General features: G+C 67.7%; 52 protein-coding genes, 1 tRNA gene and 1 pseudogene. 12 read left to right on the top strand and 42 right to left on the bottom strand.

Annotated elements, in window-relative coordinates:
* The 6 genes from KQ310_RS01525 to KQ310_RS01500 form a co-directional block, all read right to left on the bottom strand.
* A partial coding sequence (locus KQ310_RS01525; RefSeq protein WP_399237371.1) for a hypothetical protein occupies positions 1-213 on the bottom strand: 213 nt, incomplete at its 3' end.
* A gap of 105 nt (positions 214-318) precedes the next feature.
* Entirely contained in the window at positions 319-690 is a 372-nt protein-coding gene (locus KQ310_RS01520) for a hypothetical protein (RefSeq protein ID WP_259720034.1), read from the bottom strand.
* Complete coding sequence (locus KQ310_RS01515) at positions 687-1,358, bottom strand: hypothetical protein (RefSeq protein WP_259720033.1); 672 nt, start codon at positions 1,356-1,358, stop codon at positions 687-689. The genes KQ310_RS01520 and KQ310_RS01515 overlap by 4 nt, the downstream gene beginning before the upstream one ends.
* Before the next feature lie 221 nt (positions 1,359-1,579).
* Positions 1,580-1,879 (bottom strand): hypothetical protein, encoded by a 300-nt coding sequence (locus KQ310_RS01510; protein WP_259720032.1) that lies wholly within the window; start codon positions 1,877-1,879, stop codon positions 1,580-1,582.
* 436 nt (positions 1,880-2,315) lie between these two features.
* Positions 2,316-2,540: a hypothetical protein gene (locus KQ310_RS01505; RefSeq protein WP_259720031.1), complete on the bottom strand. Its 225-nt coding sequence runs from the start codon at positions 2,538-2,540 to the stop codon at positions 2,316-2,318.
* A gap of 72 nt (positions 2,541-2,612) precedes the next feature.
* The gene (locus tag KQ310_RS01500; RefSeq protein WP_259720030.1) at positions 2,613-3,161 is read right to left on the bottom strand and encodes a L,D-transpeptidase; all 549 of its coding nucleotides are present in this window, start codon (positions 3,159-3,161) and stop codon (positions 2,613-2,615) included.
* A 152-nt stretch (positions 3,162-3,313) separates the two neighbouring features.
* Between KQ310_RS01500 and KQ310_RS01495 the strand changes: the two genes are divergently transcribed.
* Positions 3,314-3,739 (top strand): YccF domain-containing protein, encoded by a 426-nt coding sequence (locus KQ310_RS01495; protein ID WP_259720029.1) that lies wholly within the window; start codon positions 3,314-3,316, stop codon positions 3,737-3,739.
* On the opposite strand, the gene KQ310_RS01490 is transcribed toward KQ310_RS01495, so the two are convergent.
* The 5 genes from KQ310_RS01490 to ftsH form a co-directional block, all read right to left on the bottom strand.
* The gene (locus tag KQ310_RS01490; RefSeq protein WP_259720028.1) at positions 3,705-6,962 is read right to left on the bottom strand and encodes a tetratricopeptide repeat protein; all 3,258 of its coding nucleotides are present in this window, start codon (positions 6,960-6,962) and stop codon (positions 3,705-3,707) included. The genes KQ310_RS01495 and KQ310_RS01490 overlap by 35 nt on opposite strands.
* Before the next feature lie 173 nt (positions 6,963-7,135).
* Positions 7,136-7,208, bottom strand: a tRNA-Ala gene (locus tag KQ310_RS01485).
* 126 nt (positions 7,209-7,334) lie between these two features.
* On the bottom strand, positions 7,335-7,970 hold the full coding sequence (gene lexA, locus KQ310_RS01480; protein ID WP_259720027.1) for a transcriptional repressor LexA: 636 nt from the start codon (positions 7,968-7,970) through the stop codon (positions 7,335-7,337).
* A gap of 86 nt (positions 7,971-8,056) precedes the next feature.
* A complete protein-coding gene (gene argF, locus KQ310_RS01475; protein WP_259720026.1) occupies positions 8,057-9,013 on the bottom strand; it encodes an ornithine carbamoyltransferase in 957 nt (318 codons plus the stop codon).
* A gap of 98 nt (positions 9,014-9,111) precedes the next feature.
* Positions 9,112-11,022, bottom strand: coding sequence for an ATP-dependent zinc metalloprotease FtsH (gene ftsH / locus KQ310_RS01470; protein ID WP_259720025.1), 1,911 nt, complete (start codon positions 11,020-11,022; stop codon positions 9,112-9,114).
* 113 nt (positions 11,023-11,135) lie between these two features.
* On the opposite strand from ftsH, the gene KQ310_RS01465 reads away from it, so the two are divergent.
* A complete protein-coding gene (locus KQ310_RS01465) occupies positions 11,136-11,918 on the top strand; it encodes a potassium channel family protein (protein ID WP_259720024.1) in 783 nt (260 codons plus the stop codon).
* A gap of 50 nt (positions 11,919-11,968) precedes the next feature.
* The gene (locus KQ310_RS01460; RefSeq protein WP_259720023.1) at positions 11,969-12,214 is read left to right on the top strand and encodes a Nif11-like leader peptide family RiPP precursor; all 246 of its coding nucleotides are present in this window, start codon (positions 11,969-11,971) and stop codon (positions 12,212-12,214) included.
* Between the two features lie 40 nt (positions 12,215-12,254).
* On the opposite strand, the gene KQ310_RS01455 is transcribed toward KQ310_RS01460, so the two are convergent.
* The 7 genes and pseudogenes from KQ310_RS01455 to KQ310_RS01425 form a co-directional block, all read right to left on the bottom strand.
* Positions 12,255-13,307: a mechanosensitive ion channel family protein gene (locus tag KQ310_RS01455; protein ID WP_259720022.1), complete on the bottom strand. Its 1,053-nt coding sequence runs from the start codon at positions 13,305-13,307 to the stop codon at positions 12,255-12,257.
* Positions 13,304-14,368, bottom strand: a complete 1,065-nt coding sequence (ribD, locus tag KQ310_RS01450) for a bifunctional diaminohydroxyphosphoribosylaminopyrimidine deaminase/5-amino-6-(5-phosphoribosylamino)uracil reductase RibD (protein WP_259720038.1) — start codon at positions 14,366-14,368, stop codon at positions 13,304-13,306. The genes KQ310_RS01455 and ribD overlap by 4 nt, the downstream gene beginning before the upstream one ends.
* Before the next feature lie 77 nt (positions 14,369-14,445).
* The gene (locus KQ310_RS01445; protein ID WP_399237365.1) at positions 14,446-14,871 is read right to left on the bottom strand and encodes a DUF3122 domain-containing protein; all 426 of its coding nucleotides are present in this window, start codon (positions 14,869-14,871) and stop codon (positions 14,446-14,448) included.
* A 146-nt stretch (positions 14,872-15,017) separates the two neighbouring features.
* Complete coding sequence (locus KQ310_RS01440; RefSeq protein WP_259720021.1) at positions 15,018-17,603, bottom strand: GH116 family glycosyl hydrolase; 2,586 nt, start codon at positions 17,601-17,603, stop codon at positions 15,018-15,020.
* Between the two features lie 51 nt (positions 17,604-17,654).
* Positions 17,655-17,906: a hypothetical protein gene (locus tag KQ310_RS01435; protein ID WP_259720020.1), complete on the bottom strand. Its 252-nt coding sequence runs from the start codon at positions 17,904-17,906 to the stop codon at positions 17,655-17,657.
* A gap of 142 nt (positions 17,907-18,048) precedes the next feature.
* A pseudogene (locus KQ310_RS01430) lies at positions 18,049-18,288 on the bottom strand (transposase); the annotation flags it as partial.
* 57 nt (positions 18,289-18,345) lie between these two features.
* On the bottom strand, positions 18,346-21,159 hold the full coding sequence (locus tag KQ310_RS01425) for a PAS domain S-box protein (RefSeq protein WP_259720019.1): 2,814 nt from the start codon (positions 21,157-21,159) through the stop codon (positions 18,346-18,348).
* Between the two features lie 274 nt (positions 21,160-21,433).
* On the opposite strand from KQ310_RS01425, the gene cbiE reads away from it, so the two are divergent.
* Positions 21,434-22,732 (top strand): precorrin-6y C5,15-methyltransferase (decarboxylating) subunit CbiE, encoded by a 1,299-nt coding sequence (cbiE, locus tag KQ310_RS01420; protein WP_259720036.1) that lies wholly within the window; start codon positions 21,434-21,436, stop codon positions 22,730-22,732.
* Here cbiE and KQ310_RS01415 read toward each other — a convergent pair.
* The 11 genes from KQ310_RS01415 to pheS all read right to left on the bottom strand — a co-directional run bounded on the left by KQ310_RS01415 (position 22,714) and on the right by pheS (position 30,318).
* Positions 22,714-23,373, bottom strand: coding sequence for a Na(+)/H(+) antiporter subunit B (locus KQ310_RS01415; RefSeq protein WP_259720018.1), 660 nt, complete (start codon positions 23,371-23,373; stop codon positions 22,714-22,716). The two genes, cbiE and KQ310_RS01415, sit on opposite strands and share 19 nt — an antisense overlap.
* The gene (locus KQ310_RS01410; RefSeq protein WP_259720017.1) at positions 23,370-23,894 is read right to left on the bottom strand and encodes a hydrogenase subunit MbhD domain-containing protein; all 525 of its coding nucleotides are present in this window, start codon (positions 23,892-23,894) and stop codon (positions 23,370-23,372) included. Before KQ310_RS01410 ends, KQ310_RS01415 begins: the two co-directional genes overlap by 4 nt.
* Positions 23,891-24,217, bottom strand: a complete 327-nt coding sequence (locus KQ310_RS01405; RefSeq protein WP_259720016.1) for a monovalent cation/H(+) antiporter subunit G — start codon at positions 24,215-24,217, stop codon at positions 23,891-23,893. Before KQ310_RS01405 ends, KQ310_RS01410 begins: the two co-directional genes overlap by 4 nt.
* Positions 24,217-24,462: a hypothetical protein gene (locus KQ310_RS01400; protein WP_259720015.1), complete on the bottom strand. Its 246-nt coding sequence runs from the start codon at positions 24,460-24,462 to the stop codon at positions 24,217-24,219. The genes KQ310_RS01405 and KQ310_RS01400 overlap by 1 nt, the downstream gene beginning before the upstream one ends.
* A complete protein-coding gene (locus KQ310_RS01395; RefSeq protein ID WP_259720014.1) occupies positions 24,459-24,890 on the bottom strand; it encodes a Na+/H+ antiporter subunit E in 432 nt (143 codons plus the stop codon). The genes KQ310_RS01400 and KQ310_RS01395 overlap by 4 nt, the downstream gene beginning before the upstream one ends.
* Complete coding sequence (locus tag KQ310_RS01390) at positions 24,887-26,443, bottom strand: proton-conducting transporter membrane subunit (RefSeq protein ID WP_259720013.1); 1,557 nt, start codon at positions 26,441-26,443, stop codon at positions 24,887-24,889. Before KQ310_RS01390 ends, KQ310_RS01395 begins: the two co-directional genes overlap by 4 nt.
* On the bottom strand, positions 26,440-26,814 hold the full coding sequence (locus tag KQ310_RS01385; protein ID WP_259720012.1) for a cation:proton antiporter subunit C: 375 nt from the start codon (positions 26,812-26,814) through the stop codon (positions 26,440-26,442). The genes KQ310_RS01390 and KQ310_RS01385 overlap by 4 nt, the downstream gene beginning before the upstream one ends.
* A 110-nt stretch (positions 26,815-26,924) precedes the next feature.
* Positions 26,925-27,482 carry a DUF192 domain-containing protein gene (locus KQ310_RS01380; RefSeq protein ID WP_311134681.1) on the bottom strand — a complete coding sequence of 186 codons (558 nt, stop codon included), beginning with the start codon at positions 27,480-27,482 and terminating at the stop codon, positions 26,925-26,927.
* A gap of 95 nt (positions 27,483-27,577) precedes the next feature.
* A complete protein-coding gene (locus KQ310_RS01375) occupies positions 27,578-28,237 on the bottom strand; it encodes a response regulator transcription factor (protein WP_259720011.1) in 660 nt (219 codons plus the stop codon).
* Positions 28,234-29,157 carry an NAD(+) kinase gene (locus KQ310_RS01370; protein ID WP_259720010.1) on the bottom strand — a complete coding sequence of 308 codons (924 nt, stop codon included), beginning with the start codon at positions 29,155-29,157 and terminating at the stop codon, positions 28,234-28,236. The genes KQ310_RS01375 and KQ310_RS01370 overlap by 4 nt, the downstream gene beginning before the upstream one ends.
* A 153-nt stretch (positions 29,158-29,310) precedes the next feature.
* Positions 29,311-30,318 carry a phenylalanine--tRNA ligase subunit alpha gene (pheS, locus tag KQ310_RS01365; RefSeq protein ID WP_259720009.1) on the bottom strand — a complete coding sequence of 336 codons (1,008 nt, stop codon included), beginning with the start codon at positions 30,316-30,318 and terminating at the stop codon, positions 29,311-29,313.
* An 89-nt stretch (positions 30,319-30,407) separates the two neighbouring features.
* On the opposite strand from pheS, the gene surE reads away from it, so the two are divergent.
* Positions 30,408-31,223 carry a 5'/3'-nucleotidase SurE gene (gene surE, locus KQ310_RS01360; RefSeq protein ID WP_259720008.1) on the top strand — a complete coding sequence of 272 codons (816 nt, stop codon included), beginning with the start codon at positions 30,408-30,410 and terminating at the stop codon, positions 31,221-31,223.
* A 41-nt stretch (positions 31,224-31,264) separates the two neighbouring features.
* Here surE and KQ310_RS01355 read toward each other — a convergent pair whose 3' ends face one another.
* The gene (locus KQ310_RS01355) at positions 31,265-31,837 is read right to left on the bottom strand and encodes a DUF3611 family protein (RefSeq protein ID WP_259720007.1); all 573 of its coding nucleotides are present in this window, start codon (positions 31,835-31,837) and stop codon (positions 31,265-31,267) included.
* A 100-nt stretch (positions 31,838-31,937) separates the two neighbouring features.
* Here KQ310_RS01355 and KQ310_RS01350 point away from each other — a divergent pair, with 100 nt between their 5' ends.
* The 4 genes from KQ310_RS01350 to KQ310_RS01335 all read left to right on the top strand — a co-directional run bounded on the left by KQ310_RS01350 (position 31,938) and on the right by KQ310_RS01335 (position 35,468).
* Positions 31,938-32,900: a bifunctional riboflavin kinase/FAD synthetase gene (locus KQ310_RS01350; RefSeq protein ID WP_259720006.1), complete on the top strand. Its 963-nt coding sequence runs from the start codon at positions 31,938-31,940 to the stop codon at positions 32,898-32,900.
* Between the two features lie 167 nt (positions 32,901-33,067).
* Entirely contained in the window at positions 33,068-34,231 is a 1,164-nt protein-coding gene (locus tag KQ310_RS01345; protein ID WP_259720005.1) for a thiamine phosphate synthase, read from the top strand.
* Positions 34,228-34,461: a sulfur carrier protein ThiS gene (thiS, locus tag KQ310_RS01340; RefSeq protein WP_259720004.1), complete on the top strand. Its 234-nt coding sequence runs from the start codon at positions 34,228-34,230 to the stop codon at positions 34,459-34,461. The genes KQ310_RS01345 and thiS overlap by 4 nt, the downstream gene beginning before the upstream one ends.
* 137 nt (positions 34,462-34,598) lie before the next feature.
* The gene (locus KQ310_RS01335) at positions 34,599-35,468 is read left to right on the top strand and encodes a DUF1517 domain-containing protein (RefSeq protein WP_311134682.1); all 870 of its coding nucleotides are present in this window, start codon (positions 34,599-34,601) and stop codon (positions 35,466-35,468) included.
* Here the strand turns inward: KQ310_RS01335 and larB are convergent.
* From larB to era, 5 genes are all read right to left on the bottom strand, one after another.
* Entirely contained in the window at positions 35,437-36,087 is a 651-nt protein-coding gene (gene larB, locus KQ310_RS01330) for a nickel pincer cofactor biosynthesis protein LarB (RefSeq protein WP_399237375.1), read from the bottom strand. The genes KQ310_RS01335 and larB overlap by 32 nt on opposite strands.
* A 101-nt stretch (positions 36,088-36,188) precedes the next feature.
* Positions 36,189-36,578, bottom strand: a complete 390-nt coding sequence (locus KQ310_RS01325; RefSeq protein WP_259720001.1) for a TIGR03792 family protein — start codon at positions 36,576-36,578, stop codon at positions 36,189-36,191.
* 62 nt (positions 36,579-36,640) lie between these two features.
* Complete coding sequence (gene trmD, locus KQ310_RS01320) at positions 36,641-37,861, bottom strand: tRNA (guanosine(37)-N1)-methyltransferase TrmD (protein ID WP_399237373.1); 1,221 nt, start codon at positions 37,859-37,861, stop codon at positions 36,641-36,643.
* 11 nt (positions 37,862-37,872) lie between these two features.
* Entirely contained in the window at positions 37,873-38,442 is a 570-nt protein-coding gene (locus KQ310_RS01315) for a phycobiliprotein lyase (RefSeq protein ID WP_259719999.1), read from the bottom strand.
* A 60-nt stretch (positions 38,443-38,502) separates the two neighbouring features.
* Complete coding sequence (gene era, locus KQ310_RS01310) at positions 38,503-39,603, bottom strand: GTPase Era (RefSeq protein ID WP_259719998.1); 1,101 nt, start codon at positions 39,601-39,603, stop codon at positions 38,503-38,505.
* A 65-nt stretch (positions 39,604-39,668) separates the two neighbouring features.
* Here era and KQ310_RS01305 point away from each other — a divergent pair, with 65 nt between their 5' ends.
* A complete protein-coding gene (locus KQ310_RS01305) occupies positions 39,669-40,190 on the top strand; it encodes a hypothetical protein (RefSeq protein ID WP_259719997.1) in 522 nt (173 codons plus the stop codon).
* A 170-nt stretch (positions 40,191-40,360) separates the two neighbouring features.
* Complete coding sequence (locus KQ310_RS01300; RefSeq protein ID WP_259719996.1) at positions 40,361-40,810, top strand: hypothetical protein; 450 nt, start codon at positions 40,361-40,363, stop codon at positions 40,808-40,810.
* A gap of 141 nt (positions 40,811-40,951) precedes the next feature.
* Here the strand turns inward: KQ310_RS01300 and KQ310_RS01295 are convergent, their stop codons facing one another.
* From KQ310_RS01295 to KQ310_RS01275, 5 genes are all read right to left on the bottom strand, one after another.
* Positions 40,952-41,683: a Bax inhibitor-1 family protein gene (locus KQ310_RS01295; RefSeq protein ID WP_259719995.1), complete on the bottom strand. Its 732-nt coding sequence runs from the start codon at positions 41,681-41,683 to the stop codon at positions 40,952-40,954.
* Positions 41,684-41,760: 77 nt separating this feature from the next.
* Positions 41,761-42,756 (bottom strand): PhoH family protein, encoded by a 996-nt coding sequence (locus KQ310_RS01290; RefSeq protein ID WP_259719994.1) that lies wholly within the window; start codon positions 42,754-42,756, stop codon positions 41,761-41,763.
* Between the two features lie 11 nt (positions 42,757-42,767).
* On the bottom strand, positions 42,768-43,154 hold the full coding sequence (rpsP, locus tag KQ310_RS01285) for a 30S ribosomal protein S16 (protein WP_259719993.1): 387 nt from the start codon (positions 43,152-43,154) through the stop codon (positions 42,768-42,770).
* Between the two features lie 69 nt (positions 43,155-43,223).
* Positions 43,224-44,720: a signal recognition particle protein gene (ffh, locus tag KQ310_RS01280; RefSeq protein WP_259719992.1), complete on the bottom strand. Its 1,497-nt coding sequence runs from the start codon at positions 44,718-44,720 to the stop codon at positions 43,224-43,226.
* A gap of 155 nt (positions 44,721-44,875) precedes the next feature.
* Positions 44,876-47,107, bottom strand: coding sequence for an IMS domain-containing protein (locus KQ310_RS01275; RefSeq protein WP_259719991.1), 2,232 nt, complete (start codon positions 47,105-47,107; stop codon positions 44,876-44,878).
* 109 nt (positions 47,108-47,216) lie between these two features.
* Between KQ310_RS01275 and pdhA the strand changes: the two genes are divergently transcribed.
* Entirely contained in the window at positions 47,217-48,311 is a 1,095-nt protein-coding gene (gene pdhA / locus KQ310_RS01270; protein WP_259719990.1) for a pyruvate dehydrogenase (acetyl-transferring) E1 component subunit alpha, read from the top strand.
* Between the two features lie 37 nt (positions 48,312-48,348).
* Here pdhA and KQ310_RS01265 read toward each other — a convergent pair whose 3' ends face one another.
* Both KQ310_RS01265 and KQ310_RS01260 read right to left on the bottom strand, forming a co-directional pair.
* Positions 48,349-49,296 carry an RNA polymerase sigma factor, RpoD/SigA family gene (locus KQ310_RS01265; protein ID WP_259719989.1) on the bottom strand — a complete coding sequence of 316 codons (948 nt, stop codon included), beginning with the start codon at positions 49,294-49,296 and terminating at the stop codon, positions 48,349-48,351.
* 157 nt (positions 49,297-49,453) lie between these two features.
* A partial coding sequence (locus KQ310_RS01260; protein WP_311134680.1) for an NAD(P)H-hydrate dehydratase occupies positions 49,454-49,814 on the bottom strand: 361 nt, incomplete at its 5' end.

The following is a 49,814-nucleotide window of genomic DNA, read 5'->3' as shown; positions in this document are numbered from 1 at the left end:
GCTCAGCCAGCGCTGAGCGCGCCGCTGCCAGCTGGCGGCCAGGCAATGACCGAGGGGCAGCACGGTGTTCCAGCGGTCGAAACAGACGGTCTGACTCAGCAACAACCCGGCGACCATCCAGCCCAGCAGCACCAGGTGGCGCTGGTCGGCGAACCGGATGTGTTGACGCAGGAAGGAGATCAGCTCACGATGCAGCCGGGTCTGGGGATCCACGGGGGATTGGATTGGTGTCGCAGCCCCACGCTCCCATGGCTCCCCGCCCACCCAATGAGCTGAGACCCATGCTGTTGCAAGGGCTCTCAGAGATGTGTCGGTCAGTCAGGCACCGGCCTGGTGCTGCTGCAACCGTGCTGTTGAGAAATCAGCACGGTTGGCATAGCGGTGCTCGATACGCCAACTTTGGAAGGGATTTGTCGCCGGCAGGGCAAAGGTTGCCGGTTGCCCTTGGCGATAGGTCTCGTATCGATCCCAAATGCCATTGGCATGCTTCTGGTCGGCTCGGTCTGTCGGCTTATCGTTCAGAAAAGGCATGCCCCACTTCAGCATCAAAGCCTTGAGTCCGCACTCGGCGACTAGGCCATAGAGCTGATCAGCATTGGCCAGACATGCCTTTGCATTCAGTAGCTCGGCATCCAGCCAGTGGCGCTCCATGGCGTCAAGGAAATCAGTTTGGAAGCTGGGACTGCTCATGAGCTGGTTCCCCCCTGCCGAGCCCTGGCTTCTTCCTTGGCCCTGCGGCTGTAGTGGAGGTCGTTCCAGCGGTTGCCGTCGAAGTCTGCCGAAGCAGGCGCGGAGCCAGGCAAGCCAGAACCAAAATCGACGGCTTTTGCTGGGTTGTTCTCTTCCCATCCACTAACCCAAGGAAATTGATCAATGGGGCGTGAGGGTTCCTTGCCTCGGTCCTTCGCCCATTTGATCGTAGATGGCTTCCAGCGCAGGATGCCGGCGCCGGTCCGACCGCCCCTGCGCAAAGAAGCATTCATGAAGGGGCGAATGTTCAGGCGAACGCCGTCGTTGATGTCGGGGTCCCAGCCGATCGACTGATGCTTAAAAGGCTTCCAGCGCACGAAGATGTCGTAAGGAGGTTCACCCTCGAGAATCTTGTCGAGTTGCGTTTGCAAATCCTGGGCTGCGGCCAGTCGGTCATCAGCACCAGCTACGCCGTTCGATTGGCCTTCCTTTTGGAGATCCATCCAGTTTCCCAGATAGGTATAGGTAACAGCTTCAAGCGTTCGGCGACCTTCTCCATGCGGTGCTGCCATCTTGTGATAGTTCACCAGTGCACTGAATCCCTTAGGATGGCCATCCCAGATCTGCCAGATGAAGGGGCGGCTGTGGAAGAGCTTGCAGTGCTCCATGAAAAAACAATCCCGCAGCCAGGTGTCAAGATCTGGGGCGGCGGCCTTTGCCTTGTTATCCAGCCCCTCCTTAGACCTGCAGCTCACTCATCGGTACTTTGATCATCCCATCAACATGTCGTTGGTTGGAGCTTGAATTTCTGCTGGTAGATTTCACTCCTATGATTTCACCTCGTTGATTTCGATCAGCTTCCTTCAGGCTGTCGTGTCAACGGCTCAACTCAGGACTGACGCACCAGAAGATGACGGCGGAAGCCATCGAGCATCCGTAGCCGTGCTGGAGAGGACGTGCAGCGGCGTGAGGTGAGCAGATCCGTTGTGGTGGCAGCGATCTCGGCCACGGGCATGCAGCGCGACAGCTCCCGTTCGAGACGCTCGAACACCACGCTGGTCTCCACCTCATGGCACTGGCCTGCCTCCTGGGAGGTGGACCCGTGGGCGGGTGTGGCGGCGTTGCTGGCCATCAGCCCGTCCAGGGTGGATAGCAGGACAGTCCGCCGCCAGGTGAGGTAAGACGTCATCGGCTCCGCATCGATTCAGCGCAACACCAGTGTGATCACCTCGGCGGAGGCAACGCCAATCTGACGTGATCTTTCTTGATGCCGTGTGCTGATCACGATGCCATCTTGATCAGGTTTTCAACACGTCAAACCGGCGCCAACATGCCCTCTCTTGTGTGTCTTCAAGCACATCTCTGTCGGTTGATGGCCAATCCGCTGGTTCGCTCATTTGCCCCGTGGGGTTGCTGCCATGGGCTTGGCCGCTTCACCTGGTTCTGTAGAGCGCGGTTGGACGGCTGCCTGGCGATGCGTCTTTGGTGATCCAGTCGGGTTCGACGGGATCGTGGCCCGATGCCGTTAGTCAGCGGACACCCATCCCATGCCGAGCTGGCTGATCAGCGAACCCGCACCGACCGAACGTCACTCAGGCAGCGATCAAGCCTCTGCCAGCGATCGCTCAATCCGACGACGAGGGCTTTGCGGTGAGGCGGTCGTAGAGCCACCAGCCCATTCCTCCCCACACCACTGTCCAGCCCGCGAAGGTGGCGAGGGTGCCCAGTTGACCGGTCTCGAGCGAGTAGGCACCGACGTGGAGCAGTGCGGCGTCGATCAGGGAGCCGCCGATGCCCCAGCCCAGCACCCAGGTGAACAGAAAGCCGATGGCGGCGAGGTTGCCGGTCATGCTGTGCGCAGGTCCAGGGTTGGGATCAGAGCAATCTGCCGTGACCTGGGCAGCGCAGCCGACCGGCGCGACTCAGGGCAGGACTTCCAGTTCACTCACCCCGTGCTGCTGCAGCAACGCCGTCAGCGTCAGCAGATCCTCGGCCTCAATCATGCCGATGCAGCCATCGGTGCCGCTCTCGCTGCCGTGCCCCGCGCTCGGATCGAGATGGATGCCCAGGGCGCGGCGTTCGGTGGGGAACTGCGGCTCGAGGCCGATCCAGCTGATGCGGCCCAGCTCAACCGGCAGATTCTCGGACCCTGCCAGGGAGACGATCTCGGAGACGCGGTAGTGCCCGGGGGGCAGGGGTGAGCGGCTGCCGAGGCGATGGCGATCCGCCTGCTGCCGATCCGCCCGTCCCGAGAGCGCCGCGTAGGACCGCAGGGGTTCTCCCGGCAGCTCCAGCTGCAGTGCCCAGACGGGATCGCCACTGCCCGGCAGGACGCGATCGGTGCGGCGCAACCGCATCAGGCCGGCCGCCTCCGCCGCTGGGGCCAGGGCTGCCAGGCCCAGGCAGGCCAGCCCAAGGGCCACCCGAACCGCAGGGATGCCAGGAAGGAGCGGGCGCGTCGTCGACACCATGACGGCCAGGGCAGGGGAGCCGGTCGTAGCGCCGCCCTCACGGCCCCACCAGGGGGGGCGGGGTCAGCACTGGAAGTGCCCGCGCGCTGGTCATCGCCCTGGATGGAGGCCATCGTGTTGCTACCGATCAGCGGCAACTTGCCTGTCCCACCGTGAGCCTCCTTCTCAACATCCTCTGGTTTGTGCTCGGCGGCTTTGTGATGGGGGTGGGCTGGTGGCTGGCGGGCCTCGTCGCCGCTCTCACGATCGTGGGGATCCCCTGGGCACGCGCCTGCTTCGTGATCGGCAACTTCGCGTTCTGGCCGTTCGGCTATGAGGCCGTCAGTCGTCGGGAGCTCACCGGCCAGGGCGATTTCGGAACGGGGCCGCTGGGGTTGGTGGGGAATCTGATCTGGTTCCTGCTGGCCGGCTGGTGGCTGGCGATCGGCCACCTCACCTCCGCCCTGGCCTGCTTTGTGACCATCGTGGGAATTCCCTTCGGCATCCAGCACATCAAGCTTGCTTTGATCGCCCTGGCACCGATCGGCATGAAGGTGGTGCCGGTCACAACCCCAGCAGGGGCTGGTCGTTACCCGTGAGTTGCCAGGCCGCCCAGGCGCTGGGATCGCTCCAGTCTCTGAACTTGGGGCTGGTGCGAAATTCGTTCTGCACCTCCACCAGGGCGTCCATCGGGGCCAGGCCAGCCTTGAGGCGTTCGTAGTAGCGCTGCATGAAGTGCGCGGTGGCGGCATCCTCCACCTTCCAGAGCGACAGCAGCGTCGAGCGGGCGCCAGCCACGGTGAGGGCGCGCTGGAGTCCGTAGACGCCCTCGCCGCTCTGCACGCTGCCGCTGCCGCTGTCGCAGGCGGACAACACGACGAGCTGGGTGCCATCCAGGCGAAGCTGGGCGGCCTCCTTGGCGGTGAGATAGCCGTCGACGCGGTCGCTCTGGCGCGTGTTGGCACCGGCCAGGACGAGGCCGCTGTCGAGCAGGGGATCGCCGCCCGCTGACGGCCTGCGAAAAAAACCGTGGCTGGCGATGTGCAGAATCCTTGGCCCGTTGGCCTCCTGAAGAGCGGTGGTGGAGGCCGCCTTTCCGAGCAGCAGCTGGGCGCCGATCTGGTCGGCGATCCGCCGGCCTTCGATCAGGGTGCCGGGCAGGGAAGACCAGGGCTGGCTGCCGCCGAAATCGGGGTTGGCAAGCACCAGCGACCGTGCCGGTGCGACCGGTGGCAATCCTGCTGGCGATCCCGCTGGGGATAACCGAGTGGCAGGCAGCAGGTCGCGGCCGCTGGTGAGCAACCGCAAGCTGATCGCCTGGGCCAGGCGTTGCTGGGGCCGGCCTGGAGCGGGCAGAGCCGCGAAGGGCACGCGGTTGAGTTCGGCGTCGAGCGACAGAAACCAGCGCCGCCGGCCCATCAACTGGGGCTGGAGGGGGGTGATCAGGGTGTCGAGCAACTGTTGCCAGAGGGGCTCCACTGGCTCGACGCCGCGCTCGCTCACCACGAGAGCCCGCTGGATCAGCTGCTCGATCGGTGCCGCGGGGCCGAGGTCGACGCTGGATCTGGCCCCCGTGGGCTGGAGCACCAGGGCGAGGTAGCGCGGCTCACCCCAGCGGTGCTCAGGCTGCTGACGTCCGTCATAGGGGCGGTAGCGCTGAAACTCGATCAGAACGCCATCGCCTGGCAGGGCCTGCGCCACCTCGGCCGCCTCGACCAACTGCGGCGAGAGGGCGGGCAACTGGCGGTAGAGCTGCTGCTCGAGCTGCAGCCGTTGCGTCTGCAGGGCTTCCCGCCGGGGCGGCGGCAGGGTGAGGGTCGACAGCCTGGTGGTGAGGGCGGCGATCCGCCGGGTGAGGGCGCGCTGAGGGCCGGGGGCCCGGCTGAGCAGGGCCTGGCGGCGTTCGATGTCCTGGAGGAGCCCGTGGCGGTTGAGGCGGGTGAACAGGGCAAGGTCCGTGCCGCTGCTGGAGCGACCGGCCTGGGAGTAGGCGGCCTCCCAGGCATTGCCGAGGGTGCGGATCTGGGCCTGGCGCTGGGCCTCGGGCAGGAGAGGAAGTTCGCGCTGGAGGAAGAGGGTCTGGCCGCTGATGCCACGCCGCAGCAGGGCGACGGCCTGCGCTTGTCCCCCCTGGTTGCCCCGCAGCACGGCCAGGCTGATCAGGGCGCTGGCCGTGTTGGGGTGATCCGGCCCGAGAAGCCGCTCCTGGACCCGCAAGGCCTGCTCCAGCAGTGGGATCGCCTCGGCGGTGGCGCCCCGTGCCGCCAGCTGCAGGGCCAGGTTGTTGCGGGAGTTGGCGGTATCGGGATGATCCGGCCCCAGGGCTGTTTCCCTGATGGCCAGGGCGCGCCGATGCAGCGACTCCGCCTGCACTCCATCTCCGAGACGATCGAGCAACACGGCCAGGTTGTTCAGCGCCAGGGCGGTGAGCGGGTGATCCGGCCCCAGGACCTTGTCCCGAATGGCGAGGGCGCGGCGGGCCAAGGGTTCGGCTTCGTCGTTCCGGCCCTGTTCGCTCAGCAGTTCGGCCAGGTTGGCGACGGAGGCGGCGGTGTCTGGGTGATCAGGACCAAGGCTGCGCTCGCGGATCGCCAGGGCCCGTCGATAGCCCGTTTCCGCTTCCGCGAAGCCACCGCGGCTGCGGGCGAGGGCGGCCAGGTTGTTGAGGGCATTGGCGGTATCGGGGTGGTCGGGACCGAGGCTCTGTTCCCGGATCGCCAGCGCCCGCTCGTACAGGGGTTGGGCCTGAACGAACAGCCCCTGGGTGTCGAACAGCAGGGCCAGGTTGTTGAGGGCGGTGGCCGTGCTGGGGTGCGCTGGCCCCAGGGCTGTTTCGTTGATGGTCAGCGCCCGTTCGTAGAGCGCCTGAGCCGTGGCGTAGGCGCCGCGCTCCATCTGCAGCAGAGCCAGATTGCCGAGGCTGATGGCTGTCTGGGGGTGCATGGGGCCCAGCACCGCGTCCCGGATCTCCAGGGCCCGGCTGGCGAGGCGTTCAGCCTCTTGAGTGCTGCCCCGGTTGGCCAGCATCAGGGCCAGGTTGCTGAGCGTGCTGGCGGTGAGGGGATGGCGGTGGCCCACGCTCTGCTCCTGGATCGCCAGGGCGCGGCGGTAGAGCGGTTCGGCCTGGGCATAGAGCCCCTGGCTGTCGAACAGGGCTGCGAGGTTGTTGAGGGAGGTGGCGGTGGAAGGGTGCTCAGGTCCGAGGGTCTGCTCGCGGATGGCCAGGGCGCGCCGGTAGAGGCGTTCGGCCTGGGGGAAGCGTCCCTGGCCGTCGTAGACGGCGGCCAGGTTGTTGAGGGCTGCGGCGGTGTCGGGGTGGTTGGGGCCGACGGCCTGTTCCCGGATCGCCAGAGCGCGCTGGAACAGGGGTTCCGCCTGGCTGTAGAGCCCCTGGAGGTAGTAGAGCTCGGCCAGGTTGTTGAGGGTGGTGGCCAGGCTTGGATCCTGGGGGGGCAGTCGCCGCTGCTTGACCTCCAGCACGCGTTGGTAGAGGGGTTCGGCCTTGGCGTACTCGCCCGCCTGTACCCGCAGGGCCGCCACGTTGTTGATGGCCGCCAGGGTGTCGGGGTGCTCCGACCCCCGGCTCTGTGCCATCACGGCCACGACCTGCTCCCACAGGGTTGCGGCTTCGGCAAAGGCACCTCGTGCCTGAAGCTCGGAGGCTTGTTGAATCCAGGCCTGAACCGGAGCCGGTAGGGGCTCTGGTTCGGCCTCCCTGGGGGAGGCCACCCTGGGTTCAACCACTCTGGGATCAGCCAGTGCCGCTGCCATCGCCATCGGATGGAGCGTGATCACAGCCAGGAACAGCGGCGTCCAGCTCATGGGATGCGCTCCTGCTGCGACGCGTTCCTCATGGGAAAGGCTCCGCAGCCTGACGGCACAGGGCAAAACGAACGTGCGAATGCCGGCGAACAAAAAAAATCCCTCAGACAGCTGATCTGCCTAAGGAATCATCATGCCAATTGGAGCGAAGTCCAACCGCAGATCAAAATAAATGGAGCCAAGCGGATTCGAACCGCTGACCCCCTGCATGCCATGCAGGTGCTCTACCAGCTGAGCTATGGCCCCATACTTGCAAGAAACGAACGAAGTTCTGGTGACTTCGTTTGGCCCAGTGGACCCCGCTGCTCGCTTCGAGACTTTACACCGCAGCCTGTCCTGGCTGAATCGGTTCCGTCGAGCGGCTGGCCAGGCTCAGAGCTGGCGCCACACCGCCACGAGGCGGCCCTGGATCAGCACCTGGTCGGCGGGCAGCACGATCGGTGCGTAGGCGGGATTGGCGGCCTCCAGCCGGATCTGGGTTCCATCGGGATGGAAGTGCTTGAGCGTGGTGCCGCTGCCGGGCACCTGGGCGCTGACGATGGTGCCGGGGAGGATCCTCGTGGCATCGCTGACCGGTTCCATCAGCACCATGTCGCCATCGGCGATGTGGGCGCCCACCATCGAGTCTCCGTTGACGGTGAGGGCAAACAGGCCACGACTTTCCAGCAGCGGCGCGATGTCGAGCCGGTCCTGGACATCGTCGAAGCTTTCCACCAGCCCTCCGGCCGCAACAGCTCCGAGCACGGGGATTCCCTCGAGGCGCTCGCCCAGCAGCTGCAGGGTGCGGGCCTGGCCCTCCTGCCAGGTGATCCAGCCCTTCTGCTGCAGATGCCTCAGCCGGCTCTGGATCGGCGCCGGCGAACGCAGGCCCATCGCCTGCATCATCTGCCGGATCGAAGGACTGTGGCGATGGGCTGCGATGTAGCCCTCCAGCCAGTCGTACAACTCACGCTGGGCCGATGTGAGCGTTTCCAGGGTGGAAGCGACAGGAGAAGGGGGGGACGGCACGAATCATCAAGCACCTGATACATCTGTATCGCTCTGGGGCCACTTTTGTCCAGTGATCGGCTGGCCGGATTTGGACCCGGAGGAACTCAGAACGCCCCCAGCACCGCCGCCAGCAGGGCCTGCTGCACATGCAAGCGGTTCTCCGCCTGATCAAACACCCGGCTGGCGTTACCCTCAATCACGCCGGCACTGATCTCTTCGCCGCGGTGGGCCGGCAGGCAATGCAGCACGATCGCCCGACTGTCCGCCTCGGAGAGGAGCGCTTCATCCAGGCACCAGCCCGCGAAGGCCCGCTCGCGCTCCGTCTGCTCCTGCTCCTGGCCCATCGAGGCCCACACATCGGTGTAGAGGGCCTGGGCACCGCGCACGGTTGCCACCGGATCGTGCAGCACCTCCAGGCGGCAGCGACTGCCGGCCAGGCCACGGGCCTGCTCCACCACGGCTGGATCGGGCAGAAACCCCTCCGGACAGCCCACCCGCACGTTCACTCCCAGCAAGGCTCCGGCGATCAGGAGGGAATGGGCCACGTTGTTGCCGTCGCCCACGTAGGCCAGGGTCAAGCCCTCGATCCCGCCGAAGGCTTCCTGCAAGGTGAGGTAGTCGGCCAGGGCCTGGCAGGGATGTTCCAGGTCGGTGAGGGCATTGATCACTGGGATGGAGGCCCAGTGCGCGTACTCGGCCAGCTCCTGCTGGGCGAAGGTGCGGATCGCCAGGGCATCCACATAGCGGCTCAGCACCCGGGCGGTATCCGCAACCGGCTCTCCGCGGCCCACCTGGGTGACGGAGGGGTGGAGATCGACCGTCTGCCCACCGAGGCGCGCCATCGCCACCGTGAAGCTCACCCGGGTGCGGGTGGAGGCCTTGGTGAAGATCAGGCCCAGCGTCTTGCCGCCCAGGTCGATGCTGCGCCGACCGCTCTTGAGTTCGGCGGCCAGCTGCAGCAGCGCCAGGGTCTGATCGCCGCTCAGATCAGCGGAGGAGAGGAGATCAGATCCGCGCAGGCCGCTCAGCAGGAGGGCGAGGCTGGAGAGCTGGGAGGTCATCGCCCCATCTCAAAGAACCCTTATCCGGGATCGGGGGCCCCGCCGTCAAGGGCGGAGACCCGGAAGCCTCCCGGGCAGGACGCTTCCGGGTGTCGGACTCAGGCTGGGCTGAGCTGGTCCGCACAGCTCACCGACTCTTCCCCCTGGGGCATGGTGCTGGAAGCGAGCAGATCCTTGAGATCGTCGCCTTCGATCACCTCCTTCTCGAGGATCTTCTCGGAGATCGAATCGAGCAGCCCACGGTTGTGGTTCAGGATCGACAGGGCCCGTTCATGGGCCCGATCCACCAGGGTGCGCACCTCCTTATCGATCGCCTGGGCGGTGGCATCACTGACGACGCGGCGGGGGTTGCTGGGTCCGCCGAGGAAGCGGCTGCCGCCCTGTTTGTCGTAGGCGAGGGGGCCGAGGGTTTCGCTCATGCCGTAAGTGCCCACCATCTGCTCCGCAATGTCGGTGGCGCGCTGCAGATCATTGGCCGCACCGGTGGTCACGGCACCGAAGACGATCTCTTCAGCGCTGCGGCCCCCGAGCAAGGTGGCGATCTGCCCCTCCAGGTCGCCCTTGGAGTTGAGAAAGCGTTCTTCGGTCGGCAGCTGCAACGTGTAGCCCAGGGCTGCCATGCCACGCGGCACGATCGAGATCTTGGCCACCTTGCTGCCGCCTGGCATCAGGTGCCCCACGATGGCGTGCCCGACCTCGTGATAAGCCACCACTTTCTTTTCATCAGGCTGGAGCACGCGGCTCTTCTTCTCCAGGCCGGCCACCACCCGCTCGATCGCTTCGTTGAGGTCGCCCTGTTCCACACTGGTGCGGTAGACGCGGGCCGCCAGCAGGGCAGCTTCGTTGACCAGGTTGGCAAGGTCGGCGCCGGCGAAGCCACTGGTGGCCTGGGCGATCTTGTCGAGGTCAACATTGGCCGACAACTTCACCTTCTTGGCGTAGATGTCGAGAATCATCTTGCGGCCGGAGAGATCAGGCCGATCCACCAGCACCTGGCGATCGAATCGGCCCGGCCTCAGCAGGGCGGCATCGAGGGTTTCCGGCTGGTTGGTGGCCGCCAGCACGATCACCGGCTTGTCCTGGGCGGCGAAGCCGTCCATCTCGGTGAGCAGCTGGTTAAGGGTCTGTTCGCGTTCGTCGTTGCCGCCGACCACACCCATCGACCCGGAACGGCTCTTGCCGATGGCGTCGAGTTCGTCGATGAAGATGATGCAGGGCGCCTTCTTCTTGGCTTCCTCGAACAGATCGCGCACCCGGGCCGCACCGGCACCGACGAACAACTCAACAAACTCGGAACCCGAGATGATGAAAAAGGGCACGCCGGCTTCACCAGCAACCGCTTTGGACAGCAGGGTCTTGCCGGTTCCGGGAGGACCCACCAGCAGCACGCCCTTGGGAATGCGGGCGCCGATGGCGGCATAGCGCTCCGGGGTCTTCAGGAAATCGACGATCTCGGTGAGCTCCTGTTTAGCCTCGTCCACGCCAGCCACATCGGCGAAGGTGACGCGCGATTCCTCATCGGGCACGTAGACCTTGGCCTTGCTCTTGGTGAAGCTCAGCGCTCCCTGGGCTCCACCGCCCATGCCACTTCTCCTGGCGAAGAACTGAAGCACCAGAATGAAGATCAGCGGTGGCACCACCCAGCTCAGCAGCGTGGTGAAGAAATTGGGTTTCTTGGGCGGAGCAGCGGCGAATTCCACCCCGTGCTGCTCAAGGCGCTGGGGTAGCTCCATGTCGAAGATCGGGGTGGTGGCCAGCACCGACGGGGCGCCTTCTTCCTCCGGGCTCTTGAGTTCGTAGCGGATCTGGTCCTGGGTGATGTAAGCGCGCTGGACGTTGTCGTCGTTCACCTGGTCGATGAACAGCGAATAGGGCACCCGCGGCACCTGCTGCATGCCCTGCGACGGCAGGAAGTTGCTGAACAGCAACAGCACACCGAAGCCGATCAGCACCAGATTGATCACTCCGAAGCGCCGGTTCGGACCTTTGTCGTCCTGGCGGATGGCCATCGTCAGTCCTCCGTAGTCTGACCAAACTAAGGGTCCTTGCTGCAGGGGCGCCCCGAGAGCCGGGTGGGAGAACCGAACGGCGGCCCCACAATGCAGGCAACCGAGGCGGCTGCATGCATCTGCTGAGTCCAACTGATCTCAGTCCGGATCGACGCAGGCTGCGGCGGCATCGCTTCTACCGCAACCTGCTGCTGCTCGACCTGTTCATCCTGGCCTGCCTGAGCCTGCCGGCTCCCTTCAACCGGCTGGCCCATCTTCTCTACGGACTCCTGCTGCTGATTCTCAGCCTGCAGCTGCGCGAGACGCTGCGGCCCGGCGGCCGCCGCAGCAACGATCTGGCCTTCCGCCTGGTGGGCCTGGCGTGCCTGCTGTCGATGGTGTTCTGGTCGTTCACGCCGCTGGAGGCGCGCAGCAGCGGCCTTCCCCTGCTGCTGCTGATCACCGGCTTCATCGCCTGGAGCCTGCAGCGGCTGATCCTTTTTCTGTCGGAGGAAAAGCTGATCAACCAGAAGGTGTTGATGGGAGCCGTGGCCGGCTACGTGCTGCTCGGGCTCACGGCGGGCATGGTGGTGACGGTGCTGGAGACCGTGCAGCCTGGCAGCTTTCTCAGCGCCAGCGATCAACAGCCGCTCCTCATCAAAAGTGCCACCGGGGCAACGGAAGTGCCGTGGAACCTCGATTTTGTGCGGCTGACCTATTACGCCTTTGTCTGTCTCAGCACCCTGGGCTTTGGCGACATTCTTCCCAAAACGCCACCAGCACAGATGTTCACTGTGCTGTTCATCGTGGTGGGGCCGCTGTACATCGCGGTCGTGATGGGGATCCTGATCAGCCGCCTGACGGTGCAGGAAAGCGAGGACCAGAGGAGCCGCCCGCTGACGCGGGACGACCCTTGAGGATCAGGCACGCTGCCGGCTTAGGACAGAGTCACCCACCGGAGCCGCCCATGAGCCTCGATCAACTCGATGCCTTCCTCGCCCGGGCCCGCGCCGATGCCGACCTGCAGCAGCGGTTGAATCAGCCCCTGGACCTGGCGGATTTTCTGGCCCTGGCGGCTGAACAGGGCTACCAGCTCAGCGAGGGCGACGTGATCGCGGCCCAGCAACGTCAGGAGAGTGAGCTCAGCGATGAGGAACTGCAGCACCGCACCGCCAGCGAGGCCTGCCGTCTGCGTCACTTCATCCCCAGCTGATCCATCGCAAGGGATTCTCAGCCGCCAGCCTGGGAGCCCCTCAGCCCCCTATGGCCTGAGGGCTCACGTTTGGACTCCCGTTCTGGAACACCAGCCTGGTCGGGAAGGGCATCGCGGCGCCCTGGCTGGTCACGATCCGGCCGATCCGATGCAGGATCTCCTGCTGCAGGTCGTAATAGGCATCGGGACTGCCGCCACCGAAGCACTCCAGCCGTAGATCGAGGCTGGATTCGCCATACCCCACGAAATGCACCCGCCGCGGCAGGGCCTGCTCCACCCCCGGGCACTGGCTCAGTTCGGCGCGCAGGGCCGAGATGATCGGCTCCAGCAGGGGCTGATCGTCGTAGCGGATGCCGAACATCACCAGCACCTGACGGTGATCGCGGCGTGCGCCGTTGAGGATCGCCGAGCTGGCGAAGGTGGCATTGGGCAGGTAGAGCGGCTGCTGATCCGGTGTGATCAATTGCGTGTAATACAGCCCGATCACCTTCACCGTCCCCTGCAGGGACTGGCTCGGCACCTGAATGAAGTCGCCGATCACGAAGGGGCGGTTGACGTAGAGCATCACCCCGCCCAGCAGGTTTTCCACCAGGGTGCGGGCCCCAAACCCGAGGGCGGCCGCACCGAAGCCACTGGCGGTGAGCAGGAGCGTGGGCGACACCCCCATCAGGCGCAGCACCTCAAGCGTCGCCAGCAGCAGCAACGTTGCCGTGATCAGCTTGTTGAGCAGGTCCTGAAGAAAGTTGCGGTCTGACTGGCTGCACTGCTGCAACCACTCCAGGTTCTCGCCGGCATGGGCCAGCAGGGTGCCCTTGCAGCGCAGCACCGTCCAGACCAGCCCGAGGATCAGCACCACCTGGCGCACCTCGCTGCCGTTGCGGCTGAGATCCCAGCCGAATCGCAGGAACCCCCACCAGATCAGGGTGCCCAGCCCGATCGTGACGCTGACACTGAGGCGTGCCCGCAGCAGCAGCCGACGCGCCAGGCCGTTCGGTCGGGCCAGCCCGGCCAGCTGTTCGATCCCGATCCAGGTGACCAGGGCCAGCAGCAGGCCGCTCAACAGGAGGCCAAGGTCAAAGGGCAGCGAGATCACGAACCATGGACCTCCAGACGCCAGAGCAGGTCGGTTTCCAGCACTGACGGCGGCCTGGCCGTCCAGGCGGCCACCTGGTCCATCGCCGTGAAGCCGAGATCGTCCAGGGGGGTGCGGGCGGCCAGGCCCCCCATCGGTTTCGGTGCGATCACCGCCACGATCTCCTGCACGCTCCCGGCCCGCAGGGCCGCCGCGGCCAGGGCGGGGCCGCATTCCCACAGCACCTGGTTGCAGCCGCGCCGGGCCAGGGCCTCCAGCAGCTCGGTGGGTTCGCAGCGGCTCAGCACCAGCCGTTCCACGCCGCGGCGATCCAGTTGGAAGCGCCGCCGCGGCTGGGCCTCGTACCCGTGGGCCACCAGGGTTGGGGCGTCATCCTGGTCCCAGAGGCGGGCCTTCTCCGGCAGGGTCAGGCTGCGGCTCAGCACCACCCGCAGCGGCTCCGGCGAGCGCCGCCCCCGGCTGGTGAGCAGGGGGTTATCGGCTCGGACCGTGCCGCCGCCGACGATCACCGCATCGCAGCTGGCCCGCAAGCGATGTACCCAGTCCCGTGACGCACTGCCGCTGATCCACTGGCTGGCGCCATTGGCAAGCGCCGTGCGGCCATCGACGCCCATGGCCCACTTGAGGATGCCCAGGGGGCGACCGGTCTGGACCCGATGCAGAAAGGCGCGGTTGAGGCGCACGGCCGCCGCTTCCGCCACGCCCACGATCACCTCCAGGCCCGCTGTGCGCAGCTGGGCAATGCCACGGCCGGCCACCCGGGGATCGGGATCGGCCATGGCCACCACCACCCGCGCCAGGCCGGCGCGGATCACCGCCTGACTGCAGGGGGGGGTGCGGCCCTGATGGCAGCACGGTTCCAGGGTCACGATCAGGGTGCCGCCGCGGGCCCGCTCACCGGCCTGCACCAGCGCACCCACTTCGGCGTGGGATTCGCCGGCAGCGGCATGGAAGCCTTCGCCCACGAGCTGGCCGCTGCGATCCAGCACCAGGGCCCCCACCATCGGATTGGGGCTGGTGCGGCCGGCTCCGAGGGCAGCGAGCTGCAGGGCCCGTTCCATCCAGCCGTTCCAGTGGCTGGACGACGAGCAGAAGCCGGAGCCCGACCGTGGGCTCGGCAGAGGCGAGGTTGGCAGGCTCACGCTGGCTCCGCGGCGTCGCTGAGGCTGCGCCACTCCGCCACCACGTAAGGGGGCACCGGCAATTCGGTGAACACTCCCCTCAACTGCAGCCGCAGCGGCCGGTTCTGCTGCAGATCGGCAAGCAGGGGCTCCAGATCAAATTCAGCGGCCGCGGCCCGTCCATCGCCGGCCAGGGCGCTGCTGGCCAGGGTCACATCCGTCAGTTGCCAGCTGAGGCGGCCGCTGACCACCTGCAGGCTGGTGGGGTGGTCGAGCCTCACCTTGCCCGGGTATCCCACCAGGCGCAGGATCAAGGGGCCACCGACCGGACCCTGGCGGTAGGCCACCACCTGCCAGCTCTGACCGTCGAGGTCCCGCAGGCTCTCGAGGCTGCGCACCACCGGGATGCCGTTCTGATCGGGATGGGCATGCAGCTGGGCCATCGCCAGCGCTGGCCAGCCCAGCCAGCAGAGCAGCCCCAGGATCAGGGCAAGGCCAGGCTGGAGCGGACGGGCCCAGCACCGATCTGCCCAGCACCTTTTGAGTTTGAAAAGGCGGGGCTGCCTGGCGATCGCGGACAGAGAAGCGCTCAAGCTGGCTGCTCCTTGTTCAACGGCCAGGGGGCTTGCTCCGCCGCGCCGGGAATCGCCTGCCAGTTCGTGTGGGTGGCCCACAGGGCCCAGATCGCCATGGCCCGGAGGTAGTGGCAGGCGCGGAAGGTGTTCACCGCCGTGATCGCCTCGGGGGTGCGGAACTGCAGGCCGCCCCCATACACCTGCTGCACCACGGCGCCGGTGATCGCAAAGGCGGTGCTGCTGTCGCCCATCAGCCGGTAATAGGCGGCCAGGCCGAAGTTGATGCCCGTCCATACCTCCAGCGGGTGGGTGCCATTGGGATCGAGCGGCGTGCCGTCGCGGCGCAGGCCATTGGCCACACCGAGGCTGCCACCCCTGAACCCCTCGAAGCAGGCCTCCTTCACCGCCTTGAGGGCGGAGCGGGCCCGATCGTCGGCCACCACGGCGGGCAACCCGAGCAGGCGGGCGTAGAAATCGCCGCAGAGCTGGTCGGCCATCACCACGGGGGTGCCGCTGCCGGCATCAATGGCGTAGTACTCACCGTTCCAGAGCAACCGGTCGAAATTGGCGCGTGACTGCTCCAGCCAGCCGCTGAACTGCCGTTGCTCCTCCGCGGTGTCGAGACCCAGCTCCAGCTGGAGGCGCTGGCCCATCGCCAGGGCCGCTTCCAGGGCCGCGATCCAGAGGGCGCCGCAGTAGGCGCTCACACCCTGCAGCGGCCAGTCGTCGAAGGTCTGATCCGGCGCGCCGCCGTTGTCGGGCAGGCCGTCGTCGTTGGCGTCGAAGGTCTTGAGGTAGCGCAGCGCTTCGACGGCCGCCGGCCAGCAGTCCGCCAGGAAGCGCAGGTCTTCTCCGGTCGGCGCGAGCCGGAACGTGCGCCAGACCTGCAGCACGAAATCGCTGGCCAGATCCTTCCAGAGATTGCAGTCTTGATAAGCGGTGTAGTTGGTGGCGTCCCAGGGCCGTTCGTTGGGGGCCCCGAGGTCATGGGGTGTGGCGCCAGCCACCTTGCGGGCGGCCTCGACGCGGCCCCGCCCCTGGGTGAAATACCAGCCGATCGGCCGCGGTGTGGGGTCGGTGGCCGGGATGGCACGGGCGAAGCTGCGCAGCACGCTCTTGTCCAGTTCCGGCCAGAGCTGCAGCAGGGCAAAGGAGCCGTAGAGCCGCACGTCGAGGCTCTCGTACCAGGCGTAGTCGAGGCACTCCAGCACCCCGAAGCGGCCCACAGGATCGGCGGGGCTGGCGGCGGTCCAGAGGCTGCCGCCGCTGGCCAGGTCATAGAGCTCGTTGAACAGGGCCATGCGCAGCGGCTCCGGCAGGTCGGTGCGCTCCAGCACGGGCTGCTGCCAGGCGTCGATCCGCTCCAGCCAGCCTCGCCAGTCCCGCAGGGCTTCTGCGGCGATGGCGGCGGCATTGTTTCCCCCCGCACCGAAGACATCGGTGTAGCGGCGCAGGGCGGCCGTGCCGCTGGCGAAGGCCGTGACCGGCAGGTCCCAGCTGATCACCACCGGGATCTCGACCGTGGCGCCAGGCTCCAGCCGCAACTGCACCGCCAGGGCGGCGCTGGCGGGATCGTTCTCCGCGCTGCGGCGGTCGTTGTTGCCATCGGGGATGGAGCCATCGCGGGCGAAGGGCTCCCAGAGTTCGGCGCCACTGCCGGCCGGGTTCCAGCGGCTGCAGCGCTGGATGCGTGCCCCGGATACACCGCCTTCCGCCAGGGCTGCCGCATCGGGCACGGCCAGGCACCACTGCCCTTCCCCTTCGGCGATTGGCTCGCTGCGCTCTCCTTCCAGCAGGATTCCCTGCAGGCCCGGCTGATCGATCCAGCGGTTGCGCTGGCCGCGGCTGTGGCCGATGGCGGGCACGTAGTTGTGCTCGGGGCTGCCGTCGTCGCGGAACTTGACTGCTGCTGTGGGATCGGTGTTGCGGAACCAGCCCACGGTGTTGCGCCAGCTCAGCAGCAACGACAGGTCCAGGGGGCGGTCGGTGGGGTTGTGAAGTGTCCACACGAACACCGCCACCGGATAGCTGCTGCGCTGGTAGTCGCCCGGCAGGATCGGGCTGAAGGCCTCGCAGCTCAGCTCTGCGGCGAACACACCGCTGTAGTGGGTGGCGCTGAGTGGGTAGCGGGCGGCGTAGGTGCCGGTGGTGGTCTCGGCGGTGCTGGCGGGGTACCAGCTCCAGCTGGTCAGGGGCTCGCCCGCCTCGGGCCGGGAGGCGTCCAGCGGTGGCTTCACCGCCAGGGCATGGGCGCGGCTGCTGCTGCCATCGCTCTCGAACAGGGCGAACTGGCAGTCCGGCAGGGTGCCGAACCAGTGCTCGCCGCCGTCCAGGTGCCAGAGGTTGACGCTGCCATCCGGGCCGCGGCCGATGCAGCCGGCTCCGAATCCCCCCAGGGGCATGCCGTGGTTGGGGCCGTCGTCGAGGTTGCTGGCGTAGCGCACGGTGTAGGGCGCCTGCCAACCCAGACCGAAGGGTCGCGACCAGCTGGCCACCGGAGGCTTCCAGGCCGTGCCGGCGCTGCGGCGGGACCCTTCAGCCGGACGGGATCCGGCGTCCCGCAGCAGCGATGTCAGGGCGGACAGGCCAAAACGCGCCATGCAGGTTCTATGGATGCCCCCAGCTTGTCAGAGCTGGGTTGTCCCGATTGATCACGGCTGCCGCTCCTGCGGTGTCGGCGCCGGGAAGCCCCCATTCACTTCCTGGTCCACCAGGGCATCGAGGGTGACGGCGGAGCGCACCAGGGCCTGATAGCGCTGCACCACCCGGCGGTTGCGCTCGATCCAGGTGCCGGCATCGCCATTGGGCAGGCCGGCACCGTCGCCGGAGAGCAGCTCCAGGTCGCCCTGCTGGGCCAGCAGGGCGAGCACCAGATCGTGGATGCGCTGGCGGCGGTCATGCATGGCGGAGCGGCCGACGGACTCCTGAGGGAACGGACGTGAGCATCATGGCCAGCACGGGCCGTGGCAAGCCCTGCTGTGGGCCGTAAGCCCGAGGCTGAACAATTCAACAGGCAGGAATGGTGAGATCGAGGCAGGAGGCAGGAGCCTGCATGATCGTGCCGGCCGTGAGCGTGGCCCGATGCCTGCAGCGGCGGCACTGATATCGCTTGTGACGCCTGCCTTCGATCAGGCCGTCCCCCTGCGCTGCGCAACGCGGACATCGAAAGCCATCGGGCCAGCGCGCCTTCTCCAGAGCAGCCTCACCTTGCTGCTCGGTGCCGTAAAGCCGCTGGAACTCAAGTAGCGACAGGCATTTTGGGAACTGGATGCTGTTGCGCGCCATGACCAGACCGGTGAGCGCTGGCCGTGATGCCAACGGCGACGATCTCGGCCCTGGAGATCACCGGCCGGCAGGCCGGATTCCGATCGCCATCACCTGATCCCGCCCCTTCTGCTTGGCGGAGAACATGGCGCCATCCGCCCGGGCGATCAGGTCGTCGATGGATTCATCGGGCTGGGCCAGGGCCACGCCCACGCTCACGGTGATGTGCGCCTCCTCCCCGCCCGGGAGCGGCACGGGTTCGCGCGCCCGCTGGCGCAGCTTCTCGGCGATGTCGATCGCATCCTCGAAGCGCTGCAGGCCGGGCAGCACCACCAGCAGCTCATCGCCGCCGATCCGGGCCGCCACATCCGAAGCGCGCAGACAGGAGCGCACCCGCTCCGCCATCGCCCGCAGCACCGCATCGCCGGCCTGGTGGCCGTAGCTGTCGTTCACATGCTTGAAGTGATCGAGATCGCAGAACAGCACCGCCAGCTCCCTGCCCAGGCGCTGGTTGCTCTGCGTGAGCCGTCGGATCTGGCTGAACACCTCGTCGCGGTTGAGCAGGGCGGTGAGGCTGTCGGTGGAGGCGCGGCGTTCCAGTTCTCGCTCGGCCGCCAGCTCCGTATCGATCAGGTGGAAGCTGCACACCCACCCCTCCTCGGCGCCGCTGGCGCCGTGAAACGGGCTCCAGCGGCACTCGATCCAGTGGGGAGTCCCGTCCTGGGCGCAGATGCGCTCGCGGCTCACCTGCGCTCGCCCCTGCCCTGGGGTAGGGGGCCCGATCAGCGGCCGCCGCTCCGGATCGAGGCTGGGCAGCACCTCCTGCAGCCGCCGCCCCACCCAGGCATGGCTCGGCCAGCCGAGCACCGCCAGCAGGGAGGGCGACACCCACAGCACGGTGCCATCGCTGGCGCAGTGCAGCACCACATCGGACACGTTTTCGGCCAGGAGGCGGAACCGCTGCTCCGAGGCCGCCAGGCGCTGCTGGGCCAGGGCCCGCTCCGTCACATCCCGCCAGGTAAGGCTGAGCACCTCGCCCACCTTCACGGCGCGGATGTCCACATGGCGGTCGCCCCCCAGCCGTTCATGGTGGCGGTAGAGGAAGTTGTCGAGCGACAGGGACTCTCCTGTGCTCAGCACCTTCCAATAACTCTCCAACAGGCCATTGCTCCCATGGCCGGGCCACAGGCTGAGCAGCGAAGCGCCCACCATCTCCTCCGGAGCCATGCGGTTGTAGACGGCGGCGGCGGGGTTGGCGTGGACCACGCGCAGATCCTCGAGGCGTCCTTCCCCATCCCTGATCGGCTCGAGCATCACGTGCGGATCCAGCAGGGAATCGAGGGTGGTGCGCAGCCGCTGCTGTTCGCCTTCGAGTCTCTGCTGGGTGTTCACCAGCTCGGTCACGTCGTAGTTCACGCCGAGCATGCGCACCGGGCGGCCCTGGCCGTCGAAGCTGGTGTGGGAGGCCGCCTGGAGATGGCGAATCGAGCCATCGGGCCACACCACCCGGAAACGGGGCGCATACTCCCGCTCTCCCCGCAGGCCCGCCTGGATTTCCGCCTCGGCGTAGGCGCGGTCGTCGGGGTGAACGGCGGCGGCCCAGGCCTCGTAAGCCCCGGCGAACTGATCCCGGCGGCGTCCGTAGAGCTGGTACATCACCGGATCCCAGGTGAGCACGTCGTGCACGGGATCCCAGTCCCAGATACCCACCACGCCCGCTTCTGCCGCAGCCTGGAGGTAATCGCTCTTGGCCACGATTTCGGAGATGTCGATCAGTTCCACGAGCACGTGCCGCACCACCCCGGAGGTATCCCTCACGTTGCTGAGCCTCAGGCTGGCCCAGCCTGAAAAGCGCTCGCCCCGGCGCAGCCGCAGATGCAGGCGGTGATGCTCGAGTTCGCCCTGCAGCAGCGCCGCCAGCATGGCGGCCCCGCTGGCCTCCCCAGCGGCTGGGCCCCGCAGGGCGGTCGTTTCGGCCTCCTCCGGAAGGTACGAGGCCAGAAACTCCGGCAGGGTTACGTTCTGCAAGGAGACGGGATCACACCCGATCTCGGAACAGAACTCCTGATTGGTGAGCAGAAAGCGCCCACTCCCTGGGGCACAGAAGGCCAGGCCCACCGAAGATTCCTCCGCACTCAGGCGGAACAGCTCCTCGGAGCTGGCCAGGGCCTGCTCGGCTTGCTTCTGGGCCGTGATGTCGATGAGCTGGCCGATGAAGAAATCCACCTCCCCGCTGGGCAGCCGGGAGCAGGACACATGCGCGTCGATCCAGATCGCTGCGCCATCTGCGCGGAGATAGCGCTTCTTGATCCGATAGTTGGAGCGCAGGTTGGCGCGCATCTCCTCCAGGAGGCCACGCTCCTGCTCGAGGTCGTCCGGGTGGGTGATGTCCTCCCAGGACAGGGCGCAGAGGGTTAGGGCGTTGCGGCCGAGGATCTCGCAGAACGCAGGATTCACCTGGAACAGCCGGCCGCTGGCATCCGCCAGGGCCACGCCGGCTGCTGCGTTCTCCAGCGTCAGCTTCAAGATCAGCTCGCTGCGGCGGCGCTTCTCCAGTTCCCGGCAGCGCAGGGCGCAGAGGTATAACGCCAGCGCCGACAGTGCACCCAGCCCGATCAAGGAGCTGATGAAATGGCCCGAGGGGAAGAAGCCTCGGTGTAGGCCCGAGAGGATCGCCATCACGCAGGCCTGCGTGATCAGGGGCACCATCTGCCGGGGGGTAACAAAGCCTGCCGCGAGAACCACCGGCAGGAAGTAGTACGGCAGAAGGGGAAACTCTTCCGGCAGGACCAGGGCCGCGACGAACACCGCGGTGATCGCCAGGGAGAACATCCAGAGCAGGCGCCGGCTGGCGGCGCCGTGGTGAGGGAGAGCCCCAGGGCTGAGGTTCATGGCAGCACCTTTGGTGGCATCTGCACCGACCTCCTCAGCCATCGTTGGTTCCAGTCTGCAGCGGCCCTGGGATTCAACCGCTCTGCAGGAGAGCCGTCCCGCAGGCTCGCGTCCCCCGAGCTGTCCCTGGACACCATTTTCCTGGGGGCAGATCGGCCGCACCGTGGCCCGGAGCCCTGGTTGCGTGAGCATCATGGCTTCAATTGCAACGGGCAGCCTGGGCAGCGAGCAGGAAGCGAACGAGCGCAGCGTGCCGGCAGGGATACAGCAGGGAGTGTTGGACGTGATCGGCACTGACGCCGCTGGTGTCAGCGGTTTGCCGCCCCGAAGCCTGGCGCTGGTGCGGGGCGCCAGGCTGGTGCTGGCCCCGGCGCGGTTGCTGGGGGAGCTGGCCCCCTGGTGGCAACAGGAGCAGGCAGCCGGCCGGGTGCCTGCGGGCTTGGAATGCCCCGAGCTCCTGGCCAGCGACAGACCGGAGCAGATCCATCGCCCCATTGAGCAGGCCTTGGCGACTGGCCGGCCGGCGGTGCTGCTGGCCAGCGGCGATCCCCTCTGGTTCGGCATCGGCCGGATCCTGCTGCAGCACTTCAGCCCGGAGCAGCTGCGCTTCCATCCCGCCCCCAGCTCCCTGCAGCTGGCCTTCGCCCGCCTCGGCCGCCCCTGGCAGGACGCCAGCTGGATCAGCCTGCATGGCCGCGATCCTGAGCCGCTGGCGGCGGCGCTGCAGAAGCGCCCTGCCGCCCTGGCGGTGCTCACCGATCCGGCCCGCGGTGGAGCGGCTGAGGTGCGCAGCCTGGTGCGGGCCTCGGGTCTGGAGGCGGCCTATGGCTTTTGGCTCTGCGAACGGCTTGGGCATCCAGCCGAGCGGGTGCAGCGGTTGGCGCCTGCCGCGGCCCTGCCGGCGGATCTCGATCCGCTCCATCTGGTGGTGTTGCTGGCGGAGGCGCCGCTGCCGACGGATCCGCTGGCCCTGACCCTGTTCGGGCTGGCCGATGGGCTCTGGCTGCAGCACGCCGACCGCCCCGGCCTGATGACCAAGCGGGAGGTGCGCATCCAGCTGCTGGCGGACCTTGAATTACCGCCCAGTGGTGTGCTCTGGGACCTGGGGGCGGGGGTGGGCACGATCGGCCTGGAGGCGCTGCGGCTGCGGCCGGCCCTGCAGCTCTGGGCTGTGGAGAGCCGAGGTGGATCCAGCGCCCTGATCGAAGCCAACGCGGCACGGCTGGGCGTCCGACCGGCCGCCATCCTCGAAGGCCGGGCACCAGCAGTGCTGGAGCAGCTGCCCGACCCCGATCGGGTGCTGATCGGCGGCGGCGGCAGGGATCGGGGCCCGATCCTCGAGGCTGTGATGCGGCGCCTGCGCCCCGGCGGCAGGGTGGTGATTCCCCTGGCGACTCTGGAAGCCCTGGCGGACCTGCGGCCCCGGCTGGAGCAGGCCGGTTTCTGCCTAAGCGTCAGCCAGCATCAGGCCTGGCGCGGCGCTCCGTTGGCCGAGGGCACCCGCCTGGCGCCGCTCAATCCAATACTGGTGCTGAGCGGAACCAAGCCAGCCCCTCAGAGCAATCCGCGGTAACGCACGAAGAGCTGCACCATCGCCCAGGAGCCCAGGGTCACCTTGAGGGCAACCAGGATGTTGAGCAGGGGAATCAATCCTCCACTTGCGAGGCTGCCGAAGGCCCCCTGCGGCGGCTCGAGACCATCCAGGGCCAGGAACGCCAGCAGCACGAAGGCGATCACGGCGCCCTTTTCCCACAGATCGGCCCGGTAGCGCTTGTAGAGACGATCAAAGGCAGCGGCGGATCCACTGATCAGCAGCAACCCGATCGCGGTGCCGCCGGCGACCCCGGCGGCGAAGCCTCCCCCGGGGGAGAGATGGCCCCGCAGGGCGAGTTCCACCCCGATCAAGGCTGAGATTGTCGCGCCCAGGCGGCAGAGCGTCACCGAGGGTGGATCGTCGAGGGAGCGGACCCGCGTTGCGGCGACCTCGCCGGCAAGCACAAAGCGAACGCCCAGTGAGGCCAGGGTGAACACCACCACTTCGGCGACCGTGTCGTAGAGGCGGGTGTGGAGAATCACGCCCGACACGAGGTTGGGAATGCCGGTCTGGGAGGCGATGCCGGCCAGCAGGGAACTCACCGACTCGGCCACGGGCAGGGGCGAGCTCAGGGGCGCCAGGCAGAGCGCGATCGCCGCCAGCAGGTAGAGCCAGGTCATGGCCGCGGCTCCAGCACCAGCTCACCGCCGTCGTCCTGCCAGCGATGGAAGCCCTCCAGAGCCCGCAACTTCTCCGCCAGCTGGGGGTTGACGAGCACCAGCCGTTGCCCCTGCTCGATGCGGCCGTGGCAGGGCAGGGGTCCGCTGGCGCTGGCCTCAGCCCTGGAGAGCAGGCGAAGACGAAGGTGCAGGGGCTCCAGCCAGGTGCGCAACAGCTGGATCCGCTCCTCCCCCAGGGGCTCGCCCTCGGGCACGGACAGCAGCAGCGCCATCGAGGAACGCAGGGCCACGGCGTAGAGCGTTGTCGAGAGCAAGGTGCCCACCAGAGCCTCGGTCAGGGCGACATCGGGAGCCCCGAGCAGGGCATAGAGCAGCGTGGCCACGGATCCCAGGATTCCGCGCAGCACAAGGGTCTGGTAGGGGTTGGACTGGCTCACCAGCAGGACGGCGGTGAGTGGCAGCAGGGCCGTGATCGGCAGCAGCAGGTCGAGATCGCTGGCCAGGGTGAAGACCTGGTTCATCGCGGTTCCTCCTGCGGGTTGCGGGAGAGGCCCGTAGGCCTTCTGCGCGGCTGCGAACAGGTTGCCAGCACGTAGCCGAAAATCGTGTTCCACAGCATCAGCGCCAGCAGCCCCAGGGTGAGCAGCGGCCACTGCCGCGGGATGCGCAGCAGCAGACCCAGCAGCATCAGGGCCGAGCCGAGGGTGTCGGCCACGGAAAGGGCATGGAGCTTGCGGGCATAGCTGGATGTCTCCAGCAGGGGCCAGGTCCCCCAGAACCAGAACACCAGGCCGATGCCAAGCAGCAGCAGGCTGGCGGTTTCACTGATGGCAGCCAGGCCCATCACCGCTCCTCCCGCAACAGATTGGCGAGCAGCAGCATGCCGGCATTGCCGGCGCTCAGCACAATCACCCCCACCAGGCCGAGCATCCAGTCGCTGCGCACCACCGAGACGACGAGGATGATCAGGGCAACCTTCGAGGCGATGCTCGAGAAGGCGGCCAGCCGGTGCCAGACATCCTGCTGGCGGCAGGCAACGGCAATCGGAATCACCAGGGCCAGCACCATCCCCCAGAGCAGCACGGTCATGGGGTCTCCTCGGCTGGTGGCCTGAGCGTCTGCCGCCGGGGAAGCAAGGCATGGACGCGGTAATGCTGGCCATCGGGCTCCAGCCCCAGGGCGATCGTGAACGGCGTGAGGGTGATGCGGAACACATCCAGGAACATCAGCAGCGGGATGGTTCGATCCGTCACCGGTTCCCGGACCATGCGCTCCTCCAGATCGGAGGCCACCATCAGCCTCAGGGCCTCGCCATAGGCCCGGGGGACGGCCACCAGGCTGAGCCAGAGGGCGCGCAGCAATTCGCGCAGGGGCAGCGGACGGGAGCGGGCCCTCGGTAGTGCCAGGGCCACGGCCACACCGATCAGCAGATTGAGACGACTGAGATCGGCGGTGAGCAGGCACCAGAGCAGCAGCCGGAAGCTGGTGCTTAACAGCAGGGGCAGGAGTCTCCTCATGGCTGCAGCGCCACCATCAGGGAGGCTCCGACGATCCCGACGCTGCCGACAAGATCCTGGAAACGTTCCAGGTCTGGCAGCCTCAGCTGGCCCAGTCGGCGCAGAGGCTCCAGGGTGCGGTGGACGACCAGGGCCGCGAGCAGAACCAGGGCGGTCTTGGCGGCAGCCTTGAGGATCGAGCTTGCCAGTTCAGCCATCGAGGCTGTCGCACCAACCCAGGAGGCCGTCCCTCCCCACCCAGCGATGGGCAGCAGCACGGTCAACAGCAGCAAGGCCGCCAGCAACAGAACCACTCCGGCAGACCAGGAGGCCTCCAGTGGGGCTTGCTCGGAAGCGGCGCCTGATCCGGCCGGATCCTTGGCAAGCGCGACCGAGATGGAGGTTCCCCAGAGGCGGGCGTACACCGCAGCTGTGCCCACCATCAGCACCGTGGTGACCAGGGCCGTTGGCCCGGCAATCGCCTCATCCAGTTGTTGCTTGGCGAGGTAGCCGAGCAAGGGCGGCGCCCCCACGATCGAGAGGGACGCGATCCACAGGGGCCAGGCGACGGCCGCCGGCAGGGGCCGGCTGGTCCAACCCAGCAGCTGGCGGCTGGGGAAACGTCGCGCCACCAGGAAGAGAGCGGCCTTGGCCAACCCATGGGCCAGGGCATAGAGACCAGCCGCTGCCGGCACCAGAACCACAAAGCCCACCTGGGAGAGGGTGCTCCAGGCCAGCAGGCGCTTGGCATCGGTCTCCACCAGCGCGAACAGGATGCCGAGGGCCGCACTGGCCAGGCCGATCGGGACCATCACGGCCGAAAGAGATGGCATGCCATCGATCAGGCGCACCAGGGGACAAAGGCCGCCAGCGACCACCACGCCGGAGAGCAGGGCAGACACCTCCGCCGGCGACTCGGCATGGGTGCGCGGCAGCCACAGGCCGGAGAGGAACAGACCGGATTTGGTGAACAGGCCCACCAGCAGCAGGGCGAGTGCACCACCACCGCTGGTGAGGGCCACCGCTTCGAAGCGGAAGCTGCCCTGCTGGAGATAGATCACCGCGGCACCGATCAGATACAGGGTCATCACCGTGTTGCCGATCAGCAGATAGCGAAGCCCCACCCAGAGGCAACGGTCCGATCGGCTGGAGAGCACGAGGAGGAAGGCACTGACCCCCACCACCTCCAGGCAGACATAGAGGCTGATCAGATCGACGCTGACGAACGCTGAATTGAGGCCGCCCTGCAGCACCATCAGCAGCAGCAGAAACGGCCCTGCGGTCGGCCGTTGCCAGCCATCCAGCAGCACGGCGCCACAGACCAGGGCGTTGAGCAGCAGGAAGGGAACGGCCAGGGCATCGGGCGCCAGCGCGACCCCATCAGGGCCGAGCAGCAGGAGCGTGGCCGGCATGGCCTGCAGCCCAATCGCCGCGGCGATGGCGGCAGTGGCCAGCACACAGCCCAGGGCCAGCCAGCGAGCCAGCGCCGGCAGCAGGGCGGCCAGGAAAGCCGCCAGGAACGGCAGCAGCAGCCATGCCGTCAGGATCGTCTCCGGGGAAAGGGCAGCGATCACCGTGTCTCCCTGACGTCGAAGCTGGCCAGATCGAGGCAGGGATCACGGAGGGAGAGACGCGAGATCACCACCAGCAGGAGGGCCTGGATCGACAGGCCGATCACGATGGCCGTGAGAATCACCGCCTGTGGGATCGGATCGGCCCAGGCCGACGCCCCCACCGCCTGGATGGCCCCATCCGGCGTTCGTCCGAGGATGGGACTGCGCAGGCCCGAGCGGGCTGCCAGCAGCACAAACAGCGCCACCACGGCACTGCCCATCACATCCATGGCGAGAACCTTGAGGAAGAGGTTGCACCGCAGCAGCAAGCCCACCAGTCCGGCCAGCACGGCCAGGAGAATCAGCAGTTCCAGAAGCCGGAAGGCTTCCATGCGATCAGATGGCCCGGGGGACAGCCGAGACCGAGGCGGAACGGTAGCGATTCAGGCCGAAAACGGGCCTGGAGGGGTTGGGGCCAGCTGATTGGTGCAACGGAGGGCGACTAGGGAGCCAAAGAAGGCCCAGAGGGCAGGCGCTCCAGCTGGACGCGGGTCCCGATCACGATCGCCTGCGCTGCCGCCTGGCCCGCCGCCAGCTCGATCACCCCGTCCACCGCCTGGTCGGGGCCATAGCTCCGGCAGGGAAGACGCGGGCAGGGTTGCGTCTTGGGTTCGATCGCGATCACCTGGCCATCACGCACGAACAGCATGTCCAGCGGTTCGGGGGTGTGGTGCATCCAGAAACGGGCCAGGGCCGGCGGGTCGTAGGGGAACCACATGCCACGCAGCGGCGGCAACGGCGGGCGCTGCTGCAGGCCCAGGGTCTGCTCCCGGGGAGCATCAGCCACCTCCAGGTCGATGCAGCGATCGGCCTCCAGGCACCAGCGAGCCTCGATCGGCAGAAACTGCGGCGGAGCCTTGGGGGAGGAATCCGTTGCAGGGGCATGGGTGGCTGGGGGATCAGGAGCTGGGAGATCAGTGGCGGCATGGGCCCACCCCGCGGCCAGCACAAGCACTGTCAGTCCGAGCAGGCGCAGTCCACGAAGGGCCTGTCCATCCATGGAGTGTTTACGAAGGCGGTGTTCACGAAGGCAGTGTTCACGAAGACAGTGTTCGCGAAGGTAGTGTTCACGAAGGCCGTGTCCAGGGAGGGTGCTCATCCACGGCCCTCCAGCGGCGGCAGGCGCTCGGCGAGACAGTAGCCACGGCCCCGCACGGTGTGGATCAGGCGCCGCTCGCCACCCTCTTCCAGTTTCTGGCGCAGGTAGCGCACGTACACCTCAATCACGTTGCTGGCCGTGGCCTGCTGGTCGTCCCAGACCTCCCGCAGGATCTGCTCGCGGCTCACCACCTCGCCGGCATGGCGCAGCAGCAGCAGCAGCAGCTGGTATTCCCGCGCCGTGAGGGCAACGGACCGGTTGCCGCGTTTCACCTGGCGGCCGCTGGGGTTGACCCGCAGGTCGGCCACCTGCAGCACCGGCAAGGGCGCCGTGCTCCGGGCGGCCAGCTGCAGATGAAGCCGCAGGCGGGTGAGCAGATCACTGGGTGGACTGCTGGAGAGCCAGTAGTCGTCGGCCCCGGCGGTGAGGCAGCGAGAGCGGCCCTCCACCGAATCCGTGGCGATATCCAGCAACACCGGGATCGGACCCCAGCGGCGCCGCAGCTCCTGGATCTGGACGGCCTGATCGGAGGAGAGCAGGGCCGCCTCCACGATGGAGTCGTGATCCAGGGCGGTGAGGGGCTGATAGCCCGAGGCCGCCAGCCGCTCCGCCAGGGCCACCGCTTCAGGACCCAGCAGCAGCACGGCGGCGCTCATCGTCCCTGCTCCGGTGCCGACCCCGGCTTGGCCACGTGGGGTAAACCCCAGCCCAGCTTGTTGCGCAACACCTGGAAGAACTCGTGGTCAGCCAGCCGCACGAAGCGCACCGGATGGTCGCTGCGACGGATCAGCACGCGATCTTCCGGCCACACGTAGCAGCCGGCGCTGCCATCCACCACCATCATCAGGCGCTCCGGTGTGGCTGGAAACACGGTCACCGGCTCCCGATCGTTGAACACCAGGGCACGGGAGGCCAGGGAGTGGGGCGCGATCGGCGTCAGCTGTAGCACCGGGCAGTCCGGCGTGATCACGGGGCCACCGGCGCTGAGCGCATAGGCCGTGGAGCCGGTGGGTGAGGAGAGGATCACGCCATCGGCGGCGATGTCCACCGGCGCATGGCGGCCGATCGCGATCTCGAAGTGGCACATGCTGGTGAGCGGTTCGCGGTGCAGGGCCATCTCGTTGAGGCAGAGCACCTCCCAGCGCCGCTGTTCGCCGCGCATCACACTCACCACCAGCAGGGTGCGCTCCTCCACCGTCCAGCGGTGTTCGATCACCTGCTCGAGCACGGCATCGAGGTCCTTGAGGTAGGCCTCGGCCAGGAAGCCGAGGTGGCCCGTGTTGATCGTCAGGATCGGCACGCCGATCGGTGCGGTCTGGCGCGCCGCTGAGAGCACGGTGCCATCGCCTCCAAGCACCACCGCCAGCTCCATGTCCGCGTTGAACAGGGGCGGAACGCAGGCCGCGTAGCCGAGGCTGCGCAGGTGCTGGTCCGGGTTGGCGAACCCCACCATGCCGCCGGAACTGCTCACCCGCACCACCTCGAAGCCTCCGTTCTGGAGGCGCTCTTCGATGGCGTTGGCCGTGGTGATGGCCAGGTCCTTGCCGTCGTTGACGATCAGTCCGACCCGGGGCACCGATCGCAGGCAAGTGGCAAACCGAGTTTATGGGCGCCGTCCGGTCGCTGACGGACCCCGTTCATAAGGTGCAGTCGCCCGCATAACCGCCCGAGCAGCTGCTGCAACAGGTCAGAGCAGCCGATCAGCAGTGCACCAGATCAGTGCAACAGCTCAGAACTGCTCGAGGAAGCGGAGGTCGCTGGTGAACAGTCGGCGGATGTCGTCGATGCCGTGGCGCACCATGCAGAAGCGTTCGACCCCCAGGCCGGCGGCGAAACCGCTCCAGCGCTCCGGGTCGAGACCCAGACCCTGCAGCACCGCAGGGTCGACCATGCCGCAGCCCATCACCTCCAGCCAGCGGCCCCGCCATTGCACATCCACCTCGGCGGAGGGCTCGGTGAAGGGGAAGTAGCTGGCCCGGAAGCGCACCGGCAGATCGCCGAAGAACTGCTGCAGGAAGGTGGTCACGGTGCCGCGCAGGTGGCTGAAATCCAGCCCTTCGTCGATCGCCAGCACCTCCACCTGGTGGAACACCGGCGAGTGGGTCGCATCCACGGCATCGCGGCGATAAACGCGGCCGGGGGCCACGATCCGCACCGGCGGCGGGTTGTTCTCGAGGTGACGGATCTGCACCGGCGAGGTGTGGGTGCGCAGCAGGCGGTCGCCGGGCAGATAGAAGGTGTCCTGCATGTCCCGAGCCGGGTGGTGCTCCGGGATGTTCAGGGCGGTGAAGTTGTAGTAGTCAGTCTCGATCTCGGGGCCTTCCGACACGCGATAGCCCAGCCCGGCGAACAGGTCGACGATCTCCTCCACCGTGGCGATCAGGGGATGGCGATGGCCCGGCGGCACAAAGCTGCACGGGGCGGTGACATCCAGCGTCTCCTGGGCGATCCGTTTGGCCATGGCGGCCCCCTTCACCGCCTGCAGCCGCTCGGCCATCAGGCCCTGCACCTGCTCCTTGAGCCGGTTGGCGCGCTGACCCACCAGCGGGCGCTCCGGGGCGGGCAGCTTGCCCATGGCCCCCAGCACTCCTGACAGGCGTCCTTTTTTGCCCAGCAGCCCCACCCGCAGCTCCTCCAGAGCCTCGGCGCTGGCGGCCGCGGCAATGGCGTCGGCCGCCTCCGCCTCGAGCCGATCGAGCTGGCCTACGAGCTCCTGCAGGTTGACGGGGGCGCTCACGGCGGTCACGGCACGGGTGATGGGGATGGCCGACTGTAAGGAGGCGCCCTGTTTAGGTTGCCAGCAGCCACAGCAGCCAGAGCACACCGATGGCACCGCTCCGGATCCTGATCAGCAACGACGACGGGGTCTTCGCCGGCGGCATCCGTACCCTGGCCGCGGCAGCGGCTCAACGGGGGCACCAGGTCACGGTGGTGTGTCCGGACCAGGAGCGCTCCGCCACCGGCCATGGCCTCACCCTTCAGACCCCCATCCGGGCGGAACGGGCCGATGAGCTCTTCGCCGAGGGGATCACCGCCTGGGCCTGCAGCGGCACCCCCAGCGACTGCGTCAAGCTCGCCCTGTTCAGCCTGCTGGATCAGTGGCCCGATCTGGTGCTGTCGGGCATCAACCACGGCCCCAACCTCGGCACCGATGTGCTGTATTCGGGCACGGTCAGTGCGGCCATGGAGGGCACGATCGAGGGTCTGCCCGCCCTGGCGGTGAGCAGCGCCGATTTCCAGTGGCGCCAGTTCGAACCGGCCGCCGATCTGGCTCTGGACGTGGCTGAGACGCTGCTGGCCGCCGGCTGGCCCCAGGGATCCCTGCTCAATCTCAATGTGCCGGCGCTGCCGCCGGAGCGGATCGGAGCGCTGTGCTGGTGCCGCACCGCCGTGCGTCGCTACACCGATCAGTTCGACAAACGCATTGATCCCCGCGGCCGCACCTATTACTGGCTGGCAGGTGAGGTGGCCAACGATCTGGAGGCCACGGTGGCGGGGCCAGGCGCGTGGCCAACCGATGTGGCCCATGTGGCCGAGGGGGGCGCGTCGCTGACGCCCCTGCAGCCCGAGCTGTTCTGGCGTGGTGATGCCACAGCCCTGCCTCCGACGGAGAGTCTGCGGCCCGGCCGCAAGCTCGACTGAAATCCTCCTGGGGAGACCTTGACTCAGTTCAGGCTCGCCGTTCAGGCGGTGCGGGAGATGCGCTGCAGCATCCAGAGCGTGAAGATCAGGCCGATCAGATGGGCGAACAGCACCTGGGTGTTGCTCAGCACCGAGAGCATTTCCAGGGAGGTGATCGGATAGTTCGTGATCCGGCCGCCAGGGGTGGTCATCACCCCGCCGAAGGCGAATCCAGCCTGCATCGAGGCCTGCACGAACAGGCTGCCCGCCAAGGCCTGGTAGCCCACCGCCGCCAGGGTGAGCCCGATCAGGTCGGCCAGCAGACCGCGTTTGATCAGGCGGGCGGTTTCGCCGCGGCTGGGCCGCACCGGACTGGCCAGGGCGCGGCCGCAGCGCACGATCAACCAGCCCTGCCAGAGGCTGAACAGCAGCGCAAAGAACGACAGCGTGGTGAGCGAGAGGCCGGGCCCCAGGCCCAGGGCCTTGTCGGCGCGGGCCGCGATCTGACCGCCGATGTTGTTGAACAGCAGCACCCCCACCACCACGACCCCCAGCACCAGCTGCGTCCAGAAGCGCACCCAGCCCACCCGTCGCAGGGCCGCGGAGATGCGCTGGAGATCAAGGGGGTCGGCCATGGAGCGGCACCGAAGCTCTCCAAACTTGCCATGGGAAGATCAGCCCCTGCCCTGGAATCGGCCCTGTCGCCCTGCCCCCACGTTCCGGACGCCTGACGCATTGATCCCTCTGCGATCCCCCCAGGACGCGCTTCGTCCTTCCAGCATCGCCCTGGGCAGCTTCGACGGCCTGCATCAGGGCCACCGACGGGTGATCGCGGCGATCACAGGCGACAACTGCCCCACGGGCTGCACCCCCAGCGTGGTGAGCTTCTGGCCCCATCCCCGGGAGGTGCTCCATGGCGACACCCGCCTGAGGCTGGATCTGCCGGCTGAGAAGCTCGCCCTGCTCCAACCCCTCGGGGTCAGGCAGCTGGTGTTGATTCCGTTTGATCGCGCTCTGGCCAGCCTCAGCCCTGAAGCTTTTGTCGAGCAGGTGCTGGTCGATCAGCTGCAGGCGCGCCGGATCGCGGTGGGAGACAACTTCCGCTTTGGGGCGGGCCGGCGCGGCGACGCCCAGGATCTGGCCCGGATCGCCGCCGCTCATGGGGTGGCGGTGGCGGTGTTGCCGATGCTCTGGGATGGCAGCGAGCGGGTGAGCAGCAGCCGCATCCGCCGGGCCCTTGCGGCCGGAGCGCTCGACGAAGCCCGGCGTTTGCTGGATCGTCCTTACCGCTTCTGCGGCCAGGTGGGCAGCGGCCGTGGCCTGGGGCGGACCCTGGGTTGGCCCACGGCCAACCTGCAGGTGGACGGGCGCAAGTTCCTGCCGGCTGAAGGGGTCTATGCCGCCTGGGCCTGGGCGCATCAGCCCCCCGGCGACGCGATGGCGGCGGTGATGAACCTCGGTCCCCAGCCCACGGTGGATCCTCAGGCCCCATCCGCCGTGGAGGTGCACCTGCTGGATCGCCAGCTCGACCTCAACGGCCTCGCACTGACGGTGGAGCCGTTGCGCCTGCTGCGCAGCCAATGCCGATTCAGTGGCCTGGAGGCACTGGTGGAGCAGATCGGCAGGGACGCCGACCAGGCGCGTCAGATCTGCGCGGCGTTCGTGCCCGATCCAGGCCCCTGGAATCCCCCCGGCTGAGACATTCAGCCGGGGGGATAGGCGTGGGTGAGGCCCCAGCCGATGAAGGCGGCGATGCCCCCCAGGAGCAGCACTCCAGACACCAGCACCAGCATCGGGTTGTCGCTGCCGCCCTGCTCCATCTCGACTGGTCCCTAGGCTCTCCCCACCCTACCCAGGCCGCACCCATGGCGGGTTCTCCTGCGCCGGACCAGGTGGCGATTCATCGCCTGATCGACGCCAACCTCGACCGGGCGCGCGAAGGCCTGCGGGTGCTGGAGGACTGGTGCCGTTTCGCGTTGGAACGGGGAGATCTGGTGGTCCGCACCAAGGATCTGCGCCATCGGCTGGGCCAGCGCCATGCCGATCACTACAAGCTGGCCCGCCGCACCGCCACCGATCCGTCCACTGGGCTGGGCCATCCCGCCCAGGAGCAGCGCCGCACCCCAGGCCAGGTGATCGGTGCCAATGCGGCGCGGGTGCAGGAGGCCCTGCGGGTGATCGAGGAATTCGCTCGCGCCGGCGATCCTGAGCTGGCCCAGGACGCTGCAGCGATCCGTTACCTCCTCTACGACCTCGAGGTGGAACTGCTGCAGGCCCCAGAGCGCGCTGCCTGCCCAGCTCCAGCCACAGCCCCAACTCCAGGCACCGCCCCAGCCGCTTCGCGGCGTCAGCGCCTGGCCGATTGCAGCCTCTATCTGGTCACCGCGCCGGTGCCCGATCTCGCCGGTGTGGTGGAGGCTGCCCTGCAGGGCGGTGTGCGCCTGGTCCAATACCGCGCCAAAGAGGGCACCCCGGGGCTGGACGACCTGCGGCGCCTCCAGGAGGCCCTGGTTCTGCGCGATCTTTGCCGCCGGCACGGTGCCCTGTTTCTGGTGAATGACCGGATCGATCTGGCCCTGGCGGTGGAGGCCGATGGCGTGCATCTCGGCCAGGGCGATCTGCCGGTCGCCCTGGCACGGCGGCTGCTCGGCCCGGATCGGTTGATCGGGCGCAGCACCCATGCTCTCGAGCAGCTGGAGCAGGCCGTTGATGACGGCTGCGACTACGTGGGGGTCGGTCCGGTGATGGCGACGCCCACCAAACCCGGCCGCGAGCCCGTGGGGCTGGCCTATGTGCGCCAGGCGGCAGCCCAGAGTGCGATTCCCTTCTTCGCGATCGGGGGGCTCACGGCAGAGCATCTGCCCGCCGTGCTGGCCGCCGGTGCGCGTCGGGTGGCGGTGGTGCGGGCCGTGATCGAAGCGGCGGATCCCGCCGCCGCTGCCCGGCACCTGCTCGATCAGCTGGAGGCGGGCGGGCCTGCCGGCAGCGAGGCTCACCTGGCCCTGAAGCAGCAGGAGATCCCCGCATGACCACGTCGCCGGAGCCGCCGGAGCCCATCCGCTTGCAGGTGAATGGCGAGGAGCGCCGCTGCCCGGCCGGCCTCAATCTCGAGCAGGCCCTCGTCGCCCTCGGCTACCGGCCCCAGCTCGTGGTGGTGGAGCTCAATGGTGAGATCCTGCCGCGCCGGCACTGGCCGGAGCACCGGGTCGTGGAAACCGATGGGCTGGAGGTGGTCACCATCGTGGGAGGCGGTTCCTAGATTCAGCTCACCCGCAAACGGCGTCCCTGGTGTTCTCCCCGCGACCCAACCAGCCCCTTCGGTCCGACAAACCCGGCCATCGCCCCCTGAGGCGGCTGCTCAGCTGGCTGGCGCTTCCCGTGCTGGTGGCGGGACTGATGCTGGTCCATGCTGATCCGGGCTGGGCCGCCAGCGGCGGCCGCATCGGCGGCGGCAGCTTCCGCTCCGCCCCCTCGATGCCCCGCGGCGGCGGCGGCAATTTCGGCGGCGGCGGTTACCGCGGCGGCGGCTTCGGCGGTGGCATCGGCTTCCCCTTTCTGATTCCGATCTTCGGCTTCGGCGGCGGTGGAGTGTTCGGCTTTCTGATCCTGATGGCTGTGGTGGGCGTGCTGCTCAACGCCGTCCGTGGCGGTGGCAATGGCCCGAGCCTGGGCAGTGGCAACGGCGTTGCCTATCCCGCCCGCCCGGATGGTCCCGTCACGATCGCCCAGGTGCAGGTGGGTCTGCTGGCCACGGCTCGGCAGCTGCAGCAGGATCTGCGCCGGCTGGCCGCCAGTGTGGATACGGGCAGCAACGCCGGCCTGCAGCGCGCCCTGCAGGAGACCACCCTGGCGCTGCTGCGCCATCCGGATCTCTGGGTCTATGCCCACAGTGATGTGGGTCAGGTCCCCTTCGCCAGTGCCGAATCCACGTTCAATCGCCTCTCGATGGCGGAGCGCAGCAAGTTGTCGCGCGAGGTGACCAGCAATGTCAGTGGCCAGCGTCTCAGCGACACCAGCCTGGTCTCTGGCGACAGCGACGCCGCCAGTGATTTCATTGCCATCACCCTGTTGGTGGCGACCCGCACCAAGCTGGCGCTGAAGGGTTCCGATACCGCCGAAGACCTGCGCCAGAGCTTTCAGAAGCTGGGGGCCGTGGGGATCGAGGATCTTCTCGCCCTGGAAGTGATCTGGCAGCCGGAAGGAGCTGGCGACGTGCTCAGCACCGAGGAGCTGCTCACCGCCTATCCAGACCTGCAGCACCTCTGATCCGCAGGATGCGCAGCGCCGCCATGGCGGCGCCGTAGCCGTTGTCGATGTTGACGACGCTCAGCCCCGGCGCGCAGCTGGCCAGCATGCCGTGCAGGGCCGCCATGCCGCCGGCGCTGACGCCGTAGCCCACCGAGACCGGCACTCCGATCACCGGCTGCGGCAGCAACCCGGCCAGCACCGTGGGCAGGGCTCCCTCCATGCCGGCGCAGGCGATCAGCACGTTCGCCTGTTGGAGCCGTTCCAGCTGGCTTTGCAGGCGGTGCAGACCGGCCACCCCCACATCCAGCACCAGCTCCACCGGCACGCCATGGCAGGCCAGGGCAAGGCGAGCCTCGGCCGCGACACCCAGGTCGCTGCTGCCACCGGTGAGCACGATCACGCGGCCGAGCTCAGGATCGGGCGGCGGCGGTGCCGGCAGGGTGAGACAGCGCGCCTCTGGGTGGTGCAGGGGCCTTTCAGCCTCATGACCTTGGCCAACGAAGCTCTCCAGAATCGCCGCGGCCTTGTCGGGGGCCACCCGTGTCACCAGGGCCAGCTCGCCCTGGTCGCGGAACCTGCGCAGCAGGGTCACGATCTGCTCAGCGCTTTTGTGCTCCCCCCAGATCGCCTCCACCATGCCGAGGCGTCCGCGCCGCTCGAAGTCGAGCCGGGCCCAGATCTCGCTGCCGAAGGCTTCGGCTTGGTCGCCGCCATCACGGCCAGGCCCGTTGGGAACGCTCATGGACGCAGAATCTGCAGTTCACCCTCCTGAACCAGTGGGAAGGGATTGCCCGCTGCCTGTCCGGTGGCCAAGCGGGCCAGCTGCTCGAACTGATCCTGAACCGCCTCCACCTCCGTGGGGGCGATTGCCTTCCATTGCTCGCGGCTGGCCCAGCGGATCAGCAGCAGGCCCTCTTCCCGCTCGTGATCCCAGAACAGATCACGGCCCAGGAAGCCATCCTGCTGCCGCAACCAGGGATCCCAGCTGCCACGCTCGGCTGCCAGCCAGGCTTCTTGGCCTTCGGCCGGCACCTTGACGCGCAGCTGCTCCACGATCGCCACGTCATAGCCGCCCTCGGGATCGGCGAAGGCGGCAACGCTGACCTGTGGATGGGCGCCGAGCAGCACGAGGAAGAGCCATGTGGTGCTCAGGACCCTAAGGAGCCAGCCACGGGGACGGCGAGAGCCCATCAGTCGGCGCTGGGGCACTGCAGCAGGGCCACAGCATGGCAGGCGATGCCCTCTTCACGGCCGGTGGGGCCGAGCTGTTCGTTGGTGGTGGCCTTGATGCCCACCTGGTCGGGATCCAGGCCCATGCAGGCGGCGATCGCGGCCCGCATCGCCGTGATGTGGGGCTTGAGCTTCGGGCGCTCGGCCACCACCACCGCATCGACGTTGCCCACACGCCAGCCGCGTTCCGCCACCAGGGCCACCACCTGCTGGAGCAGCTGCAGGCTGTCGGCCCCCTTCCACTGCGGGTCGTCCGGCGGGAAATAGAGGCCGATGTCCCCCAGGGACAGGGCACCGAGCAGGGCATCCATCACGGCATGGACCAGCACGTCAGCGTCGCTGTGGCCATCGAGGCCCAGGCCGGCTGGATGCTCCAGGGTCTGCCCCCCCAGGATCAGGGGGCGTCCGGGCACGAGGCGATGGATGTCGTAGCCGTTGCCGATCCGCAGCTGCATGGGTTGCCCATGGTGGTCGTCAGTCTGTCCTGCCGGGGCCTCCTGCTCGAGCCAGCGGGCATGGAGATCGGGCCGCCGCTCTGCGGTGCGCTGCAGCTGTTGCTCGGTCCGCCAGCGGGTGATGGCGCCATGGTCGCCGCTGCGCAGCACGGCCGGCACGGCCATGCCGCGGAAGTCGGCGGGCCGGGTGTAGTGCGGATGCTCCAGCAGGAGGGTGCTGTGGCTTTCCTCCTCCAGGCAGGCCTGGGTGCCCACGGTGCCGGGCAGCAACCGCACCACCCCGTTGATGATCGTGGCCGCCGGCAGTTCGCCGCCAGTGAGCACGAAGTCGCCGATCGACACCTCTTCATCGGCCAGGCTGCGGATGCGCTCGTCGAAGCCTTCGTAGTGGCCGCAGAGGAACAGGAGCTGCTCGTAGCCGCTGGCCCAGCGGCGCAGATCGGCCTGGGTCAGCGGCTTGCCCTGGGGGCTCATCAGCAGCACCCGGCGCCGCGGTACAACCGGAATCGCCTCGACGGCCGCGAACACCGGCTCCGGCTTGAGAACCATGCCAGCCCCGCCGCCGTAGGGGATGTCATCGACCTTGCGGTACTTATCGGTGGCGAAATCCCGTGGGTTGTGAACGTGCAGCTCGGCGATGCCGGCGGCGAAGGCTCGCCCGATCACCCCCAGCCCCAGCAGAGGTGCAAAGGACTCCGGGGCCAGGCTGACCACATCGAGGCGCATGGCCATCGGTTTCAGGCCGCGGAGGCGCCAGGCGCGGCCGCACGGCTCACCCGCCGGATCTCGGAGCTGAAGCTGGCGCGGCCGGGGCTGCCATCAGCGCGGTGTTCCACGGTGCTGCGCAGCCGCAGGTTGGGTTTGGTGAACCAGATGCGCTCGCGCACCTCCGTGCCGCCGCTCTCCAGCCGCAGCTCCAGGCTGCCGTCTGGCCACAGCTGCCAACTCCCCTCGGGGCTGGTGCCGGTGGCTGCCGGCGCCGCACGAAATCCGCCCTGCCGATCGAAGACCAGGCTGCGTTCGGGGTGCCCCTTTGGAGCGATGAGCAGCCCACCGGGTTCCGCGGGGTGCTCGGCCTTGAGGTAGGCCACCACCAGCTCGCCGCGCTCGGAGCTGTGCCACTCATCGCCATTGGCTCCCTCCTCCAGCTGCCCCAGGCCAAACAGACTGCGCAGGCTCATCCATTCGCCCGCACAGAGCTGCAGGAAAGCCGCCAGATCGGTGGGCGGAAAGGGAGCGTCCGTTGACGCCGCCGGGACCGGAGGCGTGGAGGCGGCAGCGCTGGCGCCGGGGCTGGCGTCGACCAAGGCGGATCGGTGCACGATCGGCCCATCCTCTCAGTCGCCCTCCCGCTCCCTCGGGTCGGCTCAGTCGCCGCGATAGCCCAGTTCCGCCAGTCGCGCCGCGCTGCGCCGCCAGTTGGGCACCACCTTGACGAACAGCTCGAGATAGACCGGGCCGTCGAACACCTTCTGCATCTGCAGCCGCGCCCCCTGGCCGATCTGGCGCAGCATGCTGCCCCCCTTGCCGATCAGGATGCCCTTCTGGCTGGCCCGTTCCACCAGCACCGTGGCCAGCACGGCCGTGCGGGGGCCGTCATCGACGATGCGATCGATCTGGACCGCCACCGAATGCGGCACCTCCTCGCGGGTGTGGCACAGCACCTGCTCCCGGATCAGCTCGGCCAGCAGCAGTTGCTCCGGTTGATCGCTGGTGGCATCGGGGGGATAAAGATGGGGGCCGATCGGCAGGTCGGCGGCCAGGGCCTCGACCAGCTCCTCCGTGCCGACTCCCGTGAGGGCACTGACCGGATGGAGGGGCCAGTCCAGCGGTGGCGCAGCGGTTGGCCCGACGTCGTCGCCAGGGCTGGTGCCAACAGGGTTGTCGCCGGCCAGCAGCTGCCGGTAGGTCTCCGCCAGCTCCCGGGCCTGCTCGGGAGGCACCAGATCGCTCTTGTTGAGGGCCACGTGCACCGGCACCCGGGCGTGCCGCAGCAATTCCACGATGAAGCCGTCGCCCCGCCCCGCGGGCTGGCTGCCATCCACCAGGAGCAGCACCAGATCCACCTCCCCGATCGCGCCCCGGGCGCTCTGCACCAGCCGCTCGCCGAGCAGATGGTGGGGCTTGTGGATACCGGGCGTGTCGAGCAACACCAGCTGGGCGCTGGGGGTTGTCAGGATGGCCCGCAGGCGGTTGCGGGTGGTCTGAGCCACCGGCGAGGTGATCGCCACCTTTTCCCCCACCAGCTGGTTGAGCAGGGTGGATTTGCCCACGTTGGGGCGGCCGATCAGGGCCACAAAGCCCGAGCGGAAGCCCTCGGGGGCCCCCACGGATCCCCCCGCCGCGGGAGGGGGGCCATCCTGCGGGGGCAGGCTCCGGCCCAGCAGCCGCGCCGACTCCGCCGGATCGGGAATCGGTAGCAGCTGGCCCTCGCCGGTGGCGTTGGGGGATGGGGATGGAGACTCCATGGCCCAACACTGCCAGTCCATCGGCCGATCGGCTTCATAGCCTCGGTCGGGACTGCCTTCCTGCCATGGACCTGCCCGCCGCACCGAGTTTCCCCCAGGCGATGGAGATCACCGCCCAGTGGCTGGGGCTGTGGGAGAACGGCGAACTCAGCGAGGAGGTGCTGGCCGATCGGATTGCCGAGCTGGTGGCCAGCCGCGACGGAGCCCGCGGCTTCTTCGTGGTGAGCCTGGCGGGCGACTGCCCCTTGATGGACCGCTTGCCGGAGTCGGTGGCGCTGCAGCTGCGGGTCGCCGGGGAGGGGGTGGTGGATCTCACCGTCCGCAATCTGGCCATGAGCACCGCCATGGCCGTGCAGCACGCCCGCTCTGCTGACGCGGACCAGCAGGCCTCCTCCGAGCGAGTCACGGCCCGCTGCCGCGACTTGCTGCGACTGCTGGAGCCCGACGCAGTGAAGCAGCGGCTGGAGACCCTGTTGCAAGCGGCCCGCGACGGCCAGGGCAACGACGTGGCCTTCCTGGAGCGCTGGGGTTACGACGAGGAGCAGAAGCAGGCGATCAGCCGATCGATCGAATCGGTGGCCGAGTGAGCCGTCGCCGCACAAGCCATCGGCGACATCGAGACCGTTGGTGTGGGGAAGTTCTGCAGAATTACGGATGCAGGACCTCGGCTGGCTCGACCGGTCTCCTCCGGGGCAACGCGCGAGCAAAGCCCCCTGGTGAGATGTGATACGGTCCCGCCGTTTCTATCTGTTCTGGCATGTCCTCTGGGTTCGCACGCCCTCTGATTCGTTCCCTCACCCTCATGCTGGTTGGGTTGGGAAGCCTCCCGCCACTGCTGGCCGGGACGACTGCCCCCGCAAGAGCTCAGACCTGCCCAACCTCCGGCACCGACATCGTCAACTGCAACCTGTCGGTGACCACCACCGTGAACCTTCCGGGCGTCGGCCCCGTCACCCAGACCACTCCGGTGACCATCGACACCACCAACCTTCAGCCCAACGGCGGCATCGTCACCGTGAGTACACCCAACGGCACGGTCACCAGAGATCTGGGCAACGGTGAAGTCCAGGTGGATCGCAAGCGGTCTAACGGTAAGCAGCAGAAGACAAAGATCGGTAAAGACAGCTCGAAGCAGAAGTCGAAGATCAAGGACAGCAGCAAGCAGAAGAGCGAGTCCAAGGGCGGAGGAAAGTCCGGCAAGAGCTGATGCAGGTAGACGGCGCCTGGCTTGCTTTCTGAGGAGGCAAGTCAAAAAGGGCGCCCTTCCGGGCGCCCTGAAAGTCATTGAATCGAACGGCCACTTCTGAGTGGCCCATTCCGATTGGCCGATCCCAAACAGAACCTGGATTCAGTCGCGACGGCCACCACCCTGGAGGGCAATGATCAGGCGCAGAATGAAGATGAAGAGGTTGATGTAGGTGAGGTACATCCCCAGGGCACCGGCCAGATACTGGTCGTCCGTGTAGGACCTGGGCATCGTGTAGAAGTCCAGGAATGCGGCACCGACAAACAGCACGGTGCCGAAACCGGCGATCATCAACTCAAAGCCACCGGTGCTGAACATGCCCGGGGCAAAGATGCTGCCCACCACCTGCACCACCATGGCGATGATCAGGCCGAGCAGGCCCAGACCCACCACGGCGCCAAGGGCCTGACCGATGCTGTCGCTCATGCGGCGTCCCAGCACCGACGCCACCACAAAGGTGATGCCAGTGGCCAGGGCGGCCGTGCCTACGGCACCGATGCCAGCGGAGGCAACGGCATAGCCGACGATGCCACTCAGGGTGAAGCCCGTGATCAGGCTGTAGGCGGCCAGCAGCGGCAGTGCGGTGCTGTTATTGCCCTTGGAGGCCACGTTCTGGGCCACGAAGAACAGGATGAAGTTCCCGATCAGGGCCACCCAGAAGAGGGGCATGTAGAGCGGGCTGGACATCATCGACAGCCCACCCAGCACCCCGCCGGCGGTGAGCACCATGCCACCACCCACATAGGGCAGTGCCTTGCTGACGACATTGGGTCCAACGAGGGCGCTGGAGTTGGCCTCGCGGATCGCTTGCTGGAAATTGCTGCTGGCCGGCATGATTCACCAGATCTCGCGTACTGACTCATCCTGCCAGCCAGTGACGGAGCCCGGTTGATGTGTTGGTGCGGATCTCCCTATCGGCGGCCGCTGGAGCCGGAGGGCGCCCCATCCCTGCGGGCATAGGCCTGCACCAACCGCTGCACCAGCGGGTGCCGCACCACATCGGCAGCGGTGAGGGTGCAGATCGCCACCCCCTCCACCCCCTGCAGCACCTGAGCAGCTTCCGCCAGGCCGCTGGTGACCCCCGGGGGCAGATCCACCTGGGTGGGATCGCCGGTCACCACCATGCGCGAATTCTCTCCAAGCCGGGTGAGCACCATCCGCATCTGCCCCGCCGTGGTGTTCTGCGCCTCATCGAGGATCACAAAGGCATCGGCCAGGGTCCGGCCTCGCATGTAGGCCAGCGGTGCCACTTCGATCACACCCCTTTCCAGCAGCGTGGCGGTGCGCTCGCTGCCCAGCAGGGTATGGAGGGCGTCGTACAGAGGCCGCAGATAGGGATCCACTTTCTGCTGCAGATCACCGGGCAGGAAGCCGAGCCGTTCACCGGCCTCCACGGCGGGCCGGGTCAGGATCAGCCGTTCCACCTTGCGCTCGTGCAGCATCCGCACCGCCAGAACGGTGGCCAGGAAGGTCTTGCCGGTGCCTGCAGGACCAAGGGCCAGGGTGAGGTCGTGGCGCTCCATGGCGTCCACATAGGCCTTCTGTTTGAGGGTGCGGGGGCGCAGCAGTTTGCCGCTTTGGCTGCGGGCCAGCACCTGCTCACTGAGGCGCGCATGCTCCTGCTCCCGGCCCGTATCGAGAGCCTTGAGCGCGGTCTGCACGTCCACCTGGGTGATCGCCTGACCCTCCTGCCACAGCGGACGCAGCAGCTCCACCAGGGCAGAGGTGCGCTCCAGCTGGGAGGCCCGCCCCTGCAACACAAGGTCGAGCCCACGCAGCACCAGAAGTGTCCCGGTGAGGGACTCAAGGTGGCGCAGGCTCGATTCCGCTTCCCCAGCCAAGGCAAGGGCTGCCTCGGGGGAGGGGAGCGGAATCGAGAAGGTCTGGAGCCCCGCCTCTTCGGCCATGGGGCTGCCGATCAGGCTTCTGCTGCGGAAGGTTCGGGTTCAGCGGTCGCTGCAGAGGCCTCAGCGGCCTTGGCAGCGGCCTCAGCGGCGGCCTGCTTCGCAGCGGCCTCACGGGCGGTGGCTTGCTTGGCCTTGCCCACCACCTCGGCGGAGCGGATCGTCTTCTCGATCAGACCACCCTTCTCCAGCAGGTAGCGCACGGTGTCCGTGGGCTGGGCGCCCTGGCTGAGGCGCTTGCGGATCGCCTCGGTGTCGAGACGCGTCTCCTTGGTGCGGGGGTTGTAAAAACCGAGTTCCTCGAGGGGATGGCCATCCCGGCGTGAGGTGCTGTTGGTGGCCACGAGGCGGAAGCTCGCTTCCCGCTTCTTACCGAACCGCTTCAGGCGGAGCTTGATCATCGAGGCTGTGCCGCTAGGTGTCCAAAGGTCGAATCTACCTCTCGGACCTTCACCCCCGGCAAGAGGCCCTCAGAGTTGCCCGAAGCCCTTGCGCTTCTTGGCCGGCCGGGCCGGTTTCGGTGCGCCGCCACGGCCCGCCGGCGCACCCATTCCCGGCATGCCAGGCATCCCGCCCATTCCCGGCATGCCGCCCATGCCGGGAAAGCCCCCCATGCCAGGGAATCCCCCAGGCATCCCTCCCATGCCCGGCATCCCCGGCATACCGCCCCGGCTCATCTGCTGCATGAGGCCGCGCATCTTCTGGAAATCGGTGAGCACCTTGTCTACCTCGGCGGGGCTGTGACCGCTGCCGGAAGCGATGCGCCGCCTGCGTGAGGGTTGGGAGGCCAGCAGATCGGGCTGCTCCCGTTCCTGCTGGGTCATCGAGCCGATCATCGCCTCGATCTTCTTGAGCTGTTGCTCGCCCTGCTTGAGCATGCCGTCGTCGATCTTGTTCATGCCCGGGATCATTTTCATCAGGCCACCCAGGGAGCCCATGCGCTTGATCAGGCGCATCTGCTGCACGAAATCGGAGAAGTCGAAGGTGGCCTCCTGCAGCTTCTGCTGCATCCGCGCCACATCGGCCAGCTCCACCTCCTTGGTCGCCTTCTCCACCAGGGTGAGCACATCGCCCATGCCGAGGATGCGGCTGGCCATCCGTTCGGGGTGGAAGGGCTGCAGCGCCTCCACCTTCTCGCCGGTGCCGATGAACTTGATCGGGGCGCCGCTCACCTTGCGGATCGAGAGGGCCGCACCGCCGCGGGAGTCGCCGTCGAGCTTGGTGAGCACGGCGCCGGTGATTCCCACCTGTTCGTGGAAGGCGCGGGTCAGTTCGGCGGCCTCCTGGCCGATCATCGAATCCACCACCAGCAGCACCTCATCGGGCTGCACGGCCTCGCGGATCCGCACCATCTCCTCCATCATCGCCGTGTCGATCTGGAGGCGGCCGGCCGTGTCGACCAGCACCGTGTCGAAGCCTTCTTCCCTGGCTTTGGCGATGCCGGCAGCGGCGATGGCTTCAGGCCTGGCTTCGGTGCCGAGGCTGAACACCTCCACGCCGATCTGGCCACCCAGGGTCCTGAGCTGTTCGATGGCCGCCGGGCGATAGACGTCCGCTCCCACCAGCAGCGCCTTGCGGCCCTGGTCCTTGAGGTGCAGGCCGAGCTTGGCGGTGGCGGTGGTCTTGCCGGCGCCCTGCAGGCCGGCCATCAGGATCACCGTGGGAGCCCCCGCCGTGCCGCCGGCCGCCAGGGGAGCGTTGGCACCGCCCATGGTTTCCACCAGCTGTTCATGCACCAGCTGGATGAACTTCTGGTCGGGGCTGATGCCACGCACCACCTCCGACCCCACGGCCCGGCTGCGCACCTCGTCCACGAAGGCACGCACCACCGGCAGGCTCACATCGGCGTCGAGCAGGGCCCGCCGCACCTGCTGGAGGGCCCCCTCGACGTTGGTTTCGGTGATTTTGTCCTGACCCCTCAGGCTCTTGACGGCGTCTTCAAAACGCTGGGAAAGCTCGTCGAACATGAGGGGCTGGCGGAAGGGGCTGACGGAAGCAGGCTGACGGAAGACGCGGCAGGAGGCGGGGCCTCCAGTGGCTGCGATCGTAAAAACTCGGCGTTGGTGGCGCTCTCCTTGGTTTCGGTCTCCCCGGTGGCGATCTGGCCTCAGCCGCCCTGACCTCAGCCGCCTCGGTGAAAGCTCACCAGCTGCCAGGGACCGCTGTCACGGGCGAACACATAGGTGTTGGTCAGCGTGAACGGAGCGGTGGTCTCGATCACGGCTCCATCGGCGGCCAGGGTCTGATCGGAATAGCGCAGCTCGGCCACCAGCACGACCCGACGGGGCGACTGCTCGGCGATCCGCAGATCCAGCACCTTGGTGTCGATCATCTGGCGCCGCTCACGGGCCTGGTCCCGGCGTCTCTCGCCCTCAACGGCAGCGGCCTGGTTGGAGCGAGCCACCTCCTCGAGGGCCACGGCCGGTTTGTCACCGGCAAGCACGGCGGCTTTGGCCTCCAGCCAGCCCTCGAGCAAAGTCCGCAACTGGGCCTCGTTGGGCTCGACTGCCTCCAGGGGAAGCGACTGGGGCCGCGGTGGCTTGGTGGCGGGGGGCTGCGTCTGGGGTTGTGGTGGCGCTGCGGTTGGTGCAGTGGTGGCACCTGGGGCCGGAGCGGTCTGAGGAGCGGCCACAGGAGGTGCCTGTCGACCCAGATCAGCCACGCGGGGCCGCCACAGCCACCAGCCGCTCGCCAGCAGCACCCCTCCCACCGCCAGGGCACCGCCCCAGAGCAGGGGCCGGGGCAAGGCCGCCAGTTCAGTCGAGACCCAGGAGGCTGCCGGATCCCAGAGGTTGGCCCGCAGCTGGGCGGGATGGAGATCGGACCAGGTCCAGAGCGGCACCTCCTGCTGATCGGGATCCTCCGCTTCCCTGTCGGGGCCGGCCTGGGGGCTCAGGGATGCACGGGACAATTCCTCTGGAAAAGGATGGTGTGGGTCGCGGGTGAGGTCCCAGCCCGGCGCCATCGACTCCGCCAGCGGCGGAAGGGGGGCCGCATCGGTGAACAGGCTTCCGGCAGCTGCGGCGGGCATGGCCGTTGGCCGGCCTGCGCCAGGGGGGGGCACGGCAGCTTTCGCTGGAATGGTGCCGGTTGGGCTGGCCGGCGGGAAGACTGCCGCAGGGGATGTGGCCGTGACAGGGTCGATCGCAGGCCTGGGTTGCTCGGCTTCGGCCCGGCGACGGCGGCGGTCCTGGCGCTCCACAAAGCTCTGGACGTCGCGATCGTTGAAATAGGCGTCCAGGTCGGGTTCGGTGTCCAGGTCGCGGTAGCCCGTGAGCACTTCCCGGGCCAGCCAGTCGCGGCAGACGGCGCAGAGCCGCACCAGAAGGGGATCCTCAGCCTCACCGGCGACTGGGTGGCGCGGGTTCTGGGACGCCATGCCGGAGAACAGCGTTTCGGCCTGATCGACGTCACCCAGCAGAAGCAGCAGGCAGGCCTGGTCGGGCTGGTGGGGTGGGTCGCTGCGGGCCGTCAGCCGCTCAAGGGCGGCGGCGATCCGTTCGGGCTTGCGCTGGGCGAACCCACTGGCGGTGAGGGCCTTGCAGGCCAGGACTTCAGCGCGAACTGAGCCGCCCCGTGACCAGCGCTCAAACAGATCGAGCTGTTCCTGCAGGGTCAGAAAGGAACGGATCTGGGCCAGAAAGGCCTGGAATTCCTGGGGACTGAGCGGCGAGCTGGCGTCGCTGTCGATGCCACCGCGCTGCTGAACCATTTGCTCCAGCAGGTCCAGCCCTTCGCTGCGTTGGGTCACGGCGGCCAGGTCGCGGCTGAGCAGATCGAGGATCCGGTACGGCAGGAGTTGATCGCGCTCCAGGGCGATCTGGTCCCGCAGGGCTGCACACTGCCCCATGCGCTGCAGCAGCTGCAGGCCACGCGCCAGGGTCTGGGACGCCGCTTCATAGCGACGTTGATGGGCATACTCCGCCGCCGCCGCCTGGCTGCTCAGGCCGGCCAGCAGGGTGAGATCCGCCTCTCGGCCGCTGCCCAGCGAGGGCGCCCGCGGAGGCTGCAGGCAGCGCTCAGCCTGCTCGAAGACCTCTAGAGGTTGACCGGCTTCGAACAGCAGCAGCAGCCCGCCCACCTCGTGCGAACTGGCCACCTCCAGGGCTGCCATGGCCTGGGCGTCGTCGCCCCCCAGGGAGGTGAGCTGGGATTCGTAGACGCGCCGCCTGGCTTCATCGGTGAGCAGATCGGCGCTGGCGCGCAGCAGATCGGCCCGCGCTTCCAATGTCTCGTGGGTGAAGCCCTGGTCCGGGGCCCGATCGAGCCTCTGCTGCAGGGTGCGCAGCACAGACTGGTCGTCTGTGGTGGGGCTGACACCGAGCAGACGGAAGTGATCGATCGGCAGTTCCAACCAGGCATCCGCTCCTGGAGCGCAACTGTACGCAGGAGAAGCAATCTGCACAGCCGTTCGATGTCGGACCCCGTACAGTCGGCCAGACGCTTCAGCATCCGGGCCCGTCATGACGCAGGAGATGGCCGCAGAGACCACCGCTACGGGCAGTGCCATCGCCGCCGGAGCCGGCAGCCACGCCGAGCGCCTGGCCTCCCTTTACCCCGCCGGCAGTCTCAGCATCAGCCGCGAGGAGGGCCTGATGCTCTACCGCGACATGACCCTGGGGCGCCGCTTCGAAGACAAGTGCGCCGAGATGTACTACCGCGGCAAGATGTTCGGGTTCGTGCATCTCTACAACGGCCAGGAGGCCGTGAGCACGGGCGTGATCAAAGCGATGAAAGCGCAGCACGACTGGTTCTGCAGTACCTATCGCGATCACGTCCATGCCCTCAGTGCCGGTGTTCCGGCCCGTGAGGTGATGAGTGAGCTGTTTGGCAAGGCCACGGGCTGCAGCAAGGGCCGGGGTGGTTCGATGCACCTTTTCTCCAAGGAGCATCATCTGCTCGGCGGCTATGCCTTCATCGGCGAGGGCATTCCTGTCGCGCTGGGCGCCGCTTTCACCAGCCGCTACAAGCGCGATGCCCTCGGCGATGCCGGCAGTGATTCGGTCACGGCGGCCTTTTTCGGCGACGGCACCTGCAACAACGGCCAGTTCTTTGAGTGCCTGAACATGGCGGCGCTCTGGAAGCTGCCGATCCTGTTCGTGGTGGAAAACAACCGCTGGGCGATCGGCATGGACCATGACCGTGCCACCAGTGATCCCCAGATCTGGCGCAAAGCGGCCTCCTTCGGCATGGCCGGCGAGGAAGTCGATGGCATGGATGTGCTGGCGGTGCGCGCCGCCGCCCAGCGCGCCGTGGAGCGTGCCCGGGCCGGTGAAGGCCCGACCCTGCTGGAATGCCTCACCTATCGCTTCCGCGGCCACTCCCTCGCCGATCCCGACGAGCTGCGGGCCGAAGCTGAAAAGCAGTTCTGGGCGCAGCGCGATCCGATCAAGCAGCTGGCTGCTCACCTCACCGGCCAAGGCCTGGCCAGCGCGGACGACCTCAAGGCGATCGAAAAAGAGATCGATGCCGAAGTCAGCGACTGCGTCTCGTTTGCCCTGGACGCACCGGAGCCGGATCCGAGCGAACTGACCCGCTACATCTGGGCGGAAGACTGAATCTTGCTCGAGGGCTACCTGGTCAGGGCTCAGCTGGTCAGGGGCCTGGAGGTAGAAGTCGGGTGAGGTTGCGCAGTTTGCGTAGAGCCTTGAGTTCCACCTGCCGCACCCGCTCGCGGGAGACATCGAGCCGGCGCCCGATCTCGGCGAGGGTGTGGCGCTCTTCTCCTTCGAGACCAAATCGCAGCTGCAACACCTCCTGTTCCTGCTCCGTGAGCTGACTGAGCCAACGCTGCAGCTGCTCTTGATGCATCCCCCGCTCGACCCGATCCAGCGGTTCCTCGTTGCTGTTGTCGGCAATCAGGTCGCCGAGGAAACTGCGGCCCTCATCACCGCTGACCGGCGCGTCCAGGCTTGAGGTGGTGAGCGCCTGACGCAGCAGAGAGTCGAGCTCTTCAATCGGCATATCGATCGCCTCGGCGATCTCGCGGCGGCTGGGCATGGCCCCGAGTTTGTGGGCCAGCTCCAGGCTGACCCGGCGCACGGTGGTGAGCCGTTCGCTGAGATGGACGGGCAGGCGGATGGTGCGCGACTGGCAGGCGATCGCCCGGGTCATGCTCTGGCGGATCCACCAGAAGGCATAGGTGGAGAACTTGTAACCACGGGTGGGATCGAACTTCTCCACAGCCCGCTCGAGGCCGAGGGACCCTTCCTGAATCAGATCGAGCAACTCCAGGCCCCGGCCCTGATATTTCTTGGCGACGCTCACCACGAGCCTCAGATTCGCTTTCATCATCCGCTGCTTGGAGCGCCGCCCCAGTCGCAGAATCCGCCGCTGCTTCTCGGTTTCGCTGGCAGGTTCACCGTCGCTGTCGGGTTCGCCCTGCTCGAGAAGCTGCATCATCGCCTGCACCTGGTTGCCGAGTTCAATTTCCTCGGCTGCGGTGAGCAGGGGTTCTCGTCCGATCGTGGCGAGATACCAGCTGATCGAATCACCGCCGCGCCGGCGACTGGAGTCCCCCGTCTTCAGGGATGAGGTCGCCATTGGGGAAGGGACGGAGGCTGGAAGTCGACTATCCACGAAAAGGAAGAAAAGGGGCTGTACTTTCAACAACCCTTCAGGTTGTGACAGCAAAACCACACAGTCGAATCATTAGTCCAGTCTCAAACCAATCTTGCTGAGGTTTGCGCTGTTGTGCGGCTCAGGATTGTGCGGATTTCTTGACTTTCATCACCGCTGGTAACGCTGCCGCCACCGCCTCGGGCGTGGCGGCCCCCTCCCCCTGCTGGCGTACCACCAGGCCACCGGCTTGCGCGTGGGCCAGGGCCGCTCCGGCCAGTAGGGCGGGCAGCGCCTCCAGGTCTGCCCCGGCCGCCAGGGCTCTGGCCCCCAGCCCAGCGGCGAAGCCGGCCAGCACATCGCCCAGTCCTGCCCTGGCCGCGCCCGACCAGGCCTTCAGGAGCTGCCAGCAGCGGCCATCCGCCGCAGCCACCACGCTCCGGGCACCCTTGAGCAGCACCGAGCAGCCCGCCAGCGCTGCCGCCTGGCGGGGCGCCGCCCGC

Origin of the sequence: Synechococcus sp. CS-1328 (genome assembly GCF_025128095.1) — a bacterium.
Taxonomy (GTDB): domain Bacteria; phylum Cyanobacteriota; class Cyanobacteriia; order PCC-6307; family Cyanobiaceae; genus CBW1002.
Note: the sequence above shows the minus strand (reverse complement) of the source record. Positions and strands in the feature narration are given on the sequence as shown.

Coding starts and splice junctions, on each gene's coding strand:
- KQ310_RS01385 (WP_259720012.1), bottom strand. CDS start 26,814: ATGGAAGCCTTCCGGCTTCTGGAACTGCTGATTCTCCTGGCCGTGCTG.
- KQ310_RS01520 (WP_259720034.1), bottom strand. CDS start 690: ATGAGCAGTCCCAGCTTCCAAACTGATTTCCTTGACGCCATGGAGCGC.
- KQ310_RS01415 (WP_259720018.1), bottom strand. CDS start 23,373: ATGACCTGGCTCTACCTGCTGGCGGCGATCGCGCTCTGCCTGGCGCCC.
- era (WP_259719998.1), bottom strand. CDS start 39,603: ATGGAGTCTCCATCCCCATCCCCCAACGCCACCGGCGAGGGCCAGCTG.
- larB (WP_399237375.1), bottom strand. CDS start 36,087: ATGGTGGAGGCGATCTGGGGGGAGCACAAAAGCGCTGAGCAGATCGTG.
- KQ310_RS01410 (WP_259720017.1), bottom strand. CDS start 23,894: ATGAACCAGGTCTTCACCCTGGCCAGCGATCTCGACCTGCTGCTGCCG.
- KQ310_RS01445 (WP_399237365.1), bottom strand. CDS start 14,871: ATGGCCCAGCTGCATGCCCATCCCGATCAGAACGGCATCCCGGTGGTG.
- KQ310_RS01435 (WP_259720020.1), bottom strand. CDS start 17,906: ATGCATGACCGCCGCCAGCGCATCCACGATCTGGTGCTCGCCCTGCTG.
- KQ310_RS01380 (WP_311134681.1), bottom strand. CDS start 27,482: ATGGATGGACAGGCCCTTCGTGGACTGCGCCTGCTCGGACTGACAGTG.
- KQ310_RS01290 (WP_259719994.1), bottom strand. CDS start 42,756: ATGGCCGAAGAGGCGGGGCTCCAGACCTTCTCGATTCCGCTCCCCTCC.
- ftsH (WP_259720025.1), bottom strand. CDS start 11,022: ATGGCCATCCGCCAGGACGACAAAGGTCCGAACCGGCGCTTCGGAGTG.
- KQ310_RS01425 (WP_259720019.1), bottom strand. CDS start 21,159: ATGAACCTCAGCCCTGGGGCTCTCCCTCACCACGGCGCCGCCAGCCGG.
- ribD (WP_259720038.1), bottom strand. CDS start 14,368: ATGGAACGGGCCCTGCAGCTCGCTGCCCTCGGAGCCGGCCGCACCAGC.
- KQ310_RS01295 (WP_259719995.1), bottom strand. CDS start 41,683: ATGCCGGCCAGCAGCAATTTCCAGCAAGCGATCCGCGAGGCCAACTCC.
- KQ310_RS01265 (WP_259719989.1), bottom strand. CDS start 49,296: ATGGCGACCTCATCCCTGAAGACGGGGGACTCCAGTCGCCGGCGCGGC.
- KQ310_RS01460 (WP_259720023.1), top strand. CDS start 11,969: ATGAGCCTCGATCAACTCGATGCCTTCCTCGCCCGGGCCCGCGCCGAT.
- KQ310_RS01490 (WP_259720028.1), bottom strand. CDS start 6,962: ATGAGCTGGACGCCGCTGTTCCTGGCTGTGATCACGCTCCATCCGATG.
- KQ310_RS01440 (WP_259720021.1), bottom strand. CDS start 17,603: ATGGCGCGTTTTGGCCTGTCCGCCCTGACATCGCTGCTGCGGGACGCC.
- trmD (WP_399237373.1), bottom strand. CDS start 37,861: ATGCGCCTCGATGTGGTCAGCCTGGCCCCGGAGTCCTTTGCACCTCTG.
- KQ310_RS01465 (WP_259720024.1), top strand. CDS start 11,136: ATGCATCTGCTGAGTCCAACTGATCTCAGTCCGGATCGACGCAGGCTG.
- KQ310_RS01515 (WP_259720033.1), bottom strand. CDS start 1,358: ATGGAGCACTGCAAGCTCTTCCACAGCCGCCCCTTCATCTGGCAGATC.
- KQ310_RS01355 (WP_259720007.1), bottom strand. CDS start 31,837: ATGGCCGACCCCCTTGATCTCCAGCGCATCTCCGCGGCCCTGCGACGG.
- KQ310_RS01305 (WP_259719997.1), top strand. CDS start 39,669: ATGGACCTGCCCGCCGCACCGAGTTTCCCCCAGGCGATGGAGATCACC.
- ffh (WP_259719992.1), bottom strand. CDS start 44,720: ATGTTCGACGAGCTTTCCCAGCGTTTTGAAGACGCCGTCAAGAGCCTG.
- argF (WP_259720026.1), bottom strand. CDS start 9,013: ATGACCTCCCAGCTCTCCAGCCTCGCCCTCCTGCTGAGCGGCCTGCGC.
- KQ310_RS01505 (WP_259720031.1), bottom strand. CDS start 2,540: ATGACCGGCAACCTCGCCGCCATCGGCTTTCTGTTCACCTGGGTGCTG.
- KQ310_RS01345 (WP_259720005.1), top strand. CDS start 33,068: ATGGCGGGTTCTCCTGCGCCGGACCAGGTGGCGATTCATCGCCTGATC.
- KQ310_RS01510 (WP_259720032.1), bottom strand. CDS start 1,879: ATGACGTCTTACCTCACCTGGCGGCGGACTGTCCTGCTATCCACCCTG.
- rpsP (WP_259719993.1), bottom strand. CDS start 43,154: ATGATCAAGCTCCGCCTGAAGCGGTTCGGTAAGAAGCGGGAAGCGAGC.
- KQ310_RS01405 (WP_259720016.1), bottom strand. CDS start 24,217: ATGGGCCTGGCTGCCATCAGTGAAACCGCCAGCCTGCTGCTGCTTGGC.
- KQ310_RS01375 (WP_259720011.1), bottom strand. CDS start 28,237: ATGAGCGCCGCCGTGCTGCTGCTGGGTCCTGAAGCGGTGGCCCTGGCG.
- KQ310_RS01300 (WP_259719996.1), top strand. CDS start 40,361: ATGTCCTCTGGGTTCGCACGCCCTCTGATTCGTTCCCTCACCCTCATG.
- surE (WP_259720008.1), top strand. CDS start 30,408: ATGGCACCGCTCCGGATCCTGATCAGCAACGACGACGGGGTCTTCGCC.
- KQ310_RS01335 (WP_311134682.1), top strand. CDS start 34,599: ATGCTGGTCCATGCTGATCCGGGCTGGGCCGCCAGCGGCGGCCGCATC.
- KQ310_RS01400 (WP_259720015.1), bottom strand. CDS start 24,462: ATGACCGTGCTGCTCTGGGGGATGGTGCTGGCCCTGGTGATTCCGATT.
- KQ310_RS01500 (WP_259720030.1), bottom strand. CDS start 3,161: ATGGTGTCGACGACGCGCCCGCTCCTTCCTGGCATCCCTGCGGTTCGG.
- KQ310_RS01395 (WP_259720014.1), bottom strand. CDS start 24,890: ATGAGGAGACTCCTGCCCCTGCTGTTAAGCACCAGCTTCCGGCTGCTG.
- thiS (WP_259720004.1), top strand. CDS start 34,228: ATGACCACGTCGCCGGAGCCGCCGGAGCCCATCCGCTTGCAGGTGAAT.
- pdhA (WP_259719990.1), top strand. CDS start 47,217: ATGACGCAGGAGATGGCCGCAGAGACCACCGCTACGGGCAGTGCCATC.